Here is a 55,989-nt window from a genome sequence, read left to right as displayed (position 1 = left end):
AAGATTGAGCGTGCCCGCCCGCAGATCGGCCCCGGGTCCGACGGTCAGCGGGGCGCTTTCGCCGGTGACCATCGACACATCGAGCTCCGAAATCCCCTCCTCGAGCGTCCCATCGACCGGAATGCGCTCGCCCGATGTGATGAGCAGGTCCATGCCGGGGCGAACGTCTGCGATGGGCACGTAGCTCGTGCTGCCGTTCTCTTGAACCACCGTGGCACCGCGGGCGGCGAGTTTGGACAGACCCTTCACCGCGGTTCGGGCCCGCTCGCGCATCATGTGGTCGAGCGTGCGGCCGATCAGCAGGAAAAACAGCAGCGTGACCGCAGCGTCGAAATAGGCGTGGTCGCCATGCGTCAGGGTCTCGAAGAGACTGAGGGCAAAGGCCAGCACTACCCCGATGGAGATGGGGACGTCCATGTTCGTGCGCCCGTGCCGCAGCGCTTTCCAGGCCGATGCGAAGAAGATGCGGCCCGAATAGAGCAGCGTGGGCAGCGCCAGCGCCGCAGAAATCCAGTAAAACACCTGCCGCGTCTCGGGATCGGCACCCGACCACACCGAAACCGACAGCAGCATGATGTTGCTGGCCGAAAAGCCGGCCACGGCGAGAGCCCGAACCAGCCGGCCGAGTTCGGGGTCCTTTGCCTCCGGCACATCATCCACATAGGTCGCTGGATACCCGGCCTTTTCGAGCGCAGCCCTCAGCGGCGGCGGTTGGTCGCCCGTCCAGTGCACGGTGGCCCTGCGCGTCGAGAGGTTAAGCCGCGCCTGCTCGACGCCCGGCAAGGCCCCGAGAACCTTCTCGACCCTGCGGATACAGGCGCCGCAATGAACGTCCGGCACCGACAGTTCGGTCCGCTGCAGCCCATTCTTGTCGAGGCGGCTGGCCAGCAGAAGCTCCGACGCCTCCCGCTCTAGAGTGGGCGAAATGCCCATGGACGCGTTCACGTCGAGCGCCTTTCCCGTCTAGCGGATGGCTTTGTAGGCGTGCCAGGTGGCATGGCCGAGCAAGGGGAACACGATGATGAGCCCCACAAGTGCGGTGGCGAGCGAGAGGGCCATGAGCAGGAGCACGACGGCACCCCAGGCCAGCATCACCGGCAGGTTGTTCCAGACGAGCTTGAAGCTGAGGCCCATCGCGGTGATGGCGTCGCTCCGCTCGTTGAGCAGCATGGGTATGGAAAAGGCGCTCAGGGCAAACCCGAGTGCCGCAAAAAGCCCCCCCACGGCCGAACCGGTGACGAGCAGGCCCCAGCCCGCGGGACTGCCCACCAGGAGCCCGAGCATATGCTCGAAGCCAGGGAATGCACGGTAGCCGAAGAACAGCGCATAAAGCAGCACCGCCGCCCGCATCCAGAGCAGCATGAGCAGCGCCAGCAGCACCCCCGCGAACAGCACCTGCGCGCCCGATTTTGAGCGCGCAAAGAGCATCTGGTCGAGGCTGGTCTTGCGGCCATCCTCAAGCGCCCGGCTCTTTTCGTAAAGCCCCACGGCAAACACCGGGCCGATGATCATGAAGCCTGAGAGGGCCGGGAACAGCACGTAGTCCCACCCCAGGGTGAACATGGTCCAGACCACTACCACCGAAACGGCAAATACCAGGAAGCCATAAAAGAGGCTGAGAACCGGCTGCCGCGCCAGGTCCCGCCAGCCCGCACCCAGCCATCCGAAGACGGCGCTGATGGGCAGGTGTTTCTGGAACTTCGGGTCTTGCGTCTTTTCGACCCCCGAGGTCTGCGTCAGCAGCCCGTACTTGCCAGCAGTCGCACTCATGGTGCCCTCCTCAACAGACACTCAGCACGCGGGGGACGCCGCGGCAAATTTGCCTTCCCCGCCCTCGCCCCGTTTCACATGCTCGATGCAGTCGGGCTGAGACTGGAAGGCGACGAAAAAGAAGTGCGCGTTTGCCGCGACGAAAATGGCCACCACGAGAACGGCGATGGTCACTCCCACGACTTTTGGACGAAGCACCCATGCCATTCTAAGGCGCCCCTGCACCCAGATCATGGACATAGAGAGCCAACGTCTTCATCTCCGTTGGCGTCAAACGCTCGTCCCAGGTCGGCATGTGGCCGGCGCGACCGCCATGGATGGTCTCGATGATGGTCTCGAGGTCCCCGCCATAGAGCCAGTACTGGTCGGTGAGGTTGGGGATACCCGCCTCGCGGTCGCCTTGCGCATTTTCGCCGTGGCAGCCCGCGCAATTGTCCGCAAAGACCGTCCGGCCACCCTCGATCTGGTCGATATTCTCGGGGGTCGAGGCGTCGGGATGGCTGAGCGAATAGATGTAGAGCGCGGCCTGACGCACTTGCTGGCGATCCAGGATGGCATCGCGGCCGAAGGCCGGCATCTGCGCCATGCGCGTTTCGGCGTGGCCGGAGTTGATGCCGACGCGCAACGTCTCGGCGATCGCTTCGGGCGACCCGTCACCCCAGAGCCAGTCCCCATCCGTCAGGTCGGGATAGTTGCTGCGGCCTCTGGCATCCTGGCCGTGGCAGGCCGCACAATTGTCGCCGAACAGCTGCCGCCCGCTGTCGCGGACATTGGTCATCAGTGCCTGATCCGCCTGGATCTCGTTAAACGGCAACTGGTCGATCTTCTGCGTCCAGCTGGCGCGCTCGTCCTGCAGTTGCACCAACGCCTGCTCCACCACCTCGTGCTGATTGATGCCCAGCAAGCCCTTCGTATAGGTCCAGCCGATCGGGAACGCCGGCATCAAGACCCAATAGCCGAACGCGAACAGATGGGTGACGATGATAAAGATCAGGATGCCGCGCGGGACCGCGGTATCCAGTTCCTTGATGCCGTTCCACTCATGGCCGGTGGTCTGTTCGCCGGTGACGGGATCGACTTCCACTTCTTCACTCATGGCTCGTCCTCCCGGCGCAGCACCGCATGCTTGGCATGATCGAACTTCTTCTTGTTGGAGGGCCAGAAGGTGTAGATGAGGACGCCCAGCGCCATCGCCAGAAGGTAGAACAGGCCCCAGCTCTTGGAGAACGCCGTCAGCGCTTCGTATTCGAAAGCCATCTTCTACTGCTCCGCCTGGGTCGCGGGAGCGCCCGCAGGGTCTTCGTCCGGCATGGCCTCGGGCGCGGCCGTATCGACATAGGCCGCCTGCGTCAGCTGACCCAGCACCTGCAGGTAGGCGATCAGGGCATCGAGCTCCGTCACCTGGGTGGTGATGCCGTCGAAGGCACTGACCTGCGTCTTCTCGCCATACCGCTCCATGGCCTCGAAGGCCGCATCGGAGTCCGGAGTGGCCTGTCCCTGCGCATCGCGCGCCGCATTGGCAATCATCTCGTCCGTGTAGGGCACACCGACCGCCCGCTGCGCCGAGAGCTTCGCCGGCAGCACCGAGATGTCGAGTGGCGTCGTGGCCAGCCAGGGATAGCCCGGCATGTTGGACTGCGGCACCACATCCCGCGGATTGTTCATGTGCATGGCGTGCCACACGTCAGAGTACTTGCCGCCGATGCGCGCCAGGTCCGGCCCTGTCCGCTTGGACCCCCACTGCATGGGATGGTCGTACTGCGACTCGACCGCGAGCGAATACGGCCCATAGCGGTCCACCTCGTCCGCCAGCGTCCGGATCATCTGGCTATGGCACGCATAGCACCCTTCGCGGATATAGATGTCGCGCCCGGCCAGTTCGAGGGGCGTGTAGACGCGCATGTCGGCCACGTCCTCGACGGTGTCGTCGATGGTGAACAACGGCGCGATTTCCACGAGCCCGCCCACGCTGGCCGCCGCGATGATGGCCAGCACGAAGCCGATGGCCGTCCGCTCGATCTTGCGGTGAAACAATTCAGCCATCGATTATTCTCCCGGCGTCAGTGCGACAGCAGCGGCGGGCAGATCGCGCCCCGCTTCGACAGCCACTGGTCCGCGCTTGACCGTCATCCAGATATTGAAGGAGCCCACTATTGCTCCAAGAAGGAAGAGCAATCCTCCGAAGGCGCGGGCTATGTAATAGGGATACATGGCCACCAGCGTGTCGACGAAGGTGTAGGCAAGCGTGTCGCTCTCGGTATAGGTGCGCCACATCAGGCCCTGGATGATGCCCGAGTTCCACATCGCGAAGACGTAGACGAGGGTCCCGGCCAGCGCGAGCCAGAAGTGCACCTCGATCAGCGCCGGGGAGTACATCCGCGCGCGGCCCCATAGGCTGGGCACCAGCGTATAGATCGACCCGAAGGTGATGAATGCCACCCATCCCAGCGCACCGGCGTGGACGTGGCCGACGGTCCAGTCGGTATAGTGCGAGAGCGAATTGACCGGTCTGATGGCGAGGAACGACCCTTCGAACGTCGACAGGCCATAGAAGATGGCAGCGACCACCATGAAGCGCAGCGTCGCATCGTCCCGCACCTTGTGCCAGGCGCCCCGCAGCGTCAGCAGCGCATTGCCCGCCGAGGCCCAGGAGGGCACCAGCAGCATGATGGAAAACGTCATGCCCAATGTCTGCACCCATTGCGGCAGGGCCGTGTAGTGAAGATGGTGCGAGCCGGCCCACATGTAGAAGAAGGTGATGCCCCAGAAGCTCAGGATCGACAGGCGGTAGGAGAAGATCGGCCGGTCCGCGCGCTTTGGCAGGTAGTAATACATCATCGCCAGGAAACCGGCGGTGAGGAAGAAGGCGACGGCGTTATGGCCGTACCACCACTGCACCATGGCATCCTGCACGCCCGGCCAGATGGTGTAGCTCTTGGAGCTGCCGAGGCTCACCGGCACGGCGAGGTTGTTGAAGATGTGCAGGATGGCGACCACCACGATGAACGCCAGGTAGTACCAGTTGGCCACGTAGATGTGCGGCTCCTTGCGGCGCGCCAGGGTGCGCAGGTACAGCACGAAATAGGTGACCCAGACCACCACGAGCCAGATGTCGGCATACCATTCGGGTTCGGCATATTCCTTCGACTGGGTGATGCCCATCGAATAGCCGGTCACGGCCAGAAGGCAGAAGAGGTTGAAGCCGAGCAGCACGAACCAGGGGCTCACATGTCCCGCAAGGCGCGCCCGGGACGTGCGCTGCACGACGTGATACGACGTTGCGATCAGCGCATTGCCGCCAAAGCCGAAGATCACGCCAGTGGTATGGGACGGCCGGAGCCTGCCCAGACTGGACCAGGCCTGCCCGAAGGTGAGATCGGGCCAGGCCAGTTGCGATGCCACCCAGACCCCAATGAACATCCCGAAAATCGCCCAGGCCATGGAGAGCGCGATGCCCACCTTGGTGGGGTCGTCATAATACCTGGAAAGACGCTCCTCGGTCGGCTCGGGATCGCCAAGCCGGAAGAACACATAGCCTGCCAGAAGCGCGCAGCAGAGCACGATCAGCAGGCCGTGTATCCCCAGTGCGTCCCACCGCCCTGCAACAGCCAGCACCAGGCCGGCCGCGCCCACTACCGCGAGCAGGCCAAGGCCCTGCACCCGCTCGTCGCGTGTCAATCCCGAGATCATAAGTCGCCGCCTTCAATCAATTTTTTCGCTGGTCCCGTGCTGTGTTTCCGGCCCAACGCGTCGGAAAAGCTAGGCATACTTCGTCGCCTGTTTCAAGCAAGTGTGAGTGATCTGCACCAGCGTTGTGATCTGCCGGTGCGGTTCGGTCGCATGATTTCCCCTTCGCCGGACTCCAGGCCTCATTACTGCCGGCTCCGCAGGATCATCATCTGCACCCCTTCACCCTGTTCGATCCCATAGGGGCGGTGCCCTGCCGTCCGAACCGGGGCGGCAACGAGATCGACCGGCCCGCGAAAGGCCACGTAGAGAACCTCGCCCGATGCCATCGCGGCCAATTCCTCAAGCACGATGCCCGCAAGGGCCTCGTCAGTCTCTTCCTTGAGGTCGAGGTAGCGCGCAGGCTCGGGCCAATCGAGCGGGTCTGCCGGATCGGGCTGGCGGAGTGATCTCGGTGTAAACGTGACGCGCCACTCCTCCGGTCCGGACTGGACGACGTCGGCCGTAAAGCCTTTTTCGTCCATCACCTTGAGCAGGGGCGCCGGCTTGAATGGCGCCACCAGAACCAGCCCCTGGCCAGGCGTCAGCGTCCTGACGGCCGCCATGATCGCGCCAAACGGCTCTCCCCCTGCGGCCAGCATTGGCCGAACATCGATCTCGACCCGATCAACCTCACTCATCGCCGTCTCGGCGCCTGATAGCCCGCATGGCCGAAACACGAAATTTGACCGGCTGGGCCATCTCAACCAAATGCCAATTCAACCAGGCCTGCTCGATGGCACCCGCATCGGCGCCATATCGCCGCAGCACTGCCGCCATCCAAGGCACGATAAGCCTGCTCGTGACGCCCCGCTGGCCGCAAAGCAGCGACACCACCCGCGCCTCAAATGGGGTGAGCGGCGCATCATCATCCAGCGTCAGGAGCCGCGACAAGGTGCGCTCGATCAGGGCCCAGTCTCCCCCACCGATATGGGTCAGCACATTGTTGAAGTGGGGGTGGTGCCGCACCTCCATGACCAGCAGCTCCGCCAGTTGCGTGGGGTCGAGAAGGCCCGTCGGCGCGGTCCGCTCTTGCGCGAGCTTTGGTGTCCAATGTTGCACGGCAGGTCCTGCGAACGAATAGGTGCTCGCCTCACCATAGTGTCAAAGCCGAGGGCGACTTTGCGCTAGATCAAACTCGGTCCGCCCTTTAGGGCGCCACCTCGATTTCCCCGTGGAGCTTGACAAGTTGGAAGTCGGTAACCCGCACTTCCACCTGCACCGTCCAGAGCCCAGCCAGCGGCAAGACGACATCGCTCGCCTCCCATGTCCCCGCCGGCGTCAGGGCGGCGGGCCGTGTTGTGGGCGCCACCTCGCCAGAGCTTGGCGTCAGGACGAAACGGACGGACTTTGCGCCGAGCGCCTCGCCGCCCTCCCCAGTGAGCGTCGCGCTCAGGCGGCTGGTTCCCACTGTGGCGGGCGAGACCGTGACGTTCGCCTCCACATCGTCTCCCATCAAATGAAGGGACGCGCTCTGGGTTTCACTCACCTCGGCTAGGGCACGGGGCGGTGGCGTAAATCGCCAGCCCGAGACCAGCCCGAAAATGAGCAGGATCAGGATGATTTCGGCGCCGATGCCGCGGCGCATGTGACGGATCGCCCGGGGTTCGCCCGCAACCGCGGGTGCCGTCAACACCCATCGGTTCCAGCTCGCGATGGCGAACAGGACCACGAGCAGGCTGAGCTTGGCGCCAAGAATGAGCCCGTAGCCCGAAAGCCAGGCGGGCCCCGGCCATCCCATCTGAACCACGGCCAGAATGCAGCCCGAGACCACCAGGGGAACGATCGCGTAGGGGATTGCATGCGAGAACCGGACCAGCGGCCGCACGGCGTCCGCGTGCCGCTGCCGCAGAAGCAGGATCAGCGGCAACAGCGCGCCGATCCACCAGGCGATGCAGACCATGTGCACGAAGAGAGCGGGCTTCATCAGCCATTGCGGGTGCGCGGCACTGGCGTGTCCACTAAGGCACACGGCCAGCCCGACGAGCAGGATGGCGACGACGCCCGCCGGCCCGGCGACAGCCGCTGACCGCGCATTCAACCCAAAGACCGACACCACCAAGGCCAGAAGCGCGACAAGGCTGGTTTGTCCATAGACGGTCGACAACCCCGCCTGCCACACTCCGGTGCTGGTCAGACCAAGGAGCCCACCGCCGGTCACATCGAGCCCCTGAAGGCCGATGACCAGCGTCGCGGCGGCGATGCCAGCGACGGTCGCCGCCATGCTGAACCGCCGGGCGGCGGCCGGCAGCACAGGAGACAGGCTGCGAAACGCCGCGCCGCCTGCTCCGAAGAACAGGCCAACAAACAGCACGATGCGCACCGACCAGAGCAGCGGCGCCACCTCCGGATGACTTGGTGCGGTCAGGCTTGTGGCTGCGCCGGCCTGCACCACGCCGATGGAGAAGACGGTGGTCCCGGCGACGGGATGCCCATCTCCGGAGACAGCACGCCAGCTCAGGACATGTGTTCCTGTGCCAAGGCCGGGCGGCAGCTCTAGGCTGACCTCACTATCCGCCGACGCAGGCAGGTCGATCTCGCTCGCTTTCCCCGCCGGCAGGATCAGGCTTGCGGCGAGCGGGCTCACCGGTTCGTTGAAGCGGAGGACAACCGCGGAAGGAGCTTTTTCGAGAACAGCGCCATCGGGGGGACTGGTGCCGACCAGCGCGGCGTGGGCAAGCACAGGTAGCGCGCCGGCGATCAGCAGAAGAGCCGCGCCAAGTAGGAGGGTCATCAGGCGACGCAAATGGGTATTCCCGCAAAGGATGCGCCCCGGGCATCACCCGACGCGCATCCTGGTTCAGTGGTGGTGTTCGCCCGTCTCTTGGGCAGGTGACAACGTCACGGACGGTGCGGGGAACTCCGCCTCCTCGTCTCCGGAGGTGTCGATCCAGGCATCCTCGGCGTCGCCGCAGGTCTGGATGACGGGGAAGTAGAACGGCTCCTCCGTGGACACATCAGGACCGAACGTGCCGCGGAAGACGAATTCGTCGAAATAGGCGTTCGGCAACTCCCCGCCGGACCACGAGATTTCCGTCACCCCTTCCTCGAGCACCGAACCGTGGTTCGAGAACGGCTTCTCGTATTTTCCGGTCACCGTCTCCAAAGTCCAGCCGGCCTTGGGCATCGGCTTGACGTTGTAGAAGCCTTCCGGGATCTGGATGCGCACGGCCGTTGTCGCCGCATCCCCACAGCCGTGGCCGACCACCAGCGTGGCGCGATAGGAGCCGCCCGGCTGCGAGGCCTTGTCCTGCAGCGTGATGTGCGCAGAAGCCGGAAGCACAGCAGCAAAAAGGAGCGCCGAACTCACGGCGGCTAAGGTCAATGTCTTCATGATATTTCCCGCAATAATCTGTCTGATCCTAATGGTGATGACCGCCAGAGACATCCACTGTAAACGGCACAGTCTGAACCTCGCCACCCCCGATGAATTCGATCCAAAGGGCATAGACACCTTCCGCTGGCGGGGTGACATGCACGCTCATCTCTGGGGAAACGGCGCCGGCTTCCCCGGAGCCCGTCGCGTGGTCCATGCCACTCATGTCGTGCGACGCATCAGCGGAATTGACGTCATCCTCGCTCGCCGGCATGTCCGTCGACATTCCTTCCATCCCCTGATGATCCTCGCTCATGGCCTTATCATGGGTTTCGTGGCCAGCCGTGCCGCCGTGATCGTCCCCATGAGCCATGGTTTGCGCGCCATTGGCCATGGCATGGGCGTGCACATAAGCCAGATCTTCGGCGCGTACGAAGACGGCGTGGGCAGCAACGCCAAGGTAGGGCTCGATATCGGTCGCAGGTTTCCCATCCTTTTCTACCGACAGCGAGATTATGCCCTCTTCTCCCGCGGTCAAGCCCGAGGAATCGAGGGTGACCGTATAGGCGTTGGAGGAGGACTGGCGGGAGTGGTCTTCGCCTGTTTTCAGGGCCTCGGCGCGCTGCTCTCCGCTCAAAGCCGGCTGGGCCTCGCCCACCTCGACGTCGAAACGAAGGACTTGCTGGCCTTTTCCGCTGGGAACGGCGTCGGTGAAAATGTGGTAGAGCCCGGGATGAGGAAAGCTCAGTTCACTGGCGAAGGTGCCATCCTCAGCCGCATGCTCGACATGGCGATGCACCAGCGTCGTCAGGGCGTCATCCACCGCAAGGATGTGCAGTTCCTGCGTCAGTTCGACATCGAACCGGTCGATCCGCTCACTGGTCCCCTTGTCGGCGAAAACGAGTTCAAGACCGCGCGAGAGCGGACCTGTCTCGGTCACCGTCATCTCGCCGCTTACTGCCTCTTCGGCGCCCGGCAGGGCGAAGACGCCCTCTACCGTTTCCGCGTAGGCCGGCGACATCAAGGCTGTCGAAACCAGCAGGGTGGCCAGTGCGAGGGACGGAGGGATGGCGGAGTGTCGGGTCAGGGTCACGGATCATTCTCCTTGATAGTGATGCTAAGGCCCGCCGGCGGTACCGGCGGGCCATGGTCTTTTCAGGTCAGTGACCCGAAGCCGACGGATCAGGTGGCTCGCCGATGGCTTCGTAGATGTCCGGACGCTCGTCGCCCTCCACAATCAGGTAGCCGGCAAGGCCCCGCTCGGCACGCGACAGAGCGTGGTCCACAAGAACGTAGCGGCCAGGGACTTCGCACTTGAACTCGACGATGCAAGCGCCGCCTGCAGGAACCGAGACCGTCTGGACGTCCGTCAACGGGGGGCTGGTGAGCGAGGCCGCATTGTAGACGCGGTCGAAGATTTCCCCGATCACATGGAAGGAGGAGGTGAAGTTCGGGCCACCTACGCCGAAGAAGATGCGGACCGTCTCCCCAACGTTCGCCTTGAGCGGGAAGTGGTCGGTCAGTGCGCCGACGTGGCCGTTGAATACGAAGTATTCCGGGCGTTCGTTGATCAGCTTGTCATAGCTTTCATTCAACAGCCCGGGCGTGCCAAAGGGCTCCTCGGTATAGATTTCCCCCTGCATCACGTAGAACTCGCGATCCACTTCCGGCAGGCCGTCTTCCGGCTCGACCAGAATAAGGCCGTACATGCCTGCTGCCAGGTGCATGGCCACCGGCGGCACGGCGCAGTGGTAGACGTAGAGACCCGGGTTCAGTGCCTTGAACCGGAAGGCATGTTCCTCGCCAGGCATGGAGGTGGTAAGGACAGCGCCGCCACCCGGGCCGGTGCAGGCATGAAAGTCCACATTGTGGGCCATCCAGCTGTCGGCGTTGTTCTTGAGATAGCACTCGACGGTGTCCCCAACCCGGACGCGAACAAAAGGTCCCGGGACGCGAGCGTTGAACGTCCAGTAGCGGAACACGCTTTCGCCGCCCAGATGCGCCTCGAGTTCCACCGTTTCCAGGTCCACCCGGACCGTCTTGGGCTCGCGGCGTGTGATGGGGGGCGGAAGGTCGGCGGGATCATGCGCAATGTCCGCGTGCTCCGGCATCTGCGGATTGATCTGGTAAAGGCGCGCACTGCCGCTCGGGGTGCTGGCAGAGTGCGACATCGTGTGCTCCCCGCCCATTGTTTGCGCCTGCGCCTGAGCCGCCTGGAGAGTCACGGCTCCCAAGGCCAGCCCCGCGGAGCCCGTGAGCAGGCTCCGCCGGCTGACGCCCGAGGGAGTGCGTTTGCCGCCCGCGTCTGCGGTCGGGGTCTGTTCAGTCTTGGACATGCTGTATCTCCAGCTAGGGACCGGTGGACCGAGGGACGGCTGCCTGCGTTGTCACGGCCGCCCCCCGAAAAGGTTTTACTCAGTAGTCTTGGCGTCGGCTTCCGCAATCAATTCGGCCATGCGGGTCTTGGCCTTGCCCGGCAGCTTCTGCACCGCGGCGTCGTCGAGCGGTTCGGGGTCGTCACCGACCTGGATCAGCCCGACCATGCCCATGGCGACATGGGGGAGGCACTTGTAGGCATAGAAGCCTTCTTCATCGAAGGTGACGGTGATTTCCTGGCTTATCTTGCCTTTCCAGGCTTCCGCTTCCTCGGGAATGATGACGCTTTCTGAATTGTGACCCTTGTCCGTCGGGACGAAGGTCACCGTGTCACCCGGAGCGATCTTGAGGAACGCGGGTTCGAACTGCATCGGCCTCCCTTCGGAGTCCTTGTTGAGCATCTGCACCTGGTGGTCTTCTGCCATCGCGGGGACAGTCATCATGGCAGCTACGGCGGCAGAAGTAATCAGAGCAACGGTCTTCATGGAGTGGTCCTTCTTTTTGCGGCCGCTCACGAAATGTGGCACGAACCTAGGCGACGTCGTGGCGGCCTTCCTTGCGCTAGATCAAATGATCCAGTTCAAATTGAGTTTCGTCAACTCACCTGCCATCCAGTCTGGCCCACCGGGCGAAAGTTTCGCCGCTGTGTCTGGCACTGCCATTTGCTGAAGAGCGTCAGGGCCGCCACGGCAGCAGCCGGCCTGGAGGCCCGAGCGCCCAGGTCCGGGCGTGACAGGCCAGCGAGAGGAGCGGCCGTCCGCATCGCGCACTGGGGCGTAGGCTGCTGCGACCGGCAGAAACTGGAGGCCGCTCGTTGACGTGGCGGAGCATCGAATGAGGCGCTGCATGGGCGACTTCAGAAGTGGCTCACGAGCGCACCACTGGCGCCCCGCCTCCGCGGATTCTCGCTACCGGAACATCTGGATGAATGGTGGGTGCGACAGGGATTGAACCTGTGACCCCTGCCGTGTGAAGGCAGTGCTCTCCCGCTGAGCTACGCACCCGCTGCCAATGGGCAGGGAAAAAGAAGAGATGGTGGGCGTGACAAGGATCGAACTTGTGACCCCTACGATGTCAACGTAGTGCTCTCCCGCTGAGCTACACGCCCATCTCTCCGGGTCGGAGCGTCTTGCGGCGCTTCCGGTGGCGCGGATAGACCACAAATGCTCTGGCGCGGTCAAGGGGCTTTGGGCGCCCCTGTGGATTTTTCGCCCTCGAGTTCAGGCCGCGAGCAGCCGCTCCACTTCGCTGACGAGGTCCTTGAGGTGGAACGGCTTGGAAAGCACCGAAGCATCGCGTGGGGCATCGCTGTCGGGGTTGAGAGCCACCGCCGCAAAACCGGTGATGAACATGACTTTCAGGTCCGGGTCGAGTTCGGTGGCGCGACGGGCGAGCTCGATCCCGTCCATCTCCGGCATGACGATATCGCTGAGCAGCAGGGAGAACGGCTCCTCACGCAGCCGCTCATATGCCGAAAGCCCGTTGTCGAAAGACACGACGTCATAACCCGCATTCTTGAGCGCGCGCGTCAAGAACTGGCGCATGTCGTTGTCGTCTTCGGCGAGCAGGATCCGCTTCATCCAAAACCCCTTGGTCTTCGGCACTGAGTCGCTAGTAGGGCTGATGTTTAGTCCACTTTGCGCGCCGCGCAACCGGCACGTCCGGCCGGAGCACCCTTCTCCCGCTTTTTCCGGGCGTTCAGTGACGATTGCGCGAAAAACTGGACATCTTGGCCACGGCGGGCGACACTTTGCTGACACAAATCACTCGGCGCACCAAAAGCGCCGCTCTGGGGAAACCTTCGTGCGGTCCGACTATTGGGATCAACCAGCCTTCGAGACGATCCGGCCACGCCGGATGGTCGCGCCGATCGTATTCAATTCGCCCCATTCCGGGCGCGTCTACCCGCCGCGTTTCCTGGCCATGACGAGGCTCGACCATCTGTCCATCCGGCAATCGGAAGACGCTTTCGTCGACGAACTGTTTGGCCGCGCGCCCCATCTCGGCGCCCCGCTCCTGCGCGCCCACTTTCCGCGGGCCTACCTGGACGTCAACCGCGAGCCCTGGGAACTCGACCCCACGATGTTCCTCGAGCCGCTGTCGGACCGGTTCAACACCACGTCTCCACGCGTCGCCGCCGGCCTGGGTACGCTGGCGCGCGTCGTGGCAGAAAACAAGCCCATCTATCGCGAGCGGCTGACGCTCGAGGATGCGCGCATGCGCATTGAGGGCATCTATCAGCCCTACCACGACGCGCTGCAGAAACTGCTCAGCGAGTCGGTGACCGCGTTCGGCGTCGCCTTGCTGGTCGATTGCCATTCCATGCCCCGTATCGGCCGGCATGGGGAGCGCGCAACACCCGACATAGTGCTGGGTGACCGCTACGGCACGACTTGCGCGCCGGCCGTCGTCGACCTCGTGGAGACGATCTTCACCGCAGCGGGTCTTCGCGTCGCGCGCAACAGGCCCTATGCCGGCGGTTTTTGCACCCGGAGCTATGGCCGCCCGCACCACGGCGTGCATGCTCTCCAGATCGAGGTCAGCCGGCATCTCTACATGAACGAGGCGACGCTGGAAAAGAACGCGGGCTTCGAGCCACTGCGCCAACTGCTCGATAGGCTGATCGTCACCCTGATCGGACTGGACTTTTTCTCGTTCGCCGGCACGCCTTTGCCTGAAGTGGAGCAGGCGGCCGCGGAATAATAAAAAGGGGCTGTCCCCAAAGACAGCCCCAGTCAAGGGAGGAACGATGCGCGGTCCGCCGTTGCAGCTCTCGTCCCGCAAAGCAAGCCGCAATCATCATGCCCACTCTGGATGCGCCCATTTCCGGGCATGGGCAAGTCGGTGCGCACAGGCGCAATCCTTTCCTTTCCGCTTGTTGCAAAAATGGACCATGCCGTCCTCTCCAGCTTCCCCTGCCGCCTGCGACGCGATAGGACGGCGAACGCCCGCCTTCTTCCGAGACCGCCCTCATGACTGCCATAGACTTTATCCGCATCGAACAGACCCTGCTCGACGCCCTGGCGGCTGCAGCCGAACTGACCTTGCCGCTCTTTCGCACACCGCTATCGATCGACAACAAGCTGGAGTCCGGTTTTGACCCGGTCACGGAGGCCGACAAAGCCGCAGAGACCGCGATGCGCGAGGTCATTGCCGCCGCATTCCCCGACCATGCCATTCTTGGGGAGGAATGGGGCCGCACGGGCGATGGCAATCTGAGTTGGATCATCGACCCGGTGGATGGCACCCGCGCGTTCATCTCCGGCGCACCGGTATGGGGGACGCTGATCGGCTTTTCGGTCGACGGGGTAGCGGTCGCGGGCGCCATGGCCCAGCCCTTCATCGGCGAGACCTTCCTCGCCGTCCCGGGGCGCTCGACCTACCGCCGCGGCGCGGTGGAGTTGAGCAATCGCACAAGTGGCGAAACGGATTTGGGGCAGGCGCGTGTCTTCACGACCACCCCGACGCTTTTCGACACCCCTGCACTGGCCAGCAAATGGGAGGCCGTGGCTGCGGCGACGCGGCTACAGCGCTTCGGCATGGACTGCTACGGCTATGCCATGCTCGCTGCCGGCCATGCCGATCTCGTCATCGAGCCCTATCTCAACAGCTACGACATCGCCGCCCTCGTGCCGATCATCCGGGAGGCGGGCGGCGCCATCGCCTGTTGGGACGGCTCGGATCCAACGGGTGGGGGCGATGTGGTTGCGGCCGCCACGCCGGATTTGCTCGAGGCGGCGCTACAGCTGGTCAACCGCAGCTGACGGGCGGGTAGCAGCGCCGCTCAGGGCGACTGCTCGGTGATGAAGGCGTCGAACGCGGCAAGCACCTGTCCCCGGACCACATCGGTCTCCATGAAGAGCTCATGGCGGGCCGATGGAATGACGACATGATGTCCGGTCCGCAGCCGCAGGCCGAGCTGTTCGATGGTTGGCGTGGAAACGATGGTGTCGCGCGCCGCCGCAAGAATCAGCATGGGGATGCGCAACTGCGCGGCAAAGCGATCTTTCTCAGCATCAATCATGGCGCGAAAAGCCGTGCCGATCCAGCTGAAGGTGGGTGATCCGATGTAGAGCGACTGATCGGCCCGCAGGGTATGCACCATCCTGCGATACCGTCCTTCATCCGATGTCAGCGGATTGCCCTCAAACCCCGCCTCCTCGGGCTGACGGTCCTCTCGCCTGCTCATCGGCAGTCTGCCGAGCCCCAGGAAGGTGAGGATTTCCGCAAAGGCCGCGGGCCCGCCCAGCGTCCCTTCGCGATTGTAGAGGCCGACCATCGGGGCCGAGAGGAACATCCGGTCGAACATCATCCGGTCCCGGGCAGCAGCATAGAGACTGGCCAGGCCGCCCATGGAATGTCCGACCAGGTAGAAGGGAGGCGGGCAATCGGGCAGCAGGATGTCGGCGTGAAAGCACCGCAGGTCGGTCCAGTAGTCGTCGAACCGGTCCACATGCCCCAGATGCCGATTGCCGATCAGCCGGTCCGAGCCACCTTGGCCACGCCAGTCAAACGTCGCCACGGCAAAGCCGCGCGCCTGGAAGTCGGCGACGGTCTCGAAATACTTCTCGATGTATTCTGTGCGCCCCTGCACCAGGCAGACGGTGCCGCGCAACGGCGCCTTGGACTTGGGCCATAGGGCGTAGCGCAGACGCACCTTGTCCGAGGTGGTAAAATATCCCAGCCGCACACCCTCGGGCACGGGATTGCCGGGCGTGACGGCCAAGCGCGGTCCGGAGGGTTGGGCAGTAGCGGTCACATCGGGCCTCGTCGGTGGTGTGGCCGAACCCTAATCCAGAGCCGTAAACAAAGAAAAGCCAGCATCTCCGTTTCCGGACACGCTGGCCTCCCCTTTCTGCGCGGCCCCGTGCGGGGGGCGGATGACAGGGCCGACAGGGTCGTGGACACCGGGCAAGGCCCGCGTTCACATGTCCCCTTTTAGCCCGGCCCGTCTGACCCGCCCCTGAGCGCCCCGTTCATAGTGAGTTCATCAACGCGTCCAAAGCGTGTTTTCCCGCTGCACATTGTGCCTCTTGAACCGCTCAAAGCCCCACCTAAATAGTACTCGTCCGCCGGATTTCCGGGGGCGCCGGCCCTGCCGCCCACCGCTCGCCGCATCAGGGAGCCAAGCGCAGGCACCGGTCGATCCATCCACGTTGCTCAACGGAGAATGTGAAATGCAGACTGTCGATTTTTCCCCTTTCTATCGCTCTACCGTCGGCTTTGACCGGCTGTTCAACCGCCTCGATTCCCTGTCGAGCCAGGAAGCCAAGACTTACCCGCCCTACAACATCGAGCGCACCGGCGACGATGCCTACCGCATTTCCATCGCCGTAGCCGGGTTCTCCAACGGCGACATTGCCGTCGAAACCAAGGAAAACAGCCTCGTCGTCAAGGGTGCCAAGCCGGCCGAGACTGGTGAGAGCCAGCGCGAATTCCTCCATCGCGGCATTGCCGAGCGCGCCTTCGAGCTGCGCTTCCAGCTTGCCGACTATGTCGAGGTTCAGGGCGCAACCCTCGAAAACGGGCTGCTCCACCTGGAACTGAAGCGCGAACTTCCCGAGAGCAAGAAGCCCCGGACCATCCCCGTCAATGGCGGCACCGCCACCATCGAGGACAAGTCCGTCAACTAAGCTTTTTCCGGTCCATCGGAAAAGAAAGGGCGCGGTCGGCAAGGGCCGCGCCTTTTTTTTGCTTGCGCTATCCCAGCCACTTGAAGGGGCTGGTCAAGCGCCGTACGCCCTGACGTGCTGCGTCTGCTCGCCCAATCCTTCGATGCCGAGCCGCATCACATTGCCCGGCTTGAGCCACACCGGGTCAGGCTTGATCCCCATGCCGACGCCCGGTGGCGTGCCGGTGGTGATGATATCGCCCGGCTGCAAGCTCATGAATTGACTGACATAGGACACAACCTTGGCCACGCCGAAGATCATCGTCTTGGTGGAACCATCCTGATAGCGCTTGCCGTCGATCTCGAGCCACATCTTGAGGTTCTGCGGATCGGGCACTTCATCCTTGGTCACCATCCAGGGTCCGATAGGCCCGAAGGTGTCGGCGCCCTTGCCCTTGTCCCAGGTGCCCCCGCGCTCGGTTTGGAAGTGGCGCTCGGACACGTCGTTGCAGACGCAATAGCCGGCGACATAGTCCAGGGCATCGGCCTCTTCCACGTAGCGAGCCTCGGTCCCGATGACGATGGCGAGTTCGACTTCCCAGTCCGGCTTGATGGCGTTCTTGGGAATGATCACGTCGTCATTGGGGCCGATGATGGCGCTGGTGGCCTTCATGAAGATGATGGGTTCTTCTGGAATGGCGGCGCCCGTTTCGGCGGCGTGGTCGGCATAATTGAGGCCGATGCAGATGAATTTGCCCACATTGGCAACGCACGGCCCGACACGCTGCCCGTCCTCCAGTTTCGGCAGCGCCGTCATATCCGCAGCCCTGATCGTCTCGAGACCCATTGGGCCGAGCGTTTCCCCGCCAATGTCGGCGACGACGCCGGAAAGATCGCGGATGGAACCATCAGCGGCAAGAATGGCTGGCTTTTCGGCTCCTTTGGCGCCAACACGAAGCAGCTTCACGTTTTCATCTCCTCGTTGATTATTTAGGCGGCTTACGGCGCGGCCCCGACCGAGTCGAGGGCAGAGACCTGTTGAACCGTCCTGTTCAGGACGCGGACGGACGAATGATGCCCTTTTTCAGGATGATGTTGCCGTAGAGCCGACTCTCACCCGTCTGCACGATGGCGGCCGCATTGCGCGCCCGCTCGTAAAAAGCGAAGCGCTCGATGGTCGAGAACCCCATCCGGGGCTCATGGTGGCGGACGATCCGCTCGAATTCCTCGTAGATGCGCTCGCGCTGGTTCGGCGCATCCACCACCTGCATGCCGATCGCCGCTTCCTCGACGAATTCGTCTAGCGGCAGTACCGTCAGCACCGCATCGAGCACGTCCGTCACGCTGTGCCCGTCGAGACGAACCACATCGGGCCCTGCGAACTCCGCGGGATAGTTCGCGTCTACCAGCACGATTTCATCGCCATGCCCCATGGCCCGCAGGATGTAGAGCAGGTCGGGGCCGAGCAAGGGTGGAAGGGATTTGAGCATGTCGGATCTCTAGCCGAAGGGGAAATCGTTGGGGTCGTCCGCAAACTCTGCACCATCGGCAAACAGGTCCGGGTGCTCGCGCGCAAAGGCGAAGAGTTCGACCATCACCGCATCGATATGCGCGCGAATGGCGGCAATGGCCTGGGGCGCGTTGGCCGCCAGAATGCCATCGAAAATCGCCTGATGTTCGGCGATGGTGTGAGCCAGGCGGCGCGGGGTGATGATCAGCCGTCGCGCTCGATCGAGATTGGCGCGCACCTTGTCGATGATTGCCTTGACCCGCGTCAGGCGCATGGACCGGAAGATGATGTCGTGGAAATCGACGTCGATCTGATGGAAGGTTTCCGCGTCGTCACGCGCCGCTGCGTCGCGTTGCAGCGCCATGTTCGCGTGCAAGGCGGCGATCACATCCGCGTTGTGTTTGCCGATGAGCACCCGCAACGCCTCGCTCTCAAGCCCCTTGCGGATCAGCATGTATTCGCGAACGTCGCCGATCCGCACCAGCGACACCGTCGAGCCGCGCTGCGGCGCGATATCAACCAGCCCTTCCTCGGCCAATCGCGCCAGCGCTTCGCTGACCGGAAACCGCGACACGCCTAGCTGACTGCAGAGCGCGCTCTTGTCCAGAACTTGTCCCGGCGCCAGGGCCAGCGTCACAATGGCATGTCGCAGCATGTTGGTGACATCGATGGTCACGCTGCCACGCGCAAACGGGCCTGCGGTCGGGAGAAAATCATAGGAAGCGGCTTCCGTTTTCATGCTAACATGTTAGTTAAGGACGCAGTGAAAGACAATCTCGCCGTACCCCTGCTGGCTCCAATCCGGTGGGAAACGACAGTCCCCGGCGCAAGCCTCAAAGGCCCCGACAATGACCGAGACCATGACCCGCCCGATCGAGGGCAAAACGCTCCTGCTCAACGGCGCCGACAATGTTGCTGTTGCGCTCGCCAATCTCGAGGTCGGTTCGCCCACCCCGCAAGGCGTGAACATCCTTCGCCGGGTGCCCCGTGGCCATAAATTTGCTGTTCGCTCTATCGCCGCCGGTGAGCCGATCCTGAAGTTCGGACAGATCATCGGTTTCGCCAAGGAACCCATTGCGTCGGGCGACTGGGTGCACGAGCACAATTGCGGCATGGGCGGTCCAGACGGCACCCTCACCCATGATTATGCTTTCACCGAAGGGGCGGTGCCGGTCGATTTCCTGCCCCCGGAGCAGCGCGCAACCTTCGAGGGCTTTCGCCGCAAGAACGGTAGCGTCGGCACGCGCAACTACATCGGCATCCTCACCTCGGTGAACTGTTCGGCTACAGTTGCCAAGTTCGTCGCCGAGGCCGTCAACCGCTCTGGGATCCTGGACGACTATCCAGAAATCGACGGCGTCGTGCCCTTCGTCCACGGGACCGGCTGCGGCATGGAAAGTCGCGGCGAAGGCTTCGACATCTTGAAGCGGACGCAGTGGGGCTACACCTCAAATCCCAATCTCGGCGCGGCCCTGCTCGTTGGTCTGGGCTGCGAAGTATTCCAGATCGGGCGGATGAAGGAGCTCTATGGCATCGAGGAAGGCGAGACCTTCCAGACCATGACCATCCAGGAGCGTGGCGGCACCAGGAAAATGATCGAGTGGGGCGTTGAGAAGGTGAGGGAAATGCTGCCCGTCGCCGCTGCGGCCCGTCGCGAAACGGTGGATGCCAGCCACCTGACGCTGGCTCTGCAGTGCGGTGGATCCGATGGCTATTCCGGCATCACCGCCAACCCGGCCCTCGGCTACGCCGCCGATATCCTGGTGCGCAATGGCGGCACAGCCATCCTCTCGGAAACGCCTGAGATTTATGGCGCCGAGCACCTGCTGACGCGCCGCGCCATGACAAGCGAGGTGGGCGAAAAACTCATCGAGCGGATCCACTGGTGGGAAGACTACACCCGGCGCAACCGCGGCGAGATGAACAACAACCCCTCGCCGGGCAACAAGTTGGGCGGCCTCACCACCATCCTGGAAAAATCGCTCGGCGCCGCGGCGAAGGGCGGCACAACGCCGCTCACGGCGGTGTATGAATATGCCGAAAAGGTCACCGAGAGGGGTTTTGTCTTCATGGACACGCCCGGCTTCGACCCGGTTTCCGCCACCGGCCAAGTTGCGGGCGGCGCGAACGTGCTGTGCTTCACCACGGGCCGTGGCTCGGCCTATGGCTGCAAGCCCGTTCCCTCGATCAAGCTCGCCACCAATGCGGAGCTCTATGCCCGCATGACCGACGACATGGACATCAATTGCGGCGATATCGTCGAAGGGGTGTCCATCGAGGAGAAGGGCGAGGAAATCTTCAAAAAGATCCTGGCCGTCGCTTCAGGCGAGAAGACCAAGTCCGAAGAACTGGGCTATGGCGACAACGAGTTCGTCCCCTGGCAGGTCGGGGCAGTGATGTGAGCACTCAGCAGAAGACGGTCGACTTCCTGCTGGAACAGGCCTCCGCTGCCGGCACCATGTCGGCCCGCAAGATGTTCGGGGAATACGGCCTCTACTGTGACGGCAAAGTCATCGCCTTCGTCTGCGACGACCAGCTCTTCATCAAGCCGACGGCGGCCGGCCGCGCCTATCTTGGCACGGTGACCGAGGCGGAGGCCTATCCGGGCTCGAAGATGTACTTCCTCATCGAAGGCGACTGCTGGGATGATGCCGATTGGCTGGCCGGCTTGGTCAAGACAACTGCCGGCAATCTTCCGACGCCCAAGCCGAAGAAGCACAAGCAGACCTGAAGCGCTCAGTCGGCCGTGAACCGAACGGCCCCAATATGGGGCAGATTGCGGTTGCGTTGCGCGTAGTCGATGCCATAGCCAACGACAAATTCGTCGGGAATGTCGAAGCCGATCCATCTGGCCGCGATATCCGTCTCGCGGCGGCTCGGCTTATTGAGCAGAGCACACACTTCCATGCGGCGCGGGTGGCGCGTCTCGAGAATTTCCAGCACGTGTTTGAGCGTGTGGCCGGTATCGATGATGTCCTCCACGACCAGGACGTCACGACCACCGATCTCGCCGCGCAAATCCTTGAGGATGCGCACTTCGCGACTGGATTCCATGGCGTCGCCATAGGACGAGGCCTCGATGAAATCGACCTCCACCGGTAGTTCCAGTTCCCGCACCAGATCGGCGATGAAGATGAACGAGCCGCGCAGAAGCCCCACCACAACGAGCTTGTCGGTATCGGCGAAATAGGCGGTGATGTCCTTCGCGAGAGCCTCGACACGCGCCGCGATGGCCTTTGCCGAGATCAGTTCGTCGACGACATAAGGGGTTTGGGCCATCAGGCGCTCCACCGAAAGAATCGGACCGGACGACCATAACGCCCAGCGCCACTGCTTAACCAGAGCTCCCTCCCCCCTTCGCACATATGGAAACGCTCAACGGCGATAGCGGCTGGAACCGGCGCGCCGCGCATCCGTTGGCGGAGGCAACAATTCGAGGTTTGTCATGCTTGACGCCATCCACACCTGGGACCGTCCGATCACCCTCAATATCGGGCGCGAACAACTGGTCGTTCGCACTCCTATCCAGGCGCGACACGTCCTGCTCATGGATTGGCCGGCCGAGCGAACTGACAAGCACAAGATCGCCAGCGAGCTTTGCCTGGCCGCCACCGAAGGCGCCAGCCCCGAAACGGCCTGGGTGGCCTTCATGGACGCCGCACTCGAAGCCGGTATCTTCGTGGAGTAACAGCGTCCGCTCGCACCCCCGGCCAAGCCGGGAGGTCCACGGCGTGGCCGGCGACGTCAGCCGACGAGCGCGGCTCGCGGGCCCGATCTACCGGGGCAGGTCCGTCTTGCCCATGAGGTCGAAGTCGATCGAGCGGGCCGCCTGCCGGCCCTCTCGAATGGCCCACACGACCAGCGACTGGCCTCTACGCATATCACCCGCGGCGTAGACTCCAGGCTCGGATGTCTTGTAGCTCATGGTGTCGGCAAAGAGGTTGCCGCGCTTGTCGAGATTTGCTCCCAGTTCGTTCAGCATGCCCTCCCGCACCGGGCCGGCAAAGCCGATCGCCAGCAACACCAGATCCGCCTTGATGACGAATTCGGTGCCCGCAATGGGCTGCCGCTTGCGATCCACGCGCGCGCATTCGACCCCTGTCACATGACCATTGGCATTGCCAATGATCTTCATCGTGCCAGCGGAAAACTCGCGAATGGCGCCTTCCGCCTGTGACGAAGACGTGCGCATCTTCACCGCCCAGTTCGGCCAGTTGGTCAGTTTGTTCTCGAGTTCGGGCGGCATCGGCCGGACATCGAGTTGCGTCACCGCTATCGCGCCCTGGCGAAACGAGGTGCCGACGCAGTCACTAGCGGTATCGCCACCGCCGACCACGACCACGTGCTTGCCTGCCGCAGTCAGTTGCCGCTCGCCAGAGACGTCTTCTCCACCCAGGCGACGGTTCTGTTGGACCAGGAAAGGCATTGCGAAATGCACGCCATTGAGATCGACACCCTCCGCATCCACCGGACGCGGCCGTTCCGCCCCGCCGCACAACAGCATGGCATCATGCTGCCGCTGGAGCTCGGAAAGCGGCGTCGTGACTCCAACATTGATGCCATAGTGGAACACCACGCCTTCGGCTTCCATCTGGCTCACGCGGAAGTCGATGTGGTCCTTTTCCATCTTGAAGTCGGGGATGCCGTAGCGCATGAGGCCACCGGCCTTGGGCTCGCGCTCATAGACATGGACGTCGTGGCCAGCGCGCGCCAACTGCTGCGCAGCGGCCATGCCCGCAGGTCCGGAGCCGACGATGCCGACGCTTTTGCCGGTCTTGGCCTCGGGGACCTGCGGCTTGATCCAGCCTGAACGGATGGCCTTGTCCGCGATCGCCTGCTCCACCGTCTTGATGGCGACAGGGACGTCTTCAAGGTTCAGAGTGCATGCTTCCTCGCAGGGCGCAGGGCAAATCCGGCCGGTAAACTCGGGGAAGTTGTTGGTGGAGTGGAGGTTGCGGGCCGCCTCCTCCCAGTCGCCGTTATAGACCAGGTCATTCCAGTCCGGAATCTGGTTGTGAACCGGGCAGCCGGTGTCGCCATGACAGTACGGAACGCCGCAATCCATGCAGCGTGCTGCCTGATCCACCACTCGCCCTTCAGAAAGGGGAATGGCGAACTCGCCGAAGTGCCTGATCCGGTCCGACGCCGGCTCGTAACGCGGCTCTTCGCGGTCGATTTCGAGAAAGCCTGTGACCTTACCCATGGCTCTTTCCCTACCTCATTAACAGCGCCAGCGCGCTCAACTTAAGCTCGGGGTCACCCCCCCGCGATAGCGGGGACCTCTGTTCGACGCTCGGCATCTGCAACAGGGGTTCCCGCTTTCGGGGGAACGACCCGGTGGTTGGTTCGATCGCGAGGCTATTCGGCCGCCACGTAGCCGCCGGAAGCGCGCTTCTTTTCCATTTCGCGGATGGCCCGGCGATATTCCACCGGCATCACCTTGACGAACTTCGGCCTGAGCTCCGCCCAGTTGTCGAGCACATGCTTGGCCCGGCTCGAGCCTGTATAGTGCAGGTGGTTCGAGATCAGCTGGTGCAGGCGCTCGTCGTCATGCTTGGTCATGTCGCCCGAGATATCGACTCGGCCATGCCATTCAAGGTCTCCACCGTGATGATGGAGCTTGCGCATCAGGTCCTCTTCTTCCTGCACCGGCTCAAGATCGACCATGGCCAAGTTGCACCGGTCGCGGAATGTGCCGTCCTCATCGAGGACATAGGCGACGCCGCCGCTCATGCCGGCCGCAAAGTTGCGTCCCGTCGGTCCGATGACGACCACGACGCCGCCGGTCATGTACTCACAGCCGTGATCGCCCGTCCCCTCGACCACCGCAATGGCACCCGAATTGCGAACGGCGAAGCGCTCGCCCGCGACGCCACGAAAGTAGCACTCGCCCGAAATCGCACCATAGAGCACTGTGTTGCCCACGATGATCGACTTCTCGGGCACGATGCCGACCTTCTCTGAGGGCCGTACCACGATGCGTCCACCGGAAAGACCCTTGCCGACATAGTCGTTGGCGTCGCCGATCATGTCGATCGAGATGCCCTTGGCGAGGAACGCCCCGAACGCCTGTCCTGCCGTGCCGCGCAGCGTGATCGATATAGTGTCCTCGTTGAGCCCTTCGTGACCGTATTTCTTGGCCACGATACCCGACAGCATGGCGCCGGCGGAACGATCGCGGCTGCGGATGGGCAGTTCGATCTGTACCGGCGTGCCGTGTTCCAGCGCTGGCTGCGCCATCTCGATCAGCTTGCGGTCGAGCACGGTCTCCAGGTGGTGATCCTGGCTCTCCGAATGGTAGAGGGTGTCCCCCTCAATGGCGTCGGGCTTGTGGAAGATGCGCGAGAGGTCGATACCTTCGCTCTTCCAGTGGTCCTCGGCCCGCTTCTGGTCGAGCAGGTCCGACCTGCCGATCAGTTCGGTCAATGTACGCGCGCCTATCGCGGCCATCAGCCCGCGTAGTTCCTCCGCAACAAAGAAGAAGTAGTTGATGACGTGCTCGGGGGTGCCCTTGAAGCGCTTCCGCAGCACAGGATCCTGCGTGGCCACACCCACCGGGCAGGTGTTGAGATGGCACTTGCGCATCATGATACAACCGGCAGCGATCAGTGGGGCGGTGGAGAAGCCGAACTCATCGGCACCCAGAAGCGCGCCAATGAGCACGTCCCGCCCGGTCCGCAGACCGCCATCAACCTGCAGCTTGACGCGCGCCCGCAGGCGGTTGAGCACCAGCGTTTGGTGTGTTTCGGCAAGGCCGATTTCCCACGGACCACCAGCATGCTTGAGCGAGGTCAGCGGCGAAGCGCCGGTACCACCATCGTAGCCGGAGATCGTGATGTGGTCGGCGCGTGCCTTGGCGACACCAGCCGCAACCGTGCCCACGCCCACTTCCGACACGAGCTTGACCGAGATGTCGGCCTCCTCGTTGACGTTCTTGAGATCGTAGATCAGCTGCGCCAAATCTTCGATCGAGTAGATGTCATGGTGCGGCGGCGGGGAAATCAGGCCGACCCCTGGCGTTGAATGCCGCGTCTTGGCGACGATCCAGTCCACCTTGTGCCCGGGCAACTGCCCGCCCTCGCCGGGCTTGGCGCCTTGGGCGACCTTGATCTGTATCTGGTCGGAGTTGACCAGATATTCGGTGGTCACACCAAACCGGCCCGAGGCGACCTGCTTGATGGCGCTGCGCAGCGGATTGCGCGAGCCATCTGGCAGTGGCTTGTACCGATCCGGCTCTTCGCCGCCCTCGCCGGTGTTCGACTTGCCGCCAATCCGGTTCATGGCCATGGCCAGCGTCGTGTGCGCCTCGCGCGAGATCGACCCGAAACTCATCGCGCCCGTGGCAAAGCGCTTGACGATCTCGGCAGCGGGCTCGACCTCTTCGAGCGGCACCGCTTGGCCGAGCGGCTTGATGTCGAAGAGGTGCCGGATGGCCATGTAGCCGTTTTCGCACGAGTTCAACCGCGCCGCGAAGCTGTCATAGCGCTCCTGTGCCGTTTCGGGGCTTTCGTCATGGAGGCGGACGGCGTGCTGCAGGTCGGCCACGACGTCCGGAGACCAGGCGTGCTTTTCGCCACGGATGCGGTAGGCGTACTCACCCCCAACATCGAGCGCCTTCTTGAGCACCAGATCGTCGCCGAACGCATCGGCGTGGCGGCGGACGGTTTCCTCGGCGACTTCCCTCAGGCCGACGCCTTCGATGGAGGTGGCGGTGCCGAAGAAGTACTTCTTCACAAAATCGGAGTTGAGGCCGATGGCGTCGAAGATCTGCGCGCCGCAATAGGACTGGTAGGTGGAGATGCCCATCTTGGACATGACCTTGAGCAGGCCCTTACCCACGCTCTTGATGTAGCGGTAGACGACTTCGTCCGCCGAGACTTCTTCCGGATAATTTCCTTCGGCGTGCAACGCCTGCAGCGCCTCGAAGGCGAGGTAGGGGTTGATGGCTTCGGCGCCGTAGCCGGCCAGCATGGCGAAGTGGTGGATCTCGCGGGCTTCGCCGGTTTCGACCACGAGACCGGTTGAGGTGCGGAGGCCCTTGCGGATGAGGTGGTGATGAACGGCCGCCAGGGCCAGCAGCGTCGGGATATCAAGCCGCTCGACCGAGACGAGGCGGTCGGACAGGATGATGATGTTGTATTCGCCGCGAACGGCCTCTTCGGCCTCCTGGCAAATGGCCTCGATGGCCGCCTCCATCCCTTCCGGGCCGTTGACGGCCGGATAGGTGATGTCGATGGTCTTGGTCTTGAACTGGTTGTCCTGGATGTCGCCAATGGCGCGGATTTTTTCCAGGTCTTCGTTGGTGAGGATGGGCTGGCGCACTTCAAGGCGCTTCTCGCGGGCAGAGCCGGCCAGATCGAGAATGTTCGGGCGTGGGCCGATGAAGCTCACCAGCGACATGACCGATTCCTCGCGGATCGGATCGATCGGCGGGTTGGTGACCTGGGCGAAGTTCTGCTTGAAATAGGTGTAGAGCAGCTTGGGCTTGTTGGAGAGCGCCGAAATCGGCGTGTCCGTGCCCATTGAGCCAACGGCCTCCTGGCCGGTGGTGGCCATCGGCGCCATCAACAGCTTGATATCTTCCTGGGTGTAACCAAAGACCTGGAGGCGATCGAGCAGCGCGCCGGTCGGCTCGGGCGCCTTGGGCGGCACGGGCGGCAGGTCCTCGAGCACGATTTGGGTGCGCGCCAGCCATTCCCGATAGGGGTTCATGGTAGCGAGCTGCTTCTTGATCTCCTCGTCGGAGATGATGCGGCCCTCTTCGAGATCGATCAGCAGCATCCGGCCCGGCTGCAGGCGCCAGCGCTCGACGATGTCCTCGTCGGGGATGTCTAGCACCCCGGATTCAGACGCCAGGACGACGTGCCCTTCCCGCGTCACGAGGTAACGCGCCGGCCGCAGGCCGTTGCGGTCGAGCGTGGCCACGACATAGCGGCCATCGGAAAGCGACATCGCCGCCGGCCCGTCCCAAGGCTCCATCAGCGCCGCGTGATATTCATAGAAAGCGCGCCGCTCCTCGTCCATGAGAGGGTTTCCGGCCCAGGCCTCCGGGATCAGCATCATGGCCGCGTGCGGCAACGGGTAACCGCCCCGCACGAGAAATTCGAGCGCGTTGTCGAAGCACGCGGTATCCGACTGCCCCTCATAGGAGATCGGCCAGATCTTGGTGATGTCGTCGCCGAACTTGGGCGAAGACACCGAGGCCTGCCGCGCCGCCATCCAGTTGACGTTGCCGCGGATGGTGTTGATCTCACCATTATGGGTGGTCATCCGATAGGGATGCGCCAGTTTCCAAGAGGGGAAGGTGTTGGTCGAAAACCGCTGATGAACGAGCGCTATGGCACTCTCGAAGTCTTCCTCGTTGAGGTCTGGATAGAAGGCGCCCAGCTGATAAGCCAGGAACATGCCCTTGTAGACGATGGTGCGCGCGGACATGGACACGACATAAAAGCCATTGTCGCTGTCGCTCTCCGGAACCTCGCGATAGACCGTGTTCGAAATGACCTTTCGAACGATCAGCAGCTTGCGCTCGAATTCATCAATGCTGAACCCCTGCGGGCGCTCGATGACAATCTGCTCGATGATCGGCTGCGTCGCGATGACGCCTTCGGACAGCTTGGAATTGTCCGTGGGCACGACACGCTCGCCCAGCACCGTCAGCCCTTCGGCCTCCATGCACCGCCGCACCGCCGCCGCACAACGATCTCGTTGGCCAGCGACGTTCGGATAGAAGATCATGGCGACGGCATAGCCGTGCTTTTCCGGCAACGCGAAGTTCAGGACGCGCCCGAAAAAGGCGTGCGGGGTCTGGACGAGAATGCCGGCACCATCTCCCATCAAGGGATCGGCACCGACAGCACCGCGATGTTCGAGGTTCTCGAGAATCTCGAGACCCTTCTCGACCACCTCGTGGCTGGGCTTGTTCTTGATGTTGGCGATCATGCCGATGCCGCAGGCATCGTGCTCGTTGGCCGGGTTGTAAAGGCCCTGAGCCTCGGGACGGCCGTCGACGCGCTTGCCGTTCAGAATCAAGGTTTTGCCTTTGGCAGTGCTCGTCTGGGCGGAGTTTCCGTGCCGTACGTGTGCCATGGCGTTACCTCGTTCTTTTACCCCGTCTTGGGGCGGCTTGTTTCTCTGGTGCGCATCCCTGATGCCGCCGGGTCCCCCGGCAAGGTGGATGCACGCTTTTCCTCTTGGGCGTCATATTCAGCCGGGTCGTACTACACGAGTACGGCTCGAATGAGCAAATCGTCCATGTTTGGGGAGCGGCGCTGCATCCAAATGGCCGCTCAGAATTCGGGCTAGTTTAGCCCCGCCTGCCCGTTTCCGCCATCGACTGGCGGTCCAGCCGGACCAGCGCGCACGCTGACCGCGGAGAGCGGGGCGCGCGTCATTTAGGACAGAGATGCTGCCCTAACGCAGGCACATTTGCACAGTTCAAAGCGACGGGCAAGAGATTTTGCCACCCTGCCGCCACAAAAAATAGGAGTTGGCCCCAAGGGTGTATAGGAAATCATAGGAAACCGACCCAAAAATATGGGGTGCGCCGGCGGCGCGCCCCATTGGGCTCACATGAAAGAGAATATATCCTATTCGAGATGGGATTTGATGAACCACAAATCCTTGTCGAGTTCGCGCGAAAACGCCGTCAGGATGTCTGCGGTGTCAGCATCGCCCGCCTCGTCCGTGGTGTCGATATCCTCGCGGATCTGGTTCGCCAGCTTGGCAAAACGGTCCGCCAGTGCGGCAAGATGATCTGGGACCTTCTTGATATCGGTCGGATACTCGTCAAGTGCGGTAGCCTTGGCCACCCTCTGGCTGGTGCCAATCGGCGTTCCGTCGAGCTGCGAAATGCGTTCCGCAATGATGTCCACATGGTTGTCGATAGCCGCCCGCATCGGGTCCAGCATCTCGTGCACGGCGATGAAGTTGGGCCCCTTGAGGTTCCAGTGCGCCTGCTTGGTGATGAGGGCAAGATCGATGCTGTCGGCGAGGCGAGCGTTCAGCACGTCAATCACGGCTGACTTCGCATTGGCCTTGAGGGCGATGGAGGGAGTTTTCATCGGAAACGTCCTGACGCTGAAGGAAAGACAGGCGCGTTGCGCCTTGCTCTTTCAACTGGTGGACCGGCGGACTCGTTCCCGGTGAGACGGCAGCGACACGTTTCGCCGCAAATGCATTGGCCATTTCCCGTAAAGAATAAGTAGTTTACCCTAAGGGCGCAGCGAAGTGCCCAATGCCTCACCTCATCATCTTCACACCGTCACCAGTTTCGTACCGCGACGGCACCACCGCGGCCTTTCCCTGTACCATCCAGGACAGGATGCTTCATACGCGACGCATCGGCGACAGTGTACTTCTCGTGCATGCAAAACCAAGGTCCGCCCCGGTCGGCGTCGGCCAGGGGAAACTGGCCGGATTTTCCCCCGGCAGCGGCGGATGGCTCGTTCATATCGCTGATATCCGCTTCTTCGGCGATGATATACCACTCGGGGTCGAACTGCCGCATGGACCGACGATCGGCGAAGTGGCAGACGACGTGTTTGACGAGGTGCTGGCGCAGGCCACTTTGCTGCGCGGAATGGATGACGCCGCGGCCATTTTCAGCCACGAGCCCATCACGGCCGAACACTTCACCGAGCAACTGCGGCGCCAGAACGACGCCCGATGCAGCTTTTCCGATGTGCGCACGGGAAATGGCGTGGCCATCATGGTCCGCCCGCTGGACCAAGGCGGCGCCTGGCATGCGCGCAACTTTCTCTTCCTCGACCCCGAACCGGGCCGGCTATTTGAAAACTTCGCCTGGAGCGTCGGCCCGCGCTTTGAGATCATCATCGATGCACACGCCGTGACCTCCGACATCTCCGACACCGTCAATCGCACCGGCATGCTCGCCCTTGCCGACCGGCCCGAGCGTTGGCCTGACAGGGAAGCCCTGGCATGGCACTTCGAGCAGTTCGTCCAGCGCGTCCGCGGGCGTGACTAGCCAAGGTCGCGCAGAACCGCGTCCACTTCCGCGCGGCTGGGTGGCTTACAACCCTTCTGCCCACAGTTAAGACCAGCCACCACGGCTCCAAACCGGAGGGTCTTCTCCAGATCCGCGCTCTCGAGGGCGCCCAGTCTGCCGGGTTTCAATACTCCGGTCTCACCCAGCCAGGTCAGGATGCCGGCCATCAGGCTGTCCCCTGCCCCGACGGTATCGCCGAAAATGGGGGGAGCATAAATGGCTGCCTGGGCGTCCGCTGTGCGGGAAAACCCACGCGAGCCGAGTTCACCGCGCGTGACGACCACCAGTTCGCAATGTGGTCGCTCAAGCAGTTCCGAGGCGTAGTCTTCCATGCTCATGTCCGGCGCGAGCCAGGCCTGGTCCTCGTCGGAGAGCTTGATGAGGTGCGCCTTGTCCAGAAAAGAGGAGAGGCGAGCCCGATAACCCGCTTCGTCGTCCACCAGCTTGTCGCGCACATTGATGTCCATCGAAATCGTCGCACCCCGGCCGATGGCGGCCTCGACGACGTCCATCCAGATCGCGGCATCATCGGCACGAATGGGGCAGAAGCCGCCGATTTGGTACAGTTCAACGCTATGCGGCAACGCCGCCAAGAGGCCATCGCGGGTAAACGCGCGGTCGGCTCCGCGCTCGAAGACGTACGACGCCTGCATCTTCTCGTTGAAGCTGACGATAGCTTTCGTCGTTGGCGTTGCCACCCGCTCCTTGAGCAACACCTCGACGCCCGCTTGCTGCAGTGGACCCCACAACAGTTCACCGTATTCGTCCGTGCTGATGGGGCAGAGGAAACCCGTGCGGTTTCCCAGCCTGCTCAAGGCAATGGCGCAATTGAACGGAGAACCACCCGGCAGCGCCTCGCGTGGTGCGTCGGGCGCGTTCGATGCCGGCACGAGATCCACAAGGCTTTCCCCACCTACAACGAACATTCGATCCTCCTTCCGCAGCACTGCGCGCTGGAATTATCATCGCCCCGACTGCCCCGCCAGTCCGTCCAAGGCCGGAAAAGAAAAAAGCCCGGACGCGAAGTCCGGGCTTCACGAGTCAGCTTTAGAGCCCCTACTTCAGCGTGAAGTACTTCTCGCGCGCGGTGAGGAAGAGAGAGTCCGTGCCGTCCGTCTTCTGGCGGACGATATTGAACGCTGAGATGAAGCTTTCGGCGGTCTTCTTGGTCAGCGCGTCGCCGCTGTCACGGATTTCCGTAAGCACTTCCTGTGCGGCCTTTGCACCGGCCTCAAGGATTTCCTCCGGGAACTGCCGGATCTGCACACCATGTTCGGAAACAAGCGTCTGCAGCGCCCGCGGATCGTTGGCAGCGAAGTCGGCGGCCACGGCATCATACTCGGCTTGGCAGACATCCTTGATAATGGCCTGCAGATCCGCCGGCAGAGCCTGGTACTTTGCCTTGTCGACGACCAATTCCGTGGCGAGGCCCGGCTCGATGAAGCTCGGGAAGTAATAGTTCTTGGCGATCTGGTAGAAACCGAGCGCCAGATCGTTATACGGCCCGACGAACTCTGCGGCATCCAGCGTACCCGACTGCAGCGCAGCGAAGATGTCGCCGGCGGCAAGATTGGTCACGGAGGCGCCAAGCTTGGCCCAGACCTGCCCGCCGAGGCCCGGTGTGCGGAAGCGAAGGCCGTTGACGTCGGACACGCCGGTCAGCTCGTTCTTGAACCAGCCGCCCGCCTGGGTGCCGGTGTCGCCCGAAAGGAACCCCTGCACGCCGAACTGGTCGTAGATCTCGTCCCAGATTTCCTGGCCACCAAGGTAGCGCACCCAGCCGGTCAGTTCGCGGCTGGTCATGCCATAGGGCACGCCGGTGAAGAAGGAGAGCCCGGCGCTCTTGTTCTGCCAGTAATAGGCCGCGCCATGGCTCATCTCGGCCGAGCCGTCGATCACCGCGTCAAGCGCCTGTAGGCCCGGCACCATTTCGCCGGCGGCGAACACCTGGATGGTCAACCGACCGCCCGAGGCGGCCGTGATGCGGTCAGCCAGGCGCTGCGCGCCGACGCCAAGGCCCGGAAAGTTCTTTGGCCAGGTGGTCACCATGCGCCAGTTGTAGGTGTCCTGAGCAATGGCGGGTGTTGCCAGGCCGGCCGTTGCGGCAGCCGCGCCAACGGCCGTCACGCTGGCCGACTTGAAGAACTCGCGTCTTTTCATATCTGTCCTCCCAGACAGGTTATGGCGGTTACCCCGCCTCGACGTTTCCCCACCCGGCTTGGGCGGGTTTGGACGCGCAATGCACGCGCCGCAATATCAAACCGGCAGAAGCCGGTCTGTCTAGCGCTACAATGGTCCAAGCGACCTTTTTCTCGCCCTTCGGCCTGGATGGACAAGAAATGTGCCGCTCGGTCAGTTGTAGATCAGGTCAGGCAGCCAGGTGACGAGCTGCGGGAACGCAAACAGGATCGCCAGGCCCAGCGCCTGCAGGATCACGAAGGGGATGACGCCCTTGTAGATCGTGCCGGTGCTGATCGAGGCCGGGGCCACCCCGCGCAAGTAAAACAGCGAAAACCCGAAGGGCGGCGTCAGGAAGCTCGTCTGCAGGTTGACGCCTACCGCCACGCCCAGCCACACCGGGTCCACCCCGAGGCGCAGCAGGATAGGCGCGGTGATCGGGATGACGATGAAGATGATCTCGAACGTGTCGAGGATGAACCCGAGCAGGAACATGATGAACATGACGATGATGGTCGCGCCGATGGCGCCGCCAGGCATGTTCGAGAGGAACTCGTGCACCAGGTTGTCGCCACCCATTACGCGGAAGACCACCGAGAACACAGCGGCGCCGAACAGTATGATGAACACCATCGAGGTGATGGTAGCCGTTGCCACCACTGCTTCGCGCAGCACTCGGAAGGACATCTGCCGGGCGAACAGCGCCAGCACCATCGCGCCCACCGAACCGACCGACGCCGCTTCCGTAGGCGTCGCGACGCCGCCGAGGATCGATCCAAGCACCGCCAGGATCAGCAGGAGCGGCGGCACGAGTGCGACAACAATCTCGCGCGGCAGGTGCTTCTTCTCGTCTTCGGGGACAGGCGTGGCAGGCGCCGAGGACGGATCAGTCACGGCTCGGAAGATCACCCAGACCGAATAGAGCAGCACCAGCACCAGTCCGGGCACGAAGGCTCCGGCGAAGAGTGCGCCGACAGAAACCGGTTCGGGCGCAAAATTCCCCTTCTCCATCTGCACCTGGGCATTGATACCCGAGAGCATGTCGCCCATGAAGATGAGCACCGTCGAAGGCGGAATGATCTGCCCCAGCGTGCCCGAGGCACAGATGACGCCGGTCGCCAGCTTCGGATCATACTTCGCGCGCAACATGGCCGGCAGCGAAATCAAGCCCATGGTCACCACGGTGGCGCCCACTACACCGGTCGATGCGGCCAAAAGCGCGCCCACCAGAACAACCGATAGTCCGAGGCCGCCGCGCAGGTTGCCGAACAGCTTGCCCATCGTCAGCAACAGTCGCTCGGCAATGCCCGTGCGTTCGAGAATGATGCCCATGAAGATGAAGAGGGGCACGGCGACCAGCACCTCATTGGTCATGGTGCCGATGTATCGCGAGGCCAGGAACCCGAGATTGGACGGGTCGAAGACCCCAAGCCAGAAGCCGACAAGGCCGAAGATCAGAGCCGTGCCAGCCAGGCTGAAGGCTACGGGGAAGCCGATGAGAAGAACACCGATGATGCCGAAGAACATCAATCCGGCGAGAATTTCTCCAAGCAGTTTTGGATCCATCAGCCGTGCCCCCTCTCGGCTTCGTAACGCAAGGCTGGCGGTAGTAGATCTTCCTGGTCACGCAGCACCAGGATCGAACGAGCTGCCATGGCCAATCCCTGCAGTCCCACCACGATCGCGAAGACCAGAATGAAGCTCTTGAGAATGAACAGCCCAGGCATGCCCCCAATATTGGCTGACCCCTCATAGAGGCGCCACGAGCGCTGCACGTAGGGTAGTCCATAGACGATCACTACGCCGCAGAAGGGCAGCAAGAACAGTACTGTGCCTACGAGATCCGCGGTTGCCTTCCATCGTGTCGATGCAGGACGGTAGAAGATATCGACCCGCACGTGGTCCTGCCGCAGCAGCGCGAAGCCCGCCACCCCGGTGAACATCGCTCCGGAAAGCCACACGTAGAGGTCCTGCATCCACAGCACGCTGACGTGAAAGACGTAGCGCTGCACGACGACAGTGAAACACACTACCACGCAGGCCAGCGACAGCCACGACAGGGTCAGTCCGATGATCCGGTTGATGCCGCTGATCAGGCGGATAAACCTCGCCAAAACTTGCATTGATTGTTCCCTCCCCCGCTTTTCCTATACTGCTGTTTGCGTGATCGATAGGACAATTTTGTCCACTCGATCAACCGCGATCTCTCGCCGCATCCTCATCGGGCAAATAAGCAGCCAGTCTGGCCATTGGCAGAAAAAAATGCGCAAACGGGGATTAAAGCCGGGCTACCGGTGTTGATGTTGTTGTGAGGCCGCATCGACGGCCCGCCCAACAGGAGGAATTCCCATGCAGTTCCGTACGCTACTCGCCGGTGCCACCGCTTTGGCCCTGCTCGCCCTACCCGCTTTTGCCACCGATTATCTCGGGGGGGCGGTCAAATCCACCGACATCGGTGGGAAAATGGTGCTCACCGACAAAAATGGCATGACGCTCTACATCTTCGACAAGGACACCGCCGGTGTCTCCAACTGTTACGACACCTGTGCTGAAAAGTGGCCGCCGCTGTTTGCCGATGCCTCATCCAAGGCGGAAGGCGATTTCTCGATCGTTGATCGCACGGACGGCACCAAGATGTGGGCCTACAAGGAAATGCCGCTTTACTACTGGTACGAAGACAGCGCACCGGGCGACGTCAAGGGTGATGGCGTCGGGGGCGTCTGGCATCTTGCCATCGAATAACGTGGTCTGAGGTTCGGCGTGGTCGACATCCTGGACGAAATCGAGGCCTGTGTGCCAGCGCTCCGGCGCTACGCACGCGCCTTGACGCATGATGCCGACCGCGCCGACGACCTTGTGCAGGACTGCCTTGAACGGGCCATTGCCCGACGAAGCATGTTCCGCCCGCGCGGACCGGTGCGGCCTTGGCTGTTCACCATCCTTACGAACCTATACCGCAATGCCCGTCGTGCCGATCGGCGGCGAGAAGAGCACGTTGATCTCGACGCTGTGCCCGAGCCGTCCACCCCTGCTCCGCAACCGGGACACCTGGCGCTGGCCGAACTCGGCCGAGCGATACAAACCCTGCCGCTCGACCAGAAGGAGGCGCTGCTGCTCGTGACTCTGGAAGGCCTGCCATATAGCGAAGCCGCCGCCATCCTAGACATTCCGCAAGGCACGCTGATGAGCCGGCTGGGCCGCGCGCGCGCCACGCTGCGTACCTTGACCGGCGTTGCCGCCGAGCCGCATCTGAGAACCGTCAAATGAGCGAAATCACCCGCGACATGCTGATGGCTTATGCCGATGGACAGTTGAACACCTCGGGACGCGCAGCCGTAGAAGCGCATGTCGCCGCTCACCCCGAGGCGGACAGCGAGTTGAGCCTGATGACGCGCCAGACGAACGCCATCCGGGCTCTGTACGGCCCTGCTACGGCACAGCCGATCCCTTCCCGGCTTGATCCACACCGCCTAGCCCTCATCGCAAACCGGCGGCGGTGGCAGTCCTTTGCGCGTGCGGCCGGGATAGTCCTTGTCCTGGGCATAGGCATCGCTGTGGGGTGGATACTGCGCCCCCTGAACGACACCGGACAAGCCTATGACCGGCTGATCGCCGACGCAGTCAGCGCCCATACGGTCTACGTTGCGGAGAATCGCCACGCCGTTGAGGTGGCGAGCGCCGATAGCGAACACCTCTCGACCTGGCTTTCCAATCGCCTTGCGACGCATCTGGCGATGCCGGATCTGTCGGCGCAGGGACTGACGTTCCTGGGTGGGAGGCTGCTGCCGGCCCCGGAAACCGCCGGTGGTCGCGCAGCCCAGCTGATGTACGAAGACAATACCGGAGCTCGGCTCACCCTCTACATCACCCCCGCCACAGGCGTCGCAGGACCACCCTATGAAGCGCTCTCGTCCGGAGACGAGAATGCACTCTACTGGGCCAACGGCACCTTCACCTGCACCATTGTCGGTCCCCAGTCCCCAACGACTCTCAAGACGGTTGCGCAAGCGGTCTTTGCCCAGTTGAGCCCCGAGCACCCACCCCAGGACTATCAGGAGCTTTGACGGCTCATGCGCTAGCGGGCAAAGCCTAGCCTTGCCGGACTGGCGCATTCCGCGGTGGTAGATCAATCGAATAGATGTTGTGCAGCCCCACATTGGCGATATCCCGCTCGCCGCAGAGCGCCATGGTGATGTCGAGTTCGCGTTGGATGATTTCTAGCGCCCGCGTTACGCCGGCCTCACCCCCCGCCCCTAGTCCCCAGAGGAAAGCCCGGCCAATGAACGTGCCCTTGGCGCCGAGTGCCATGGCCTTGAGCACGTCCTGCCCCGACCGGATTCCACCATCGAGATAGACATCGGTGCGCGAACCCACCCTGTCCACGATTTCGGGGAGGACGCGCACGGAAGACGGCGCCCCGTCGAGCTGCCGTCCGCCATGATTGGACACGATGATGCCGTCCGCCCCATGCGACACCGCCGCCTCGGCATCCTCCGGATCGAGGATCCCCTTGACGATCACGGGCCCACCAAACCGTTCCTTCACCCAGGCGATCTCGGTCCAGCTCAGCGCGGGGTCGAACTGGCTGGAGGTCCAGGCCGAGAGCTTTGAAAGATCACCCGCCGCGTCTACATGCCCCACGATGTTTCGGAAGGTGTGTCGCTTGGTGCCCAACATCTGAAAGGCCCAGCGCGGCTTGCGCGCCATTTCGAACACGAACTTCGGCGTGAACTTAGGCGGCGCAGACATGCCGTTGCGCAGGTCCTTGTGCCGTTGCCCGAGGATTTGCAGGTCCATCGTCAGCACCAGCGCCGAGCACCTTGCAGCCTTGGCGCGGTCGATCAGCCGCTCGATGAAGCCCCGGTCGCGCATCATGTAGAGCTGGAACCAGAAGGGCTTGCTGGTGTTCTCGGCCACGTCCTCGATCGAGCAGATGCTCATGGTCGAGAGCGTGAACGGCACCCCGAATTTTTCCGCGGCGCGCGCCGCCTTGATTTCCCCATCCGCACTCTGCATGCCGGTGAAGCCGGTCGGCGCCAGCGCCACGGGCATGGCCGCCGCTTCCCCGGTCATGGTGGTAGCGAGTGAACGGCCATCCATGTTCACCGCCACGCGCTGGCGCAGCAAGATTTTCTTGAAGTCCTCGGAGTTGGCCCGATAGGTGCTCTCGGTCCAGGCGCCGCTGTCGGCATAGTCGAAAAACTGCTTGGGCACCTTGCGCCGCGCCTCGGCCATCAACTCGTCGATGGTCAGGAATTTCTCGAGGTTCGCCATGGTCCGATGTCTCCAGCACTGCCGGCTGCCTAGCAACTAACATGTTAGCCGTCAACGAACCGGCTTGTCCCCGCCGTGCCGAGGCTCAGTGGGACAGCTCTGCCTTTTTAGTCCACCGGGCCCAGGCTTCGTCGCCCCAATCTCAGCGTCGAAAACACCACAAGGAACCCGAACAGCACCATGCCCCCCGCCAGCACGTGCGCCTTTTCCCACTCCAGCCGCTCGACCAGGTCGTAGAGCGCCGTCGAGAGCACCTTCGTTTCGCCCGGGATATTGCCCCCGATCATCAGCACCACACCGAACTCCCCCATGGTATGGGCGAAGGTCATGATGGCGCCAACAAGATATCCGGGCCGCGCCAGCGGCAACACGACGTACCAGAACCGCTGCGCCGGCGAGGCGCCCAGCGTGTCCGCGGCTTCGAGGATTTCGCGGCTGATGGCTGCAAAGGCATTTCGCAGCGGTTGCACCATGAACGGCAACGACGCCAGCCCCGCCCCGATCACCAGCCCGCCGAACGAAAAGGCCAATGTGCGGGCACCCCAGAAAGAGGCGATCCAGCCGCCAGGTCCCCTCGGGCCCATCGCCAGCAACAGGTAAAAACCCAGCACCGTCGGCGGCAGCACCAGCGGCAGGCTGACCAAGGCCCCCACGACAGCGTGCCTTCGTTTCTCGCCCCGCGCCAGCCACCAGGCCAACGGCGTCCCGACGAGCAGCAGGCCCACGGTGACGCTAGCGGCCAGCGCGAGCGTCAGGAGGATCGGCGAAAGAAGGGGAGCAAAATCCAAGCTGGATATCCTGGGGTCTTGAGGCTACGGCACGGCGTATCCGGCCGCCTCTATCGTCTTCATCGCTTCCTCGCTGCGAAGATAGGCGAGGAAGGCCCGAGCCGCTGGATTGCTCCTGCCGGCCTCGAGAAGAACCGCACCTTGTGCAATGGGCGCGTGAAGGTCTGGCGGCACCAGCCATTGATCGGCCTTGCCCAGGACCTGGCTGGCGGCAACGAAGCCAAGCTCGGCATTCCCGGTATCGACGAACTGCAACGTCTGAGAAATGTTCTCGCCCTCGACAATGCTCCGCTGCACTTTCTCGTAAAGGCCCAGCGCCTTCAGCGTTTCCACTGCAGCCGCGCCGTAAGGCGCTGTCTCTGGGTCGGCAATAGCCAGCCTGCCGAAGTCGCCGGCAAGTTGCGCTTTCCCATCGTGCATGTCGCGCCCCGGCCCGTAGAGCGTCAGCCGCCCCTGTGCATAAACGAAAAAACTGCCCTTCACAGCCAGGCCTTCGGCCATGGCCTTTTGCGGCCGCTCGACATCGGCGGCCAAAAACACCTTGAACGGCGCGCCCTGGCTGATCTGCGCGTAAAGTTGCCCGGTCGCCCCGAAGCTGAGCTTGACCTCGTGGCCGCTTTCCGCAGCGAAGTTCTTCGCCAGGTCCTCTGCCACCGCGGTAAAATTAGCCGCCACTGCAACGGTCACGCTCTCCGCGCTGGCAGCGACCGCATTCGATGACACAAGGACAAGGGCGAGCGTAAAGCGGATCAAGACCGGCACCGATATGGTCAACAAGACATATCGGTGCCCGAAATCAACGGCCCCGGCAAGCGTTATGTGTTTTCGGGCATCTTGGGCAGCTTCTGTCGCAGCGCAGCCAGGTCCTCGGCAATGGCGGCCTCGGATTTGCGCTGCATGGCCCGATACCGGCGCAGCACCTCCTCGCCCATGGCCGTCAACTGCGCGCCACCCTGGCTCGGGCCACCGCGGCTTGAAAGCACGAGTGCACTGCCAAACCCTTCATTCAGGGCCTGCACCAGGCTCCAGGCACGCTTGTAGCTCATGCCCATCGCCTTGCCGGCGGCCGCGATCGATCCGGTCCGCGCAATGCCTTCGAGCAGGTCCGCTCGGCCCGGGCCAATATAGGCGGTGTCGCTGAGGACGATCCGCAAATGCCCCAGTCCGTGTTCGGGAACGACCTTCTTCACGGCGTGCTCCATGGCCCCGCGGATCCCGCGGAGGATAGTCCATCACCTCGCAGGAGGCTCACCCGCGCAGCGCCGCCGCCTCGCGCGCCAGCGCCTCGATGCGGGCAAAATCACTGCTGGCCAAGGCGTCGGCGGGCATGATCCACGATCCGCCCACGCAGATCACGTTCGGCAGGGCTAGGTAGGTCTTGGCCTTTTCCGGATCGATCCCGCCCGTGGGGCAGAAGGTGACGTCCGGCAGCGGCGAGGCGAAAGCCTTGAGAACCGGGGCGCCGCCCAGCGCCTCGGCCGGAAAGAACTTGAGGAAGGAATAGCCGCGCTCGGCCGCCGTCATCGCTTCGGTGGGCGTACCGATGCCCGGCAGCAGCGGAATGGCCACGTCGTCGGCAGCATCGAGCAGCCGCGGCGAAGCGCCGGGCGAAACCATGAACCGGCAGCCGGCATCGACCGAACTCTTCATGTGCGCGGCATGGCGAACCGTTCCGGACCCAACGATGGCGCCGCTGACCTTGGCCATTTCCTCCATGACCTTGAGTGCATTGGGCGTGCGCAGCGTCACCTCCAGCACCGGCAGGCCTCCGGCCACCAGCGCCTCGGCCAGCGGCCGCGCCTGCGCCACGTCGTCGAGGATGATGACGGGCACCACCGGCGCGAGCGAAAGAATGGAGCGGATGGCGTTGGCGTCCTGTGGCATGGTTGGGTCCCGTTTCTTGTGCAAGCCTTGGCGAAAGCGTTAGGCGCCGGGCCGCGTTCCTGCAAGCCCGCTGCGTGAAATTCGGCCCCGACTGGGGTCAGGAGCGGCGCGCTACGAGGTCGATCTCCACCAGCGCGCCAACCGCCAATGCCGTCACCCCGATAGTGGTCCGCGCCGGCAGCTTCCCCGGCTCGAAGAAGCTCGGCCAAAGGGCGTTGAGTGACGCGTAGTCGCGCTCGAACTGCGTCAGGTAGATGCGGGCCATGGTGACGTGCTCGAGCCCCAGCCCGATCCCGCCGAGCACGATCCGCAGGTTCTCCACCACGCGCCGCGTCTGCGCCTCGATGCCCTCGGGCAGGGGCGCGTCGGGTGCCGCCGGATCGGTCGGCATCTGCCCGGTCACGAACACCCAGCCATCCGCCTCCACGGCATGGCTGAACGGCGCCACCGGGCGCGGTCCCGAGGAAATCATGTGATGCAGCAATTGGCTCATGTCGTTTCCTTGCGGATTACCAGACTTTTCTTGCAGCCGATGCGTTATGCCGCCAGACTTGACGACGCAACCAGGAAGGATGGCGGCGCATGGCCGAAACCGAATACCGCATCGCGCGTGAAGAGGGCCCCACCCGGGGCCGCTATGTCATCGAGCTTGCGCCCGGCGCGGAAGCCGAGATGACCTACAAGAAGTCCGGCGACGGCCCGATGATCATCGACCACACCGGCGTCCCACCCGAATTCGAAGGCCGCGGCATCGCCCTGCGGCTGGTCAAGGCCGCCGTGGCAGACGCGCGCGAGCAGGGCTTCGGGATCACCCCCGTCTGCCCTTACGTCGTGGTGCAGTTCCGCCGCCACCCCGAATGGCGAGACCTTCTGGCCTGATCGCTCAATAGCCGTACCGAAAACCGTCTGCGTCCTCGGCACGGTACGCCTCCAGTGCCGCCCAGGGAATCCGCACGGTGGGCGCGCCATAGGCATAGGCAGCCACCTCGTAGGGCTCGAACTGGATGACCAGCCCGTAAGGGTCCGACAAGTCCCAGCGCGTTGGATCGGTGACGATATCGGCGATGTCGCCGGGGCTATCGAGCATCACATCCTCACCATGTTCGGTCTTGAGCTCATCGACCACCAGCCCGAGAAGCGCCTTCTGCCAGCCCTTGGTGCCGAACACATCCGACGCCTCCAGCGCCCGCTGCTTGTCCCGCAGATAGTGAATGAGGCTGATGGTGTAGTTGCCGTGCGCCGCTCCGTGTCCGTACCAATATGTGGTGACGTCGAGCGTGATCATCCGCTCGTCCACGTCTTTGACGGTGATGGAATTGCTGGTGTCGCTCGTCTGGTCGCCCTCGCCAGGTTCGCCGCCGGAGGCGCCCGCGAGGGCATCGACCTGCTCCGCCACGAACGCATTGAAGGCGTCGGCCGCGGCATCGCTCCCGTCGAGCTGCGCAAAGGAGAATTGGTGCGTCGCGACGGGCCAGTAGTAGTCGTCGTTCCCGACGCCATCCGGGTCGAGGAACGTGGCGTAGCGGCTGAGCGGATAGAATCGTTGGCCGCTGATCATCCGGCTCGTTTCGAGGACGTCCGAGCGTCCCGCGAACGTGCTGACGAGGCAGGAAACCCCGTCCTCGGAATACCGGCCGGTCGACATGGGCCTGTTATCCCGCGTGCAGGCCCGTTGCGCGAAGTCCAGCCAGGTGCGCTGGTCGCTGCGCAGCGCCTTGAGCGCAGGTTCGCTGAGCCCTCCGGTGGCCGTGGCATAGGTCGTTGCCAGCCGCTCGTCGGCGCGGGACAACTCGGGGTTGTCGCAGATCGCGTGCTCGAAGGGCGAGGCCGCCTTGCTGCAGTCGAAGCTGGCGGCGCCCGCCGCCCCGCACCAGCCGGCTGTTAGGGACACAAGGCAAAGGGCGAAGAGCGTTGCGGTTTTCACTATGGTCTCCCGGTTGCACCCCCTCTGGCTAGCATTTCGCCTCGGCTGTTTCCACTGCCTCGGCGATTGGGAGCAACCGTCGCCTTACCGGTGGATCACGACGCCACGAACCGCCGGATCGCTTCCACCTCGCCGGGCCGGATTTCGTGCCCGCCGGCATGCCAATCCAGTGTCACCTCCGCGCCGTTGCGCTCGAAATAGGTGGCCAGCGCCTGTGTCGCTCCGGCAGGGGCGATCGGGTCCCGTTGCCCCGCCGTGATGAGCACGCTCAGGCCGTCGAACCGCACGTCCCGCGGCTGGAAAGGGATCAGGGGATGCATCAGCATCGTACGGTCGAACAGGTCCGGCGCCGCAAACTGCACGGATGCCAGGATGTTGGCGCCGTTGGAATACCCCAGGCCCAGTACGGACACCGGATCGCTTTCAGCCACGCGCTGGCGCACGAACTGCACCATCGCCTCAGTCCGCCTCGCCAGGTCCGCCATGTCGTAGACCCCCTCGCCGGTGCGGCGGAAAAAGCGCAGCGCCCCACCTTCGCTGACATCGCCGCGCGGCGCCACCCGACGCGCTCCGGGGAGCACATCGCCGGCAAAATCGAAGAACTGGTTCTCGTCACCGCCCGTGCCGTGAAACAGAAAGATCAGCGGCGCCCTGTCGTCAGCGCCTTTCGCCTGCCTGAAGTGATAGTCGCTCATCGCCTGGCTCCTTGTTCCCTCCCATATCGGATGCGCCTTCGCGTCCAGGCAACGGCGATAAGCCGTCACACACCGTCATGGTATTGGAAACAATCGCTGCCGCGTCAGCGTGCGATCGGCGCGACCGGAGCAGACATGCCGGGGCGATAGCCTGCCAGGATGGCAGCGCGGAGGGATTCTGCCACGGCTCTGGCCGCTCGCTCCATCGCGCCGTCGGCCGCAGCAGCATCGGCGGGAGTGACGCTGTCCGACTGGTACGAGGTGTCGACGAAGCGCGTCGCCGAAAACGCGGTGCCATCCGCGCCAACGATGGAGACAGTGGCCGTCACCCGCCGCCCGAGCGGCCGTCGCGCCGGGAACGCATTCGAAATTCCCTCGTAGGCGCCGCCCGCGGAAACACTGACGCTCAGCGTCGGATCCCCCGGCCGCGCCGGCTGCGGAAACACCGTCCGGAGCCGGTTGAGGACGATCTGCTCGATCCGGCTGCCGGGTTCGGCAAAGAAGAACCGCGCCTCGCTGAGGCCACCGCCCGCGCGGTCGCCATAAACGGGCGTGAAGCTCGAACACGCAGCAAGGGCCAGTGACAGCAGGGCCACACCGATCAAAGTCGCCAGACGGTTTGATTTCATGCGGCTCACCCCTAATTGCCCAGCGGCACGGCACCGGAATAGCCGGCATTGAATCCGGCGGGCGCTTTGAGCTTGAAAGTCGCGAGAACGCGCGTCTCATCCGGCGAAACGTGCGTCGGCCCGGTGCGCGTCGCGTTGGCGCCGAACTGGAGGAAGCCGTCGTCATAGTTGAGACCGGCGCCCGCCAGCAGGTAGCTGTTGGCGTTGATGTCCCAATAGGCACTCGCCGAAACCGACCAGTATTCCGCCACCGGCACGGTGACATCCGCCCCGATTTCGTTCTGGTCGCGCAGCTGCCCAGCCGCCCTCACGGCCTCTGTGTAGCGATAGTTGAGCGCGGCCGCCCAGCCGTCGGCGGCATATCCCACCCCGAGCCCGCCCCGGGCGATGGTGAAGTCATCCGCGTCGAGCTGCAGCTTGCCACTGCCGGTAAAGCCGCTCTCGAGACGCCCATAGGCGCCGAGCACGGCGTAGGACGACGCGGTTTCAAGCCCCGACCCTACTCCGGCGTTAACCTGGTCGCCGAGCGCGAAGGAATTGGGGCCGACCAGTTGGAAGGACTGCCCGGCAACGAGCTCGAAGTGGCTGCCGTCGTTGAAATCGGCAAGGTACCGCGCGCCGATATTGGCCCTCAGGCCCGTCTCCTGCCGGTCGATGCCCGTGAAGCGGTTGTAGCTGAAGAGGTTGGTGTCATCGAGCACGACGCTTTGCGCGTCCTCGTTGGTGATCCCGGGCGCGCTCTGGTCGCTGCCGCGATAGACGATCTGTCCGATCGGCTCGACCAGGTGCGTCACCCCGGGGCTACTGGCCACCAGGGGATAGCGGACGTCGATTGCGGCGATCGGCGTTGCCCCGACCAGCGCCTGCTCGGGGGGCGCGCTGGGCAGGAGACTGTTGCCGTCATAATAGCTGCCGTCCACCCGCACTCCGGCAAACGGGGTCGCGACCACCCCGCCCACGATATACTGGTTCTGCCATCTGGCCTGGGCCATGCCGTGCAGCCGATTGCCGGCATAGGCATAATCATAAGGTACGCCATTGACCACGGCCCGCCGGTCCGCCTTGCGCGTAAAGCCGAGCAGCTTGCCTTCAACGTCAAGCTGGCCAAGGTCCGGGCCAAAGCGGAAGGTGTGCTCCGCCCTCAAGTTCGGCAAGGCAATGCCCTGCTGGTCCCGGCTCTGGTCGGTGTTGTCGCCCAAGAGATTATACTGCTGGACGCGGGCGTCGATATAGGTGTCTGCCGTCAGATGCGTGGCATACACTTCATTGATCGCCGCCCGGCCGGGATTGATGAAGTAGTCCTCGAAATAGGCGCTGTCGGTGAATGCGGCATAGGCAAAGCCGACAGTCCAGTCCTCCACCGGCACGAACTGGCCCGAGGTCTGGATGGCGCCGCGCCACTCCCGCCGCGCATCGGCGAAATCGAAGGCGTCCGGGTTGAACTGGTAGAGCCCCGACGCCTTGACCTGGAACGCGCCCTTGTCGAAGCGCTGGACCCATTCGGCGCCCATCAGGAAGCCCTGGCCGCTGACCAGCGCCGGGGAAAGAATGATGTCGGTGAACTTGCTCGAATAGACCGAGAAGGGCACCTCCACCTTGAGCCCGATCTCCTCGCTATAGGCGAGGCTCGGCCGCGGAATGCGCTGGAGTGCCTCGTTGCTGAGATTGGGAATCCAGAGATAAGGGAGCCATGCCACCGGAACGCCCAGCAGCGCCAGGCTCGGCTGCTCCAACGCCACGGATCCATCCGCCTTGGTGTAGGTCACCTTGGCCGCACTCACCGACCAGCCGATCCGCCGCCCCTGGGCGTCGATGCACTCGCCGCACGGCGCATAGGACGCGCGGGTCAGGATGGTCTGGACGGCGCTGTCGTAGTCCGCGCTGTCGGCGGTGATGCGCGAGCCGTCGTAACCGGTGATGGTCAGGGAATCGAGGAAGGCCTGCTTGAGGCCACCTGTCACCTTGAGGTTGGCGCTGCGCGACACGTTACCCGACGGGTCGGTGATGACCACGTCCCCCACGAAATCGAGTTCGCCGGAGGTGCGGCGGTAGACCAGCCGGTTGCCCGCGAGGGTGTAGCCACTGGCCCGCACCACCACGTCGCCGTTCGCATTGATGACGTTGTTGACCGCGTCGAACACGAGTTCGTCCGCCTCGACGGCGGTCGGGGCCGCAGGGTCGACAGGGGCGTTGAAGAAGTCGGGAGGGACGAGCCCTTGAGCATGCACAGCAAGCGGCAGCAAAGCGCAACCTGCCGCCAGCAGCGAAAGCGCCAGCCGATAGGGTCTAATTCGGCGGTCGTTTGGCCTCACGCTTCCTGCCCTGCTTCGTCCGATCCGCCAGCCTAACGCCCGGTGTCCGGTCCGCACCCATTGTTCCGCACGCTCGCCTCCCGCACCCCCGGCACAGGTCTAACGGCAAACTGGTTACAGATCATTTTAGGCATCGGCAATGAACAATGTCCAAATCCCTCGCCAGGAAGAAGTCCTGTTGCGCGGAGCGCACATGTGACCAAACGCTGCGCGAAAGAACGCCCTGCCGGCGTCACGAAGGGAAACGCGATGACAGCAATCCGCAGTGGCATCGATAGCTGGAAAAGGAAAAACCCGCTGAACAACAAAGTCCAACGGGTTTTCGATTTGGTTGCGGGAGCAGGATTTGAACCTGCGACCTTCAGGTTATGAGCCTGACGAGCTACCGGGCTGCTCCATCCCGCGTCACGCGCCTGCGCTGCAAAGCGCGGCGTAGGGGCTATATAGGGGGTCCCTCCCGAGACCTCAACCCCCAAAGCGCTCCGGCATGACGGTTTTTTGACATCGCCGGAAACCGGCCGGTCCCGCCCCCTGCCGCTGTGGAAAAACCACCGCCTGCTGCCCTTCCCTCATCCGTGCGTCTGGTCTAGGGTCCGGCGCCTTTCTTCGCACCAACCGGAATTTCCCATGAAAATGAAGACCCTGGGCCGCACCGATATCGCGGTGACGGACCTCTGCCTGGGCACAATGACCTGGGGCAGCCAGAATACCGAGGCCGAGGGCCACGCGCAGATCGCCATGGCGCTGGACGCCGGCATCACCTTCATGGATACGGCCGAACTCTACGCCGTGCCCGGCAGTCCGCAAACCAGCGGCCGCACCGAGGAAATCATCGGCAACTGGTTTGTCACCCACAAGGATCGCGATCGCTGGGTGCTCGCCAGCAAGATCGGCGGCGGTGGCTCGGCCTTCCTGCGTGGCGGCCGGCGCGCCGACGGCACCACCATCCCGCAGGCGCTCGACGCCAGCCTCAAGCGGCTCAGGACCGACTATATCGACCTCTACCAGATCCACTGGGCGAGCCGCGGCCACTACCATTTCGAAGGCTACTGGAAATACGCCCCGGAGCGGCAGGAAACGGCCGATGTCCTCGCCAATATCGAGGAAATGCTCGAAACGCTCAATGCCCAGGTCAAGGCCGGCAAGATCCGCCATATCGGCGTCTCCAACGAAACCGCCTGGGGCATCGCCCAGTGGCTCCGCATTGCCGAGGCCAGGGGCCTGCCGCGCCTCGTCTCGGTACAGAACGAATACAGCCTGCTCCGTCGCCTCTTCGATCACGACCTCGCCGAACTCAGCCACCACGAAAATGTCGGGCTCCTGGCCTACTCGCCGCTGGCTGCGGGCATCCTCACCGGCAAGTATGCCGGCGGCGTGACGCCTCCGGGGAGCCGCAAGGAGTACCAGAAGGGCATGTGGCGGCTCACCGAGCACTCTCAGACGGCCACCGAGGCCTACCATCAGCTCGCCCGCGAGCACGGCCTCGATCCTGTCGCCATGGCCATTGCCTTCTGCCGCTCGCGCCCCTTCATGACGGCCACCATTCTGGGCGCCACCAGCACCGAGCAGTTGTCGCAGAGCCTGGCCGGCGCCGACCTGACCCTCAGCCCCGAAGTGCTCTCCGGGATCGAGGCCATCCATCGCCGTTTCCCCCGCCCGATCTAGAACAGCGCAAAGCCCACGCCCCCAGCCGGCATGGGGTCTCCGGCACCGGATGGCCAATTGCGATGGCGCCGCTATAGTTGCGCCATCGCCTGCCCCGGAGCCCGCGTCGACCCGTGACCCTGCTGACCCTCCTGACTTCCGCCTCGCCGCTGATTGCCTATGCGGCCTACAATATCGTCGTGCCGCTGGTGGAGCGACGCCGGCCCTCGCTCTCGGTCATCATGAACATGCAGCGCCGTCGCTGGGTCAGCAATGCGACGCGCCGCGAAACGCCGTTCGACGCCATCCTTTCGGGCAACATCATGAGCTCGGTCAGCTTCCTGGCCTCCACCGCCGTACTGCTCGTGCTGGCGGTGTTTGCCGCCTTCGGCCAGATCCCCGACCTCATGGACGCACTCGGCTCGGTCTCGGTGGACCACGGGTTCACCATCCTCGACGTCCAGGTGCATCTGGTGATCATGCTGATCCTGTTCGTGCAGGCGTTCTTTGCTTTCACCCTGTCGCTGCGCCAGTTCAATCATTTCTGCATCATGCTCGGCGCGCTCGACCACGACCGGGTCACGACCGAGGAGGAAATCGACGCCATCACCCGCATGAACGCCCTGGGCGCCAAGAACTTCAACAGCGGCATCCGCGCCTATTATTTCTCGGTCGGCACCGTGGCCTGGTTCGTTTCCGGCTGGCTGGCCGTTGCCGCCTCGCTGGTGACGATCCTGGTGCTGGCGCATCGCGAATTCTTCTCCACCGCGCACCGAACCGCCGCTTCTGCCGCGGTCATCGCCGCCCGCCATCGCCCGCGACAGGCGCCGCCGGAGTCCTGACCAGCGCCGACCGGGTCGGCCGGTCTAGAGCATCGCCTCGAAGAACGAGCGCAGTTGCGCGATCACCGGTGCCCGCCAGCGGAACGGCCGGCTCAGTGCCAGGAGCGGTTCGGCATGCTTGAGGCGGGGATAGATTTCCAGGGTGACCGGCACCCCCGCCGCCTCGAGCCGCTGCCTCAGCGCCCGGCTGTTGCGCGGGTGCACGAGTTCGTCTTCTGCACCATGGCCCAGGAACACCGCCGGCACCGGCGAAGCCACATGGTTCACCGGCTGCGTGTCGTCCGGCGCGGCAACGGCCCCGAAAACCCGGATACTGATCGGTCCGTCAAAGGGATAGAAGTCGTAGGGCCCGGAAAGGCCCGCCACCGCGCGTATGTTCTTGAGGACACCACGGGCCTTGAGATACCGCTCGTCCAGCACCACCATCAGCGCGTTGTAGGCCCCGGCCGAATGCCCCGCCAGGGCCACCCGCCGGGGGTCGCCGCCATAGGCGCCGATCTGTTGCACCACCCAGGCCACAGCGTCCGCGCAGTCGCGCAGGAAGCCGGGATACTCGACCTCCGGAACCAGCCGGTAATCGGGCACCACCACGAGATACCCCAGCGCCGCCAGGGCCCTGCCGGCAAAGTGATAATCTTCCTTGGTCCCGTCGCTCCAGGACCCGCCGTAGAAGAACACGATCACCGGCAGGTGCTTGCCGCCCCGGCGGGGCGTATAGATATCCAGTTTTTGCCGTGCGTGCGGCCCATAGGCCAGGTCATGGGCGGACCGGCGCGAGCCGCGGTCCTTGGGGGCCAGCGCGTTGAAAAGGGTCAGAAGGGAAATAGCCATGCAGGAACTCGCTCGGTCGGCACCCCAGCTACGCATTGCGGCCGCTCCCGGTTTCAGCAAACTGCGGTGATCCACACTGCGGCAAGGGCCTGGGCCAGCGGCAATTTATGACGTTGACAATCAGGAATGAGGGTCGTTTATTGCGCGCGTTGAGAACCAGCCGGCCCCGCCTATGCTTGTCTGCCAGTGCAACATGATCACCTCTCGCGAGATCGAGGACGTCGTGTTCGATCTGCTTAGGGCCGATCCTTGGCAGCTAGTGGTGCCGGCAAAGGTTTATGCCGAACTCAATCGCCGCGCAAAATGCGGCGGCTGCGTGCCGAATGTGGTGGACATTATCGTGCGCGTCACCGAAAACTACCACGCGCAGCAAGCCCTCCCGCCCGCTGAGCTGGTAAGCCTCCAGTCCGGGTTGGAAAAACTCAAGAAGCAACGGAGTGGAGTACGTCGTGAAAGGCGAACCAAAGGTCATAGAGCAGCTTAACGAGGCCTTGTTCCTCGAGCTCGGTGCCGTCAACCAGTATTGGGTGCACTATCGCCTGCTCGACGACTGGGGCTTCAGGAAGCTCGCCTCCAAGGAGCGTGCCGAATCCATCGAGGAGATGCACCACGCCGACAAGCTGATCGAGCGCATCATCTTCCTCGAGGGCCATCCCAATCTGCAACGCGTCGCGCCCCTGCGCATCGGCCAAACCATCAAGGAAGTGCTCGAGGCCGATCTGGCCGGCGAATACGATGCCCGCACCGCCTACAAGGCCAGCCGCGAGATTTGCGAAGAGCTCGGCGACTACGTCTCCAAGAATCTGTTCGAGGAATTGCTGGCTGACGAAGAGGGCCACATCGACTTCCTCGAAACCCAGCTCGACCTTCTCGAAAAGATTGGCGTCGAAAAATACGGCCAGCTCAATTCGTCTTCGGCCGACGAAGCCGAGTAAGCCACGCCTGCTGCCAGATCCTGTCGCGCCGTCCGGATCCTCTCCGGGCGGCGTTTTGCTTCAAGGGAGAGAGTTCATGCCCCAATATCACACCGGTCGCCTGCTCGACCACGTGCACCTGCGCGCCCGCAATTTCGTGGCGACCCGCTACTTTTATGAAGCTGTCCTCAAGGTCCTTGGCATTCCGCTCACAGCCTCGGGCGAAGGCTGGTTCCAGGTGGACGAGTTGTTTGTCGACGCCGCCGACGCGCGCACCACTCCAACCCATGTGCACCTGGCGTTCCAGGCGAAGGACCAGGACATCGTCTCCGCCTTCTACAAGGCGGCGCTGGCAGCCGGCGGCACCGATAACGGGGCACCTGGCGATCGCCACTACCACCCGGGCTATTATGCCTGCTTCGTGCTCGACCCGGACGGCAACAACGTCGAGGCCGTCTTCCACGGACCCAACCGCCGGTCGGCCCCCTCGGTCGTCATCGAACCCACGCCCTGATCCGGGCCAACATCGCGGTCAAGGCTAGGCAGGAACCGGGCGAGCCGCCGCTCTATTCTTCGATCCGCTGGAACATCGCGTCGAGGTCGGCGATGATCTGGTTCATCGGAGCGACCGCGTCGGGCATCATTTCCGGGGGTTCGGGCGCCACCGCCACATAGGGCACGCCGCTGGGGAAGGCGCCGAAACGCTGGAAGAAGGCCACCATGTCGTCCAGCACCGGCATGCGCCAGCGCCACAGCGCCCCCATGGCGATCACCGGCTCCATGTGGCCGAAGCCTTCGTAATATTGCGTCGTAACCCACACACCCTGGTCGCGCAGGGCCTGGGCGAAATGCTCGGTATTCTGCACCCGCACGATCGGGTCCGTCGTCCCACTCGCCAGATACATGGGCGGCGCCGCCGAGGTCACAAGGTTAATCGGCTGCGTGCCTTCCGGGTTGGGCGCCGAGCCAAAGGCATTGCGCACTTCGTCATATTCGAATGGATAGAAGTCATAGGGCCCCGAAAGCGCGCCCACGCCAAGGATCGGCATGGTGACGCCATATTCCTTGAGGAATGACGGGTCGAGAGCCAGCATCACGGCGTTGTAGGCGCCTGCCGAATGCCCGGCGAGGAACAGCCGGTTTGGATCACCACCATAGCTGGCGATATTGTCCTGCACCCAGCGCAGGGCCCTGGCGCTGTCCTCGAGAAACGCCGGATAGGCCACGTCCGGCACAAGGCGATAGTCCGCGATCACCGTAACGAAGCCGCGCGACGCCAAGGCGCGCCCCACGAACTGGTAATCCGAGCGCTCGCCCCGGTTCCAGCCGCCACCGTAGATGAAGAAGACCACAGGCGCCGCCGCCCCGCGCTGCTCGGGAGCGTAGATGTCGAGTTTGTGTCGCGGGCCGTCCGCATAAGGGACCCCGTCACCCACCTTGGCCGTGCCGCCATCCATGGCCGCCGGAAGGTTGAACGGGTCCATCATCGACAGGGCCTGCGCAGAGGCGGGCAGAAGCAGGACAACGACAGCAAGCGCCACGAGGACGCGTTTGAAAATGGTCATGGCCGGATCAGCAACGTGAGTGAGGAAAAGCGTATCTAGTCGACAAAGCCGATCAGATTGTGACGCCCGAAATGGGCGAGGGCAGGCGCGTCATCAAGACCCACTGCCTGCCCTCTGCTTAAGCAACATTAGAGTGCGCCTCAAAAGGTTAACGCTCCGTTAACCGATGTCAGCGCTTGAGGCGCTCGAGCAAGAGACCAGAAACATAGCCATCCGCGCTAAGGCCCCGGGCCTGCTGGTAGGAAACCACCGCGGCACGGGTCTTTGGACCAATCACGCCGTCAGCCGTCCCCACTGAAAAACCGGCCCGGTTCAGCAGCGTCTGGAGCTCCGCCCGCTGCGCTTTCGTCAAGGCGTAGTCTCCGGCTGGCCAAGGCGTAGCAAAGCTTCCACTCCCCAGGATCCGGTCCGCAAGATGCCCTACGGCAAGGGCGTAGCTATCGGAGTTGTTGTACCGTTTGATGACATCGAAGTTGGGCAGCAGCAGGAACGCCGGCCCTGTCGCACCGGCCGGCATATAGAGGCGCCCCACATCCGTCGGACGCGGAAAGGCCCGGCCGTTGACGCGGGCCACACCAAGCTGCCGCCACTGCTCCAACGTTGCCTTACCCAATCGTTGTGCCGCCTGAACGTCGAAACCCGCCGGCAGTCGCACCTCGTAACCCCAGGTCTCACCGGGGCGCCAGCCGAACGACTTGAGGTAATTGGCTGTCGAGCCCAGAGCGTCTGGCACCGAGTTCCAGATGTCCTTGCGCCCATCGCCGTTGTAGTCGACAGCATAGCGCATGAAACTCGAAGGCATGAACTGGGTATGCCCCATGGCCCCCGCCCAGGACCCCACCATATTCTCGGGCCGCACATGGCCGTCCGAAACGATCCTTAAGGCGTTCAGCAACTCGTCGCGGAAAAAGGCGGCCCGATAGCCGTTCTGGGCCAGCGTTGCCAGGGCATAGATCGTGTTCTTGCCCCCCATGAAGCCGCCGAAATTGGTCTCCATGCCCCAGATGGCCAGGACAATCTCGGCCTGCACACCATAGCGGCTCTCCGCGCCACCAAGCGTCTGCGCCCATTCCTGGCGCATCGCCCGCCCCTTCTGGGCTTGTGCATCGGTGACCCGCTTGTCGAGGTATTGCTTGACCGTCTGTGTGAACTCTGGCTGCGACTTGGTCAGCTCCATCACCTGCGGGATGGGATTGTACCCTGCAAAGGAGGCTTCGAATGCCTGTCGGCTCACGCCACGCGCTTGTGCCTCAGGCCAAAGCCCGCGGACAAATTCTGCCGTGCTTGCGGAAGCTGCGCCGGCCGCTCCTGCCGAAACGGCCATGACCAGGATGACGGTTGCGCCGAACGTACGGATGCGGGCAGCCGTGCTGCCATTGAAAAGGATCATATCGGGCCTCGTGCTACGCGCTACTGAACAGTCACGAACGCGTCGGCTGTGCCGCAACGGACGCGCGTATGAAAATATTAACGCACCCGATTAAGATCGCCTTAAGGCAAGGCCGGCAGCCAATCACGATGGCGTCAAGCCTAGCCCTCGCCCTGCTCTGCGCTCGCGCCCCTGTCACCGTGCCGCAATACCCGGCCAGAGGCCCGCGCTTCGCCCCCTTGGACAAAGGTGACGTGCGGATAGGGAATTTCGATGCCGCGTTCGGAGAACACCTGCTTGAGGTACTCGTTGTAACGACGGCCTACGCCCCACTGCTGCCCCGGCACGGTCTTGATGCGCCCGCGGACGGTGATGGCGGAGTCGCCGAAGCCGGTCACACCCTGCATCTCGAAGTCCGCCAGCACAAATTCGGAAAGCTCGGTCTGCATGACCTGCTCGAACGCCTCGTGCATGGCCGCCTTCACGGCGGTGATGTCGCTGTCATAGGCGACGCCGATCTCGGCCACATGGTAGGAGAAGCCCCGCATCATGTTGCTGACCTGATCCACCGATGAAAACGGAACCAGATGCACCGTACCGCTGAGATCGCGGATCGTGACAGAACGGATGGTGAGCTTTTCCACCACCCCCGACTTGTCGCCGACCGCCACCACGTCCCCGACATTCATGATGTTCTCGAACTGAATGAAGATGCCCGTGATGATGTCCTGCACGAGTTTTTGAGCGCCGAAACCAATAGCGAGGCCGACCACTCCGGCACCGGCAAGGAGTGGCGCGATGTTGACCCCGATCTGCGCCAGAGCAAGCATCGAGCCGAAAATGACGAGCGCAACGGTGAAGGCGTTCTTGAACAGGTTGAGAAGCGTCGTCTCCCGTGAGGAAGGGGCTCGCCCCCCCTTGGGGCTGAGGCGATACTCCACCCAAGACGCCACCACAATATGCAGCACAACGGCGACCACAACGATCAGCGCGGCCGATGTCACCGCTCCGGCCACACCCAGGCCTTCGTCCGTCGATAGCCACCCCACAAAATCGAAAAGGCTCCATGCCTGGCCGATCGCAATAACGACGAGCGCCAGCACGATCCAGCGGATGACCAGCATAACACGCGGCACAAAGGCCTTCAGGCGCCCCTCGAGCAGCGGCAAGCGCTCCTGCACATCCTCAGGCAGTTCGAGGCCGCCGCTCACGAACCGCCCCACGAACCCAAGAACCAGAACGCCAATAATCACGGCGATGATCGACTGGGCAGTGGCGCCCAGCATGAATGGGAGCGCGTCGTCAGGGTTGGCAAACCATACCAACAGAAGCCCCACCAGGTAGAGAATGGCCAAGATGTGCCAGTACTGTCCAAGGACCAGCAGCAGCCGTCCCAGCGGGTCATGGTTCCGGCGTTCGGCGCGATGTGCGAGCCAGGCACGAACATCATCGCGATTCTGCAGCACCACGAGTACGCCGATCGCCACGGCCGTGCTCATCACCACCACCTGCACCCCGGCAGCCAGCGCGCGGGAAATCGACTGCGCCAGGGCGGGGGAAGCGAACATGAAGGTGTAGCCGATCAACGAAATGACCCGGCCGATCCAAAACGACCAGTAGACGGCATTGCTGTCGGCAACCGGCACGAAGCGTGCTTCCGGATGCCGCGGCGCCAAGAGCACCCGGCTCGCAAGCTTGGAGAGTTCCACCACCAGAAAGGCGTTGAGGAGCAAGGCTTGGTACAAGCCGACCTGCCCCGTCGGCGTCGTCTCCACATTCAGGGCCACCACGTAGCCCAGTCCCCACGCGAAGACGATGCTAATGCCGTCGATGACAATAGCGCTGGCGATTTTGCCGATACGCGTCGGCCACCCTCGACGCCGCACGTCACGAAGAATTCGGCTCATAGCCGCGTTGGCAGCAAGCCGAAGCAGAAAGTAGCTGCCGAACAAGCCCGCGGCCACCGCTAGCAGACCTACCAGGACCGTCTGAATCGCATTGACATCAAGGTGCAGGCTGCCGTCGACGAGGCCGCGCACCTCGGCCACGGCGCGCACCACGGCTCGCGCCGTCGCCGACGCGCCCTGAGCCGCCCCTTGGGTGTAGTTCGCGAGTTGCCGAGCGATGGAAAAGTCCGCCACATCGGCGCTGGCCGCGGTGTCCTCGGGGACCTCCGCCCTCAACCGGTCGATCAACTGGGCACGAGCGGCGTCGTCCTGGAGAATGCGGATCAGATCATCGACTGCTGGAGAAGCTTGCTGTTCGGTCGCCGAGACCGCGCCCCCTGCCCCCTCCTGCGCCATGACCACCGGGCTGAACATCGAGAGCGTAACGAAGAGGATAAGGATTAAGCGCATGGATTCCGCAGGCTGTGGTTTAGCGGAACCAGCATGGCTACCTTGTTGCACGGGTCAACCCCTAGGGAACAGGAATACGGACGGCCTCGCCCCCTGCGCACGCGTGTCGTGACTGAAGTTTGGCTTTCAGTCAGGCTGGGGACGACGTCGCTCTGATCGGACCCCTCTGTGGGGCCGGCCAGAGGACGCGCAGTCCCCGCTGGGCTCTGCCTTCTAAGGCTTCTTACGTAAGGCAACCCGGTCAGGGTAAAGGTTCGGCTGCGGCGATTGGTGGGCTATCGAGCGCAAGATCGTTGGCGAATAGTCGCATGCCGACCGGCTCATCGAGGCATTGGCGCCTGCGGGTGCCCTGGGTTGGTCGCAACATTTTCCCTTAACCGGACGCAAAACGCCCCCGCTGTTTTTGCGGGGGCGTTTGTGCACGTTGAGTGTAAAGAGTGTTGTGTTTTTGGCAGACCTTGCGGTGA

General features: G+C 63.4%; 57 protein-coding genes and 3 tRNA genes (1 of these 60 only partly in view). 16 read left to right on the top strand and 44 right to left on the bottom strand.

The genetic code is table 11. The features are described 5' to 3' along the window. The 17 genes from IC608_RS17335 to cpdR form a co-directional block, all read right to left on the bottom strand. Nucleotides 1-933, bottom strand: partial view of a heavy metal translocating P-type ATPase gene (locus tag IC608_RS17335; RefSeq protein ID WP_191778297.1) — the 5' end (the start) only. It extends 1,305 nt beyond the left edge of the window; only the first 933 of its 2,238 coding nucleotides appear in the window; its start codon is at nt 931-933; the stop codon falls past the left edge of the window. 30 nt (nt 934-963) lie between these two features. Then, nucleotides 964-1,770, bottom strand: coding sequence for a DUF2189 domain-containing protein (locus IC608_RS17330; RefSeq protein ID WP_191778123.1), 807 nt, complete (start codon nt 1,768-1,770; stop codon nt 964-966). A gap of 21 nt (nt 1,771-1,791) precedes the next feature. After that, on the bottom strand, nt 1,792-1,977 hold the full coding sequence (locus IC608_RS17325; protein WP_191778121.1) for a hypothetical protein: 186 nt from the start codon (nt 1,975-1,977) through the stop codon (nt 1,792-1,794). A gap of 1 nt (nt 1,978) precedes the next feature. Beyond that, on the bottom strand, nt 1,979-2,866 hold the full coding sequence (ccoP, locus tag IC608_RS17320; RefSeq protein ID WP_191778119.1) for a cytochrome-c oxidase, cbb3-type subunit III: 888 nt from the start codon (nt 2,864-2,866) through the stop codon (nt 1,979-1,981). Further along, nucleotides 2,863-3,027, bottom strand: a complete 165-nt coding sequence (locus tag IC608_RS17315; RefSeq protein ID WP_191778117.1) for a cbb3-type cytochrome c oxidase subunit 3 — start codon at nt 3,025-3,027, stop codon at nt 2,863-2,865. The genes ccoP and IC608_RS17315 overlap by 4 nt, the downstream gene beginning before the upstream one ends. A gap of 3 nt (nt 3,028-3,030) precedes the next feature. Beyond that, nucleotides 3,031-3,813: a cytochrome-c oxidase, cbb3-type subunit II gene (gene ccoO, locus IC608_RS17310; protein WP_191778115.1), complete on the bottom strand. Its 783-nt coding sequence runs from the start codon at nt 3,811-3,813 to the stop codon at nt 3,031-3,033. 3 nt (nt 3,814-3,816) lie between these two features. After that, nucleotides 3,817-5,460 (bottom strand): cytochrome-c oxidase, cbb3-type subunit I, encoded by a 1,644-nt coding sequence (ccoN, locus tag IC608_RS17305; protein ID WP_191778113.1) that lies wholly within the window; start codon nt 5,458-5,460, stop codon nt 3,817-3,819. Nucleotides 5,461-5,642: 182 nt separating this feature from the next. Then, the gene (locus IC608_RS17300) at nt 5,643-6,137 is read right to left on the bottom strand and encodes a DUF2249 domain-containing protein (RefSeq protein ID WP_191778111.1); all 495 of its coding nucleotides are present in this window, start codon (nt 6,135-6,137) and stop codon (nt 5,643-5,645) included. After that, nucleotides 6,130-6,558: a hypothetical protein gene (locus IC608_RS17295; RefSeq protein WP_191778109.1), complete on the bottom strand. Its 429-nt coding sequence runs from the start codon at nt 6,556-6,558 to the stop codon at nt 6,130-6,132. The genes IC608_RS17300 and IC608_RS17295 overlap by 8 nt, the downstream gene beginning before the upstream one ends. A gap of 88 nt (nt 6,559-6,646) precedes the next feature. Next, a complete protein-coding gene (locus tag IC608_RS17290) occupies nt 6,647-8,230 on the bottom strand; it encodes a copper resistance protein CopC (RefSeq protein ID WP_191778107.1) in 1,584 nt (527 codons plus the stop codon). A 66-nt stretch (nt 8,231-8,296) separates the two neighbouring features. Beyond that, nucleotides 8,297-8,830, bottom strand: a complete 534-nt coding sequence (locus tag IC608_RS17285) for a YcnI family copper-binding membrane protein (protein WP_191778106.1) — start codon at nt 8,828-8,830, stop codon at nt 8,297-8,299. A 28-nt stretch (nt 8,831-8,858) separates the two neighbouring features. Next, entirely contained in the window at nt 8,859-9,905 is a 1,047-nt protein-coding gene (locus tag IC608_RS17280) for a hypothetical protein (protein ID WP_191778104.1), read from the bottom strand. Nucleotides 9,906-9,972: 67 nt separating this feature from the next. Next, nucleotides 9,973-11,148, bottom strand: coding sequence for a copper-containing nitrite reductase (nirK, locus tag IC608_RS17275; protein ID WP_191778102.1), 1,176 nt, complete (start codon nt 11,146-11,148; stop codon nt 9,973-9,975). 75 nt (nt 11,149-11,223) lie between these two features. Continuing rightward, entirely contained in the window at nt 11,224-11,673 is a 450-nt protein-coding gene (locus IC608_RS17270) for a pseudoazurin (RefSeq protein ID WP_191778100.1), read from the bottom strand. Between the two features lie 444 nt (nt 11,674-12,117). Further along, nucleotides 12,118-12,192: transfer RNA gene (locus tag IC608_RS17265), tRNA-Val, on the bottom strand. Between the two features lie 29 nt (nt 12,193-12,221). Further along, nucleotides 12,222-12,296: transfer RNA gene (locus IC608_RS17260), tRNA-Val, on the bottom strand. 112 nt (nt 12,297-12,408) lie between these two features. Beyond that, on the bottom strand, nt 12,409-12,768 hold the full coding sequence (gene cpdR / locus IC608_RS17255; protein ID WP_191778098.1) for a cell cycle two-component system response regulator CpdR: 360 nt from the start codon (nt 12,766-12,768) through the stop codon (nt 12,409-12,411). Between the two features lie 223 nt (nt 12,769-12,991). On the opposite strand from cpdR, the gene IC608_RS17250 reads away from it, so the two are divergent. Both IC608_RS17250 and IC608_RS17245 read left to right on the top strand, forming a co-directional pair. Beyond that, nucleotides 12,992-13,891, top strand: coding sequence for an N-formylglutamate amidohydrolase (locus tag IC608_RS17250; protein ID WP_345890922.1), 900 nt, complete (start codon nt 12,992-12,994; stop codon nt 13,889-13,891). A gap of 269 nt (nt 13,892-14,160) precedes the next feature. Next, nucleotides 14,161-14,952 (top strand): inositol monophosphatase family protein, encoded by a 792-nt coding sequence (locus IC608_RS17245; RefSeq protein WP_191778096.1) that lies wholly within the window; start codon nt 14,161-14,163, stop codon nt 14,950-14,952. Between the two features lie 20 nt (nt 14,953-14,972). Here the strand turns inward: IC608_RS17245 and IC608_RS17240 are convergent, their stop codons facing one another. Further along, nucleotides 14,973-15,947: an alpha/beta fold hydrolase gene (locus tag IC608_RS17240; RefSeq protein WP_191778094.1), complete on the bottom strand. Its 975-nt coding sequence runs from the start codon at nt 15,945-15,947 to the stop codon at nt 14,973-14,975. A 418-nt stretch (nt 15,948-16,365) separates the two neighbouring features. On the opposite strand from IC608_RS17240, the gene IC608_RS17235 reads away from it, so the two are divergent. Next, complete coding sequence (locus IC608_RS17235) at nt 16,366-16,821, top strand: Hsp20 family protein (RefSeq protein WP_191778092.1); 456 nt, start codon at nt 16,366-16,368, stop codon at nt 16,819-16,821. Nucleotides 16,822-16,914: 93 nt separating this feature from the next. Here the strand turns inward: IC608_RS17235 and IC608_RS17230 are convergent, their stop codons facing one another. The 3 genes from IC608_RS17230 to IC608_RS17220 all read right to left on the bottom strand — a co-directional run bounded on the left by IC608_RS17230 (nt 16,915) and on the right by IC608_RS17220 (nt 19,048). Then, nucleotides 16,915-17,766 carry a fumarylacetoacetate hydrolase family protein gene (locus IC608_RS17230; RefSeq protein WP_191778090.1) on the bottom strand — a complete coding sequence of 284 codons (852 nt, stop codon included), beginning with the start codon at nt 17,764-17,766 and terminating at the stop codon, nt 16,915-16,917. Between the two features lie 85 nt (nt 17,767-17,851). Further along, nucleotides 17,852-18,289: an RbsD/FucU family protein gene (locus tag IC608_RS17225; RefSeq protein ID WP_191778088.1), complete on the bottom strand. Its 438-nt coding sequence runs from the start codon at nt 18,287-18,289 to the stop codon at nt 17,852-17,854. 9 nt (nt 18,290-18,298) lie between these two features. Further along, entirely contained in the window at nt 18,299-19,048 is a 750-nt protein-coding gene (locus tag IC608_RS17220) for a GntR family transcriptional regulator (RefSeq protein WP_191778086.1), read from the bottom strand. Nucleotides 19,049-19,157: 109 nt separating this feature from the next. Here IC608_RS17220 and IC608_RS17215 point away from each other — a divergent pair, with 109 nt between their 5' ends. Both IC608_RS17215 and IC608_RS17210 read left to right on the top strand, forming a co-directional pair. Further along, entirely contained in the window at nt 19,158-20,711 is a 1,554-nt protein-coding gene (locus IC608_RS17215) for a UxaA family hydrolase (RefSeq protein WP_248306478.1), read from the top strand. Next, nucleotides 20,708-21,040, top strand: coding sequence for a TfoX/Sxy family protein (locus tag IC608_RS17210; RefSeq protein WP_191778084.1), 333 nt, complete (start codon nt 20,708-20,710; stop codon nt 21,038-21,040). The genes IC608_RS17215 and IC608_RS17210 overlap by 4 nt, the downstream gene beginning before the upstream one ends. Nucleotides 21,041-21,045: 5 nt before the next feature. Here the strand turns inward: IC608_RS17210 and hpt are convergent, their stop codons facing one another. After that, nucleotides 21,046-21,588, bottom strand: a complete 543-nt coding sequence (gene hpt / locus IC608_RS17205) for a hypoxanthine phosphoribosyltransferase (RefSeq protein WP_191778082.1) — start codon at nt 21,586-21,588, stop codon at nt 21,046-21,048. A gap of 166 nt (nt 21,589-21,754) precedes the next feature. On the opposite strand from hpt, the gene IC608_RS17200 reads away from it, so the two are divergent. Next, a complete protein-coding gene (locus tag IC608_RS17200) occupies nt 21,755-21,997 on the top strand; it encodes a DUF982 domain-containing protein (protein ID WP_191778081.1) in 243 nt (80 codons plus the stop codon). Between the two features lie 87 nt (nt 21,998-22,084). Here IC608_RS17200 and IC608_RS17195 read toward each other — a convergent pair whose 3' ends face one another. The 3 genes from IC608_RS17195 to dps all read right to left on the bottom strand — a co-directional run bounded on the left by IC608_RS17195 (nt 22,085) and on the right by dps (nt 29,372). After that, entirely contained in the window at nt 22,085-23,512 is a 1,428-nt protein-coding gene (locus tag IC608_RS17195; protein ID WP_191778079.1) for a glutamate synthase subunit beta, read from the bottom strand. A 155-nt stretch (nt 23,513-23,667) separates the two neighbouring features. Further along, complete coding sequence (gene gltB, locus IC608_RS17190) at nt 23,668-28,398, bottom strand: glutamate synthase large subunit (protein WP_191778077.1); 4,731 nt, start codon at nt 28,396-28,398, stop codon at nt 23,668-23,670. A gap of 500 nt (nt 28,399-28,898) precedes the next feature. Then, nucleotides 28,899-29,372: a DNA starvation/stationary phase protection protein Dps gene (dps, locus tag IC608_RS17185; RefSeq protein WP_191778075.1), complete on the bottom strand. Its 474-nt coding sequence runs from the start codon at nt 29,370-29,372 to the stop codon at nt 28,899-28,901. Between the two features lie 173 nt (nt 29,373-29,545). On the opposite strand from dps, the gene IC608_RS17180 reads away from it, so the two are divergent. Next, nucleotides 29,546-30,295, top strand: coding sequence for a hypothetical protein (locus IC608_RS17180; protein ID WP_191778073.1), 750 nt, complete (start codon nt 29,546-29,548; stop codon nt 30,293-30,295). Here IC608_RS17180 and IC608_RS17175 read toward each other — a convergent pair. From IC608_RS17175 to IC608_RS17160, 4 genes are all read right to left on the bottom strand, one after another. Further along, the gene (locus tag IC608_RS17175; RefSeq protein WP_191778070.1) at nt 30,292-31,242 is read right to left on the bottom strand and encodes a PfkB family carbohydrate kinase; all 951 of its coding nucleotides are present in this window, start codon (nt 31,240-31,242) and stop codon (nt 30,292-30,294) included. The two genes, IC608_RS17180 and IC608_RS17175, sit on opposite strands and share 4 nt — an antisense overlap. Before the next feature lie 130 nt (nt 31,243-31,372). Then, entirely contained in the window at nt 31,373-32,476 is a 1,104-nt protein-coding gene (locus IC608_RS17170; protein ID WP_191778068.1) for a TRAP transporter substrate-binding protein, read from the bottom strand. A gap of 192 nt (nt 32,477-32,668) precedes the next feature. Then, entirely contained in the window at nt 32,669-34,060 is a 1,392-nt protein-coding gene (locus IC608_RS17165) for a TRAP transporter large permease (protein WP_191778066.1), read from the bottom strand. Beyond that, nucleotides 34,060-34,617, bottom strand: a complete 558-nt coding sequence (locus IC608_RS17160; protein ID WP_191778065.1) for a TRAP transporter small permease subunit — start codon at nt 34,615-34,617, stop codon at nt 34,060-34,062. Before IC608_RS17160 ends, IC608_RS17165 begins: the two co-directional genes overlap by 1 nt. A gap of 226 nt (nt 34,618-34,843) precedes the next feature. Between IC608_RS17160 and IC608_RS17155 the strand changes: the two genes are divergently transcribed. From IC608_RS17155 to IC608_RS17145, 3 genes are read left to right on the top strand one after another with little or no spacing between them, the layout of a single operon-like run. Continuing rightward, nucleotides 34,844-35,236: a COG4315 family predicted lipoprotein gene (locus tag IC608_RS17155; protein WP_191778063.1), complete on the top strand. Its 393-nt coding sequence runs from the start codon at nt 34,844-34,846 to the stop codon at nt 35,234-35,236. 18 nt (nt 35,237-35,254) lie between these two features. Next, nucleotides 35,255-35,761: a sigma-70 family RNA polymerase sigma factor gene (locus IC608_RS17150; RefSeq protein WP_191778061.1), complete on the top strand. Its 507-nt coding sequence runs from the start codon at nt 35,255-35,257 to the stop codon at nt 35,759-35,761. Continuing rightward, nucleotides 35,758-36,558 carry an anti-sigma factor family protein gene (locus IC608_RS17145; protein WP_191778059.1) on the top strand — a complete coding sequence of 267 codons (801 nt, stop codon included), beginning with the start codon at nt 35,758-35,760 and terminating at the stop codon, nt 36,556-36,558. The genes IC608_RS17150 and IC608_RS17145 overlap by 4 nt, the downstream gene beginning before the upstream one ends. A gap of 25 nt (nt 36,559-36,583) precedes the next feature. Here IC608_RS17145 and IC608_RS17140 read toward each other — a convergent pair whose 3' ends face one another. The 6 genes from IC608_RS17140 to IC608_RS17115 form a co-directional block, all read right to left on the bottom strand. Continuing rightward, nucleotides 36,584-37,768, bottom strand: a complete 1,185-nt coding sequence (locus IC608_RS17140) for an alpha-hydroxy acid oxidase (protein WP_191778057.1) — start codon at nt 37,766-37,768, stop codon at nt 36,584-36,586. Nucleotides 37,769-37,875: 107 nt separating this feature from the next. After that, nucleotides 37,876-38,556, bottom strand: coding sequence for a molybdate ABC transporter permease subunit (modB, locus tag IC608_RS17135; protein WP_191778055.1), 681 nt, complete (start codon nt 38,554-38,556; stop codon nt 37,876-37,878). A 24-nt stretch (nt 38,557-38,580) separates the two neighbouring features. Next, nucleotides 38,581-39,318, bottom strand: coding sequence for a molybdate ABC transporter substrate-binding protein (modA, locus tag IC608_RS17130; RefSeq protein ID WP_428056367.1), 738 nt, complete (start codon nt 39,316-39,318; stop codon nt 38,581-38,583). Nucleotides 39,319-39,371: 53 nt separating this feature from the next. Next, nucleotides 39,372-39,746, bottom strand: coding sequence for a winged helix-turn-helix domain-containing protein (locus IC608_RS17125; RefSeq protein WP_345890921.1), 375 nt, complete (start codon nt 39,744-39,746; stop codon nt 39,372-39,374). 58 nt (nt 39,747-39,804) lie between these two features. Beyond that, entirely contained in the window at nt 39,805-40,440 is a 636-nt protein-coding gene (gene eda / locus IC608_RS17120) for a bifunctional 4-hydroxy-2-oxoglutarate aldolase/2-dehydro-3-deoxy-phosphogluconate aldolase (protein WP_191778048.1), read from the bottom strand. A gap of 97 nt (nt 40,441-40,537) precedes the next feature. Next, nucleotides 40,538-40,924 (bottom strand): RidA family protein, encoded by a 387-nt coding sequence (locus tag IC608_RS17115; RefSeq protein WP_210316415.1) that lies wholly within the window; start codon nt 40,922-40,924, stop codon nt 40,538-40,540. 98 nt (nt 40,925-41,022) lie between these two features. Here IC608_RS17115 and IC608_RS17110 point away from each other — a divergent pair, with 98 nt between their 5' ends. Continuing rightward, complete coding sequence (locus IC608_RS17110) at nt 41,023-41,319, top strand: GNAT family N-acetyltransferase (protein ID WP_191778046.1); 297 nt, start codon at nt 41,023-41,025, stop codon at nt 41,317-41,319. 4 nt (nt 41,320-41,323) lie between these two features. Here the strand turns inward: IC608_RS17110 and IC608_RS18535 are convergent, their stop codons facing one another. The 5 genes from IC608_RS18535 to IC608_RS17085 all read right to left on the bottom strand — a co-directional run bounded on the left by IC608_RS18535 (nt 41,324) and on the right by IC608_RS17085 (nt 46,405). Then, the gene (locus IC608_RS18535) at nt 41,324-42,364 is read right to left on the bottom strand and encodes a DUF3298 domain-containing protein (protein WP_191778044.1); all 1,041 of its coding nucleotides are present in this window, start codon (nt 42,362-42,364) and stop codon (nt 41,324-41,326) included. Nucleotides 42,365-42,459: 95 nt separating this feature from the next. Continuing rightward, the gene (locus IC608_RS17100; RefSeq protein WP_191778042.1) at nt 42,460-43,059 is read right to left on the bottom strand and encodes an alpha/beta hydrolase; all 600 of its coding nucleotides are present in this window, start codon (nt 43,057-43,059) and stop codon (nt 42,460-42,462) included. A 104-nt stretch (nt 43,060-43,163) separates the two neighbouring features. Beyond that, nucleotides 43,164-43,688, bottom strand: coding sequence for a hypothetical protein (locus IC608_RS17095; RefSeq protein ID WP_191778040.1), 525 nt, complete (start codon nt 43,686-43,688; stop codon nt 43,164-43,166). 11 nt (nt 43,689-43,699) lie between these two features. Then, a complete protein-coding gene (locus IC608_RS17090) occupies nt 43,700-46,000 on the bottom strand; it encodes an LPS assembly protein LptD (RefSeq protein WP_191778038.1) in 2,301 nt (766 codons plus the stop codon). Between the two features lie 328 nt (nt 46,001-46,328). After that, nucleotides 46,329-46,405, bottom strand: a tRNA-Met gene (locus IC608_RS17085). Nucleotides 46,406-46,627: 222 nt separating this feature from the next. Between IC608_RS17085 and IC608_RS17080 the strand changes: the two genes are divergently transcribed. Both IC608_RS17080 and IC608_RS17075 read left to right on the top strand, forming a co-directional pair. Further along, a complete protein-coding gene (locus tag IC608_RS17080; RefSeq protein ID WP_191778036.1) occupies nt 46,628-47,665 on the top strand; it encodes an aldo/keto reductase in 1,038 nt (345 codons plus the stop codon). A 113-nt stretch (nt 47,666-47,778) separates the two neighbouring features. Continuing rightward, nucleotides 47,779-48,486 (top strand): DUF599 family protein, encoded by a 708-nt coding sequence (locus IC608_RS17075; RefSeq protein WP_191778034.1) that lies wholly within the window; start codon nt 47,779-47,781, stop codon nt 48,484-48,486. Between the two features lie 24 nt (nt 48,487-48,510). Here IC608_RS17075 and IC608_RS17070 read toward each other — a convergent pair whose 3' ends face one another. Then, nucleotides 48,511-49,317: an alpha/beta hydrolase gene (locus tag IC608_RS17070; protein WP_210316410.1), complete on the bottom strand. Its 807-nt coding sequence runs from the start codon at nt 49,315-49,317 to the stop codon at nt 48,511-48,513. Between the two features lie 172 nt (nt 49,318-49,489). On the opposite strand from IC608_RS17070, the gene IC608_RS17065 reads away from it, so the two are divergent. From IC608_RS17065 to IC608_RS17055, 3 genes are all read left to right on the top strand, one after another. Next, nucleotides 49,490-49,801, top strand: a complete 312-nt coding sequence (locus IC608_RS17065; RefSeq protein ID WP_191778030.1) for a (2Fe-2S)-binding protein — start codon at nt 49,490-49,492, stop codon at nt 49,799-49,801. Further along, nucleotides 49,767-50,252, top strand: coding sequence for a bacterioferritin (bfr, locus tag IC608_RS17060; RefSeq protein WP_191778028.1), 486 nt, complete (start codon nt 49,767-49,769; stop codon nt 50,250-50,252). Before IC608_RS17065 ends, bfr begins: the two co-directional genes overlap by 35 nt. A gap of 76 nt (nt 50,253-50,328) precedes the next feature. Next, a complete protein-coding gene (locus IC608_RS17055; RefSeq protein WP_191778026.1) occupies nt 50,329-50,745 on the top strand; it encodes a VOC family protein in 417 nt (138 codons plus the stop codon). Between the two features lie 52 nt (nt 50,746-50,797). Here the strand turns inward: IC608_RS17055 and IC608_RS17050 are convergent, their stop codons facing one another. From IC608_RS17050 to IC608_RS17040, 3 genes are all read right to left on the bottom strand, one after another. Further along, the gene (locus IC608_RS17050) at nt 50,798-51,796 is read right to left on the bottom strand and encodes an alpha/beta hydrolase (protein ID WP_248306477.1); all 999 of its coding nucleotides are present in this window, start codon (nt 51,794-51,796) and stop codon (nt 50,798-50,800) included. A gap of 169 nt (nt 51,797-51,965) precedes the next feature. Continuing rightward, nucleotides 51,966-53,186: a lytic murein transglycosylase gene (locus IC608_RS17045; RefSeq protein WP_191778024.1), complete on the bottom strand. Its 1,221-nt coding sequence runs from the start codon at nt 53,184-53,186 to the stop codon at nt 51,966-51,968. Between the two features lie 140 nt (nt 53,187-53,326). Beyond that, a complete protein-coding gene (locus tag IC608_RS17040) occupies nt 53,327-55,522 on the bottom strand; it encodes a mechanosensitive ion channel domain-containing protein (protein WP_191778022.1) in 2,196 nt (731 codons plus the stop codon). Nucleotides 55,523-55,989: the final 467 nt, after the last annotated feature.

It is taken from the genome of Devosia oryzisoli (assembly GCF_014837245.1).
Classification (GTDB): domain Bacteria; phylum Pseudomonadota; class Alphaproteobacteria; order Rhizobiales; family Devosiaceae; genus Devosia; species Devosia oryzisoli.
Note: the sequence above shows the minus strand (reverse complement) of the source record. Positions and strands in the feature narration are given on the sequence as shown.

Excerpts from the sequence above, each read along its gene's own strand:
- IC608_RS17330 (WP_191778123.1), bottom strand. The coding sequence starts at position 1,770 with ATGAGTGCGACTGCTGGCAAGTACGGGCTGCTGACGCAGACCTCGGGG.
- IC608_RS17325 (WP_191778121.1), bottom strand. The coding sequence starts at position 1,977 with ATGGCATGGGTGCTTCGTCCAAAAGTCGTGGGAGTGACCATCGCCGTT.
- ccoP (WP_191778119.1), bottom strand. The coding sequence starts at position 2,866 with ATGAGTGAAGAAGTGGAAGTCGATCCCGTCACCGGCGAACAGACCACC.
- IC608_RS17315 (WP_191778117.1), bottom strand. The coding sequence starts at position 3,027 with ATGGCTTTCGAATACGAAGCGCTGACGGCGTTCTCCAAGAGCTGGGGC.
- ccoO (WP_191778115.1), bottom strand. The coding sequence starts at position 3,813 with ATGGCTGAATTGTTTCACCGCAAGATCGAGCGGACGGCCATCGGCTTC.
- ccoN (WP_191778113.1), bottom strand. The coding sequence starts at position 5,460 with ATGATCTCGGGATTGACACGCGACGAGCGGGTGCAGGGCCTTGGCCTG.
- IC608_RS17300 (WP_191778111.1), bottom strand. The coding sequence starts at position 6,137 with ATGAGTGAGGTTGATCGGGTCGAGATCGATGTTCGGCCAATGCTGGCC.
- IC608_RS17290 (WP_191778107.1), bottom strand. The coding sequence starts at position 8,230 with ATGACCCTCCTACTTGGCGCGGCTCTTCTGCTGATCGCCGGCGCGCTA.
- IC608_RS17285 (WP_191778106.1), bottom strand. The coding sequence starts at position 8,830 with ATGAAGACATTGACCTTAGCCGCCGTGAGTTCGGCGCTCCTTTTTGCT.
- nirK (WP_191778102.1), bottom strand. The coding sequence starts at position 11,148 with ATGTCCAAGACTGAACAGACCCCGACCGCAGACGCGGGCGGCAAACGC.
- IC608_RS17270 (WP_191778100.1), bottom strand. The coding sequence starts at position 11,673 with ATGAAGACCGTTGCTCTGATTACTTCTGCCGCCGTAGCTGCCATGATG.
- cpdR (WP_191778098.1), bottom strand. The coding sequence starts at position 12,768 with ATGAAGCGGATCCTGCTCGCCGAAGACGACAACGACATGCGCCAGTTC.
- IC608_RS17245 (WP_191778096.1), top strand. The coding sequence starts at position 14,161 with ATGACTGCCATAGACTTTATCCGCATCGAACAGACCCTGCTCGACGCC.
- IC608_RS17235 (WP_191778092.1), top strand. The coding sequence starts at position 16,366 with ATGCAGACTGTCGATTTTTCCCCTTTCTATCGCTCTACCGTCGGCTTT.
- IC608_RS17225 (WP_191778088.1), bottom strand. The coding sequence starts at position 18,289 with ATGCTCAAATCCCTTCCACCCTTGCTCGGCCCCGACCTGCTCTACATC.
- IC608_RS17220 (WP_191778086.1), bottom strand. The coding sequence starts at position 19,048 with ATGAAAACGGAAGCCGCTTCCTATGATTTTCTCCCGACCGCAGGCCCG.
- IC608_RS17215 (WP_248306478.1), top strand. The coding sequence starts at position 19,158 with ATGACCGAGACCATGACCCGCCCGATCGAGGGCAAAACGCTCCTGCTC.
- hpt (WP_191778082.1), bottom strand. The coding sequence starts at position 21,588 with ATGGCCCAAACCCCTTATGTCGTCGACGAACTGATCTCGGCAAAGGCC.
- IC608_RS17200 (WP_191778081.1), top strand. The coding sequence starts at position 21,755 with ATGCTTGACGCCATCCACACCTGGGACCGTCCGATCACCCTCAATATC.
- IC608_RS17195 (WP_191778079.1), bottom strand. The coding sequence starts at position 23,512 with ATGGGTAAGGTCACAGGCTTTCTCGAAATCGACCGCGAAGAGCCGCGT.
- gltB (WP_191778077.1), bottom strand. The coding sequence starts at position 28,398 with ATGGCACACGTACGGCACGGAAACTCCGCCCAGACGAGCACTGCCAAA.
- dps (WP_191778075.1), bottom strand. The coding sequence starts at position 29,372 with ATGAAAACTCCCTCCATCGCCCTCAAGGCCAATGCGAAGTCAGCCGTG.
- IC608_RS17180 (WP_191778073.1), top strand. The coding sequence starts at position 29,546 with ATGCCTCACCTCATCATCTTCACACCGTCACCAGTTTCGTACCGCGAC.
- IC608_RS17175 (WP_191778070.1), bottom strand. The coding sequence starts at position 31,242 with ATGTTCGTTGTAGGTGGGGAAAGCCTTGTGGATCTCGTGCCGGCATCG.
- IC608_RS17170 (WP_191778068.1), bottom strand. The coding sequence starts at position 32,476 with ATGAAAAGACGCGAGTTCTTCAAGTCGGCCAGCGTGACGGCCGTTGGC.
- IC608_RS17165 (WP_191778066.1), bottom strand. The coding sequence starts at position 34,060 with ATGGATCCAAAACTGCTTGGAGAAATTCTCGCCGGATTGATGTTCTTC.
- IC608_RS17160 (WP_191778065.1), bottom strand. The coding sequence starts at position 34,617 with ATGCAAGTTTTGGCGAGGTTTATCCGCCTGATCAGCGGCATCAACCGG.
- IC608_RS17155 (WP_191778063.1), top strand. The coding sequence starts at position 34,844 with ATGCAGTTCCGTACGCTACTCGCCGGTGCCACCGCTTTGGCCCTGCTC.
- IC608_RS17145 (WP_191778059.1), top strand. The coding sequence starts at position 35,758 with ATGAGCGAAATCACCCGCGACATGCTGATGGCTTATGCCGATGGACAG.
- IC608_RS17140 (WP_191778057.1), bottom strand. The coding sequence starts at position 37,768 with ATGGCGAACCTCGAGAAATTCCTGACCATCGACGAGTTGATGGCCGAG.
- eda (WP_191778048.1), bottom strand. The coding sequence starts at position 40,440 with ATGCCACAGGACGCCAACGCCATCCGCTCCATTCTTTCGCTCGCGCCG.
- IC608_RS17110 (WP_191778046.1), top strand. The coding sequence starts at position 41,023 with ATGGCCGAAACCGAATACCGCATCGCGCGTGAAGAGGGCCCCACCCGG.
- IC608_RS17100 (WP_191778042.1), bottom strand. The coding sequence starts at position 43,059 with ATGAGCGACTATCACTTCAGGCAGGCGAAAGGCGCTGACGACAGGGCG.
- IC608_RS17095 (WP_191778040.1), bottom strand. The coding sequence starts at position 43,688 with ATGAAATCAAACCGTCTGGCGACTTTGATCGGTGTGGCCCTGCTGTCA.
- IC608_RS17080 (WP_191778036.1), top strand. The coding sequence starts at position 46,628 with ATGAAAATGAAGACCCTGGGCCGCACCGATATCGCGGTGACGGACCTC.
- IC608_RS17070 (WP_210316410.1), bottom strand. The coding sequence starts at position 49,317 with ATGGCTATTTCCCTTCTGACCCTTTTCAACGCGCTGGCCCCCAAGGAC.
- IC608_RS17065 (WP_191778030.1), top strand. The coding sequence starts at position 49,490 with ATGCTTGTCTGCCAGTGCAACATGATCACCTCTCGCGAGATCGAGGAC.
- IC608_RS17055 (WP_191778026.1), top strand. The coding sequence starts at position 50,329 with ATGCCCCAATATCACACCGGTCGCCTGCTCGACCACGTGCACCTGCGC.
- IC608_RS17050 (WP_248306477.1), bottom strand. The coding sequence starts at position 51,796 with ATGACCATTTTCAAACGCGTCCTCGTGGCGCTTGCTGTCGTTGTCCTG.
- IC608_RS17045 (WP_191778024.1), bottom strand. The coding sequence starts at position 53,186 with ATGATCCTTTTCAATGGCAGCACGGCTGCCCGCATCCGTACGTTCGGC.
- IC608_RS17040 (WP_191778022.1), bottom strand. The coding sequence starts at position 55,522 with ATGCGCTTAATCCTTATCCTCTTCGTTACGCTCTCGATGTTCAGCCCG.